Raw genomic sequence first — 57,671 nt, forward strand, 5'->3', positions numbered from 1 at the left:
TGTAAGCGTTTATTCAATCATTTTTATAACCAAGTATCGCTATATTCTTTTTCTTTAAAGCCTAAAGTAATTTTATTGCCATTAACAGCTAACGGTCTTTTAACTAACATACCATCTGAAGCAAGTAATTCAAACTTTTCATCATCTGACTTTTCGCTTAATGTTTCTTTAAGGTTTAAAGCTTTAAATTTAGCACCCTGTTTATTGAAAAGCGCATCAATATCAACATTTGTCTGCTCTACAATCGCTTTAAATTCAGCAGTCGTGGGAGTAAGTTCAACGATATGGATAGGTTCAAAACTAACGCCATTTGTTTCTAAATATTTTGCTGCCTTTCTGCATGTACTACAATTTGGTAACTGATAAAATTTTATCATCATTGGCCTCCTTCTTAATTTAACCTAATATTAACAATTATTCTTAAAGGTTACAACTGCAATCCTTATCGTTTAATAATTTATTAAAAAGGTATATAATTATCATATAAATAAATTATATAAAACACTGTGAGGGAATAATTATGAGAACAATAAGTCAATATGAAGAATTTAAAGAAATTATAAATCAAGATGAGAAAGTAATCGTAAAATTCTTTGCAGATTGGTGTCCCGATTGTACACGTATGGATTTCTGGATTGATCCTATTGTAGATGAATACAATGACTATACATGGTATAAAATCAACCGTGACCAAGTACCTGAGGCTGCTGATGAGAATGAAGTGATGGGTATCCCAAGTATCCTTATCTTTGAAAAAGGTGAAAAATTAGCACATCTTCATTCTGCTAACGCAAAAACACCTGAATCAGTTAAAGCATTTTTAGCCGAGAACTTAAAATAAAATTTTAAATTTATAAACCATCCATTGATGAAATGGATGGTTTTTTAATATGTTGAAATTAAGTTATTATTCTTTCGTGCCTTATATTCTGCTTCCGTTTGAGCTGTTAAATAAATCGCTCCATAAATCATTTCATCAGCCTCGCAACCTAGATGTTTTGATAACTCTGGGTGTAGTAAAGGTGGTTGTGTTTTAATACAGCTCCCTATCTTTTCTTCATATAAAGCTAATGAAAGCGTCTGCATAAAACCGCCAATCGCAAGAACATCTTCTAAATTTTCTTTTTGACGTCGATCACGTGGACCAACGACTAACAATATACCAGCAAGTATTTTTGTTTTGTCTACATGCTGAATTTTTTTCTCTGCATTATTCTTAAATGCAACGTCAGCAAACGTCTGAGCATAGTTTTCTAATCTTTCTTTTTTCACCCACACAATGCGCCAAGGTTCACGCATACCGTGGTTAGGTGCATATGTCGCTAATTCAATCGCACGTTCTACAGCGCTATCTTCAACAGTTGTATCGATATACTGTTTAATACTTCTTCTATTTTTTATCGCATCTTTAAATTCCAAAAAAATACCTCCTCATAAGTGATAACCATTATCAATTATAAAGAAGTATCATTTATTTGTAAATTATGACTTATAAAGCACAATCTGATCATGTAAATCTTTAATATGAATTTGACCTGGTGCAACAGGATTGCCAACATAGCCAAAGGTCATAGATGATCCAAATATCCCACAAGCCACGCGTGTGATCTTTCCGATTTCTCCCATCGCAATACCGATAATATTTAAATTACAATTTTGTTTTGTTTCATAAACTGCTGACATTAAATTAAGCACATCTTTACCATCATTCGGTTTAACCGCTAGCTTACAGTAATCTGCATCTAGTTTAATCATGCGATTATAAATTGCAAGCATATCTTTAATTCGTGGCGTGAATTCATATTCATGGTGACTGATTAACACTAAAATATTATTCGCACGTGCCAAGACCAATAATTTATCCATATAGTCTTCGTACATCATCAATTCTAAATCGATAATATCACATAATTTTTTCTCTATCACTTCTTTAATAAGTTCAAAATAAGCATCCATCGTAATTTTTGTCTTGTTATTCATATCTTCTGTGCGATATGTAAATAAAATTTGTTTTGATGGAAACTTATTCTTTATAAAAGCAATCTCAGATTCATAAAATTCAATTGAACCTTGTGCTAAGTCAGCTCGATATTCAACGACATCGAAATAATCGATATATTCAACCGCTTCTTTAATCACTTTTTCATCTGTGTTCTGTACATCTGATAACGTCAATATTACCTTTGGAATTGCACTACTCTGCTCTGTCAAAATAAGTCCTCCTCTTATTCATCCAATAATTAAAGTGAAAGTATGGTAAAATAGATAAGTGCTGTTAATTATTGAACAATCTCTTAAGTCTATTTTACCTTACTTGATTAATAAATTGTATCAATTATACCCATATTATAAGTTCACCAGAATTTAATTTGGAAAGCATAGTGAATAATATATGGAGGTTAATAATGAAAACACTATTTGATTTAAAAACGTTACCAGGATGGAAAATAGATAACCATACGAAGATAGCCATTCGTTTAGTAGAGAACGAAGACTATATCGCGATTACAAAACCGATATACAAAAGCCATAGCATAATGGACGTTATCGAATTCACTAAAGATAGTGAAGATAATATCACTTTTAAAAATATGAACAATAATAATCAGATTATCGTATCTATTGATGAAAATGACAAAACCATTCATATCCAAAATAAAGCATAGTACCCTATAAGGTATTATGCTTTATTGTTGAAATATATGTTTCAATTTGTTATATTTAAATATGCTAGTTATTTTATTCATACTATCTCGGGGGCGTTACGGATTCGACAGGGGTCACTTGGGTTGGTATAGCGTGTCGGAGGGTTGTCTTCGTTATCAACACAACAGTTATAATAACTGGCAAAACAAACAATTTCGCAGTAGCTGCCTAATCGCACTCTGCACCTCTCTCAAGCATCGCCTATGTGCCTGATGTAGAGGTTCAACTTTAGTAGGATACGACGAACACTTCCGCCTGGAGTCTGTTCGTAAGAGATTAATCGGGCTAGCGATACATTCGGATGTCCGTTTTCAGATGTATCGTGAAATTCAATAACAGGACTACACACGTAGAAGTATCAATTGCAGGATCTTTGGACGCGGGTTCGACTCCCGCCGTCTCCATACATAAAGAAGAGCTTATACCTTAAGGGGTATTAGCTCTTTTTATTTCTGCTTATTCAGTTCTTGGCGCTTGTTCTGGAGAAATAATCTCTATTTGATAAGCTGCCGATTTAAATTTTTCTGTAAGTAATTTTATTGTACGTTTTTCATTGTTAACAACCTGTACATATACTTTATTAGACATGATGTCCGTACCATATCCAACAACTTTCAGGTTGTTTGCATCAATGTATTTTTCTAGATGATTTTTAGCTTTTACTAATCCTTGTTCAGAATATAGTGCAGTTTTAAAGATTAAATTATTTTTACCGAATTTTTTGATGATCCCATTTTTATACTTTACATTTTTCGTTAAATTTTTAATAACTACAGTAATTGTTTGTTTTTGTGGATTAATATAGTAACCAGCTCTAATATTTACTGGAATCTTAGTATATTCTTTTTTGACAGTTTGAACTTTATTATTAAAAGCTTTTTCTGACATTTTTTGAACAGACACTGTCGTTGCACTCGCATCAACTTGAGTTGATAATGCTGGTAACGTTAATGATGTTGCAATAATTGCTGATACTGCTAATTTAGTAATTTTCATATTTAACATCTCCTTTTAGTATTCATTTTACACTATTATTCATTTCATACAAGTTATTTATAAAATGTCCACCAAACTAATAAAAAGAAATATAAGTTTACACAAAAAACTACCGAATTTCTCCGGTAGTTAGTATTTCTCTTTCATCGCACGATCCATTTCACGTTTCGCTTCTTTTGCTTTCAATGCATGTCGTTTATCGTAGTCTTTCTTACCTTTGGCAAGTCCTACAAGCATCTTACAGTAGCCATTCTTAATATATAACTTAAGCGGTACTAACGCATAACCTTGCTCACGTGTCTGTCCGAATAATTTATCGATTTGTTTGCGTTTCATAAGCAGTTTACGTGTTCTCAGAGGATCATGATTAAATCGATTTCCTTCTTCATACGGTGCGATATGCATGTTATACACATACATTTCACCGTTATACACTCTTGCGTAAGAATCTTTTAAATTCGCACTGCCGCGTCTTATCGATTTAATTTCTGTCCCTTGTAACACAATTCCCGCTTCAAATGTTTCTTCAATCGTATAATCATGACTTGCTTTTCTATTTTGTGCTAATGTCTTTCCATCACCTTTTGGCATGACTTCACCTCTATTTCTTTTTACCTCTACCTGCATTTTTCACTGCTTTTGATTTATAGAATGGTTTCTTTCCACCATTCTTCTTCGCTGCTTTACTGAACTTTTCGCCAGCCGCTTTTCCACGACCTTTTTTACGTGGTTTTTGGTTATTATTGTTACCACCACTTTTACGTTCAGCTTTAATCTTAACTTCACGTATTTTACTTTCAATTTTAGCCATGTCCATACCGACTATCGCAAAATCAATCATGCGTTCATCAACATTTACGTTCACGACTTTTACTTTTACTTTTTGACCGATTTTAAACACTTTACCATGACGTTCACCAATCATCGCCATATGGCGTTCATCAAAGTGGTAATAATCATCTGTCATATTAGAGTTATGTACCATGCCTTCGATTGTATTCTCAAGTTCTACAAACATACCGAAGTTAGCAACAGAGCTAATAATACCCTCAAACTCTTCACCTAAATGCTGAATCATATATTCTGCTTTTTTCAGATCATCTGTATCTCGTTCTGCGTCAATTGCACGGCGTTCACGTTTAGAAGTATGTTCACTTATATCAACTAGCTTGTCTTCCCATAATGCTTTTTGTTCTTCATTCATTGAATGTTCGATTAAGTATTTGCGGATTAATCTATGCACAATTAAATCCGGATAACGTCTGATTGGTGATGTAAAGTGTGTATAGTATTCAGCAGAAAGTCCAAAATGTCCTAAATTCTGTTCAGAGTATTTCGCTTGCTGCATTGAACGTAACATAAGTGTAGAGATAACTAATTCCTCAGGTTTATCCTTAATTTCTTCACCAATATTCTGAAGCGTTTTCGGATGAATATTTTCAGTACCACCTTTAACGATTAAACCGAAATTTGTAATGAATTCAAAGAATCGCTTTAATCTGTCTGCTTTCGGCTCTTCATGAACTCGATAAATAAATGGTACTTTTAATTTTGCAAAGTGTTCGGCTACGGTTTCATTGGCCATTAACATAAATGATTCAATTAATCGTTCACCTAATCCGCGTTCGCGAATAACAACTTCTTTAGGCACACCTACTTCATCTACTAAAATCTTAGCTTCTTTAAGGTCGAAATCAATTTCTCCACGTTTTACACGCATTTGTTTTAATATATCAGCTAATTCTTTTGCGTGTATCAACATTTCATGAATATGTTGATACTCATGTATTAAGATTTCATCATTATCCTCTAAAATTTGATTGACAGCATCATACGTCATTCTTTCATCAGAATGAATGACACTTTGATAAATTTTATGATTTACAACACGTCCTGTATGATCAATCTCCATTTCACAACTTAACGTCAATCGGTCAACTTTAGGATTTAAGGAACAGATTCCATTACTTAATCGATGCGGAATCATAGGAATTACGCGGTCGACTAAATAGACACTTGTCCCACGTTCGAATGCATCCTGATCTAACATTGATCCTTCAGTAACATAGTGACTGACGTCAGCAATTGAAACGATTAATTTATAATTGCCATTTTCTAACTTTTCTACACTAATTGCATCATCTAAATCTTTGGCATCTGCACCGTCAATTGTAATGGTTAATACGTCACGTAAATCTACACGATCTTTATAATCGTGTGGTTCAATTTCATCCGGCACATTGTTAGCTTCTTCAATAGTTGCAGGATTGAAATCAATATTAATACCATGTGTATAGATAATGGATAATATATCTACACCAGGATCATTTTTATGTCCCAGGATTGCTTTAACCATACCTTCAGGATTGTTCGTACCATCAGCATATTGTGTCAATTCCACTAATACTTTATGTCCTTCTACAGCACCCAGATTTTTACCTTTAGGAATAAAGATATCTTGTGTAATACGTTTATCATCCGGAAGCACAAACCCAAAATGTCTCGCTTCAGTATAGGTTCCGACAACTTGCGTTATCGCACGTTTCTGTATTGCTTTAACTTCACCTTCGTTACGCCCATCACTTGCTTTTGACACACTCACTAATACTGTATCGCCATCCATCGCTCTGTTTATTTTATTCGGTGGAATAAATACATCTTCTATCGCCTCATTTTCCGGACGAACGAAAGCGAATCCTTTTTTGTGCTGACTTAGAGTACCTTGTACTAAGTCTCCCGGACTACCCGGTATATAGTATTTATCATTTTTAGTGCGATTGATCTTACCTGACTGCTCAAGCGCTACTAAAGTTTTTACAAGTCCAGTAAAGGCATCTGCATCTTTTAAACCAAGATGTTTTTCTATATCTTCTACCGTAATTGCATTCCCTTTTAATGATTGTAAATATGCAATAACTTCTTCTTCAAATAGATGCATATATATTGCCTCCTTTTTAATTTGACCATTCAAGCTTTTCTAAAAATGCTAAAAAGTCATTAAACAATTGTTCTTTCTCAATATCTATTGTAACAACATGACCGCTTTTCTCATACCAATGTAACTCTTTTTCTTCACTTTCAGATTCATTATATATAATATTCGCTGAATCAATATCTATCATTGTATCTAAACGTCCTTGTGCAACGAATAAAGGCGCATATACATTATCTAAAGTTGGTCTTATTTCAGCTAATGTCGTCTGTAATTCTTCAAGCATTGATGTTGGATGAAAGGCTGACATCTCGCTCTCGATTTGTTCAGTCGTCTTTCCTTCACGCTTTTTAAATTCACGTGCATATGCAAGTACACCATCAAACATATTACCTGTCGTCTTTATATGCATCGGTGAACACATCGTCCCAACACCCATTACATCTCGATATTGACTCAATTTTAAACTAAATACCCCTCCCAGTGATACACCAGCTACTGCTATTTCATCATATCCTTTTGATTTCAAGAAATCATAAGCTTCTATAACCTGACTCCACCAAACATGTGGACTAGACTGTAGCAGCTCCTCTGGAGGTACACCGTGTCCTTCATAATGCGGTGCATAACATGTATACCCTTGTTTCTGTAAAAAACGTCCTAATTGACGCACATCAGAAGAGTTTCCAGTAAAGCCATGTAATAACAACACTGCTCTTGGTCCTTCTTCAAAAAAGAATGGTTTAGGTAATTGAATTTTCATTTTCATCAAAAATATCTCCTTATATATTTATTGTATGTGTTTTAAGCACAAAATAAAAATAAAAAAGCCCGAACAATGTGTCCGGACCCCTTATTAAATACCAAAATAACCGATTGCAATTGTAATTAAGAAAAGTAAAACAGACGCAACAATAGTAATTCTATTTAAAATTAAATCAACACCACGTTGTTTTTGTTTTCCGAATAATTGTTCAGCTCCACCACTAATTGCTCCTGATAAGCCATTGCTCTTACCTTCTTGTAATAACACAACAGTGATCAATACAAGACAATCAATAATTAGTAATACTGTAAGTAAAGTATTCATTGATGGTCCTCCTCAATTTCTAATAACTCATATTATATTAACATATTCACTTGTAAAAAGAAACATAAAGAAAAGGAACGTCGTCACGTTCCTTTTCGATGTATAGACTATAAAGTTATTATTTACTGATGTTGTAGAAAGAGTTTAATCCTTCAAATTTAGCAGTTTCAAATAATTCATCTTCAATACGTAATAGTTGGTTGTATTTCGCAATACGGTCTGTACGTGATAATGAACCAGTTTTGATTTGACCTGCATTTGTAGCAACTGCGATATCAGCAATCGTAGTATCTTCAGTTTCACCAGAACGGTGAGAAACAACTGCAGTGTAACCAGCTTTTTGAGCCATTTCGATAGCTTCAAATGTTTCAGTTAAAGTACCAATTTGATTAACTTTAATTAAGATTGAGTTACCAACACCTTCGTTGATTCCACGCTCTAAAATTTTAGTGTTCGTAACGAATAAGTCGTCACCTACTAATTGAACTTTATCTCCTAAACGTTCAGTTAAAGCTTTCCAGCCGTCCCAGTCGTTTTCATCCATACCATCTTCGATTGAGATGATTGGATATTTATTTACTAACTCTTCTAAGTAGTCAACTTGTTCAGCAGAAGTACGTTTCGCACCGCCTTCACCTTCGAACTTAGCATAATCATAAGTACCGTTTTCATAGAATTCAGAAGAAGCACAGTCGAAACCTAAGAATACATCTTTACCTGGTTCAAGACCTGCTGCTTTAATTGCTTCTAAAATCGTTTCAACTGCATCTTCAGTACCTTCGAATGTTGGAGCGAATCCACCTTCGTCACCTACTGCAGTTACTAATCCACGAGATTTTAAGATCTTCGCTAAGTTATGGAAGATTTCAGCGCCCCAACGTAAAGCTTCTTTAAAGTTAGGTGCGCCAACTGGTAATACCATAAACTCCTGGAATGCGATAGGTGCGTCAGAGTGAGAACCACCGTTAACGATGTTCATCATAGGAACTGGTAATTGTGTACCGTTAAATCCACCTAAGTATTTGTATAAAGGCATACCTAAGTATTCAGCAGCTGCGCGCGCTACAGCGATTGAAACACCTAAAATAGCATTTGCACCTAATTTACCTTTGTTTTCTGTACCGTCTAAAGCGATCATCATTTTGTCGATTGATACTTGGTCTAAAACTGAAAAATCACCTTCGATGATTTCTGGAGCGATAATTTCATTAACGTTCTCAACAGCTTTTAATACACCTTTACCCATGTAACGGTCTTTATCACCATCGCGTAATTCAACAGCTTCATGTTCACCAGTAGAAGCACCAGAAGGTACTAATGCACGACCTAAAGCACCGCTTTCTGTAAATACTTCAACTTCAATTGTAGGATTACCTCTTGAATCTAATACTTCGCGTGCATAAACATCTGTAATAATTGGCATGTGTAAAACTCCTTTGTTTGTTTTATTTTCTATTTTATTATTCCCGATTTGTCAGGAATAATCAATTAATTAAATTAATTTTAGTAATACTTTTAATCCAAGTGTGAATTACTTTTGAATTAATGATTCACCAGTCATTTCAACAGGCTTTTCAACACCTAATAAATCAATTAATGTAGGTGCTAAATCAGCTAAACGACCACCACTACGCAGTGTAACACCTGCACGTGTTACGATCACTGGTACCGGATTAGTCGTATGTGCAGTCATAGGAGTACCGTCGATCGTTAATACTTCATCTGAGTTCCCATGGTCAGCTGTAATAATTGCAGTGCCTCCCATTTCAAGAATCTTATCGACAACAGCTCCTAAACATTCATCGACTGCTTCTATCGCTTTAATTGTAGGTTCAAGCATGCCTGAGTGACCTACCATATCAGGATTGGCAAAGTTTAATAAAACTAAATCCAAATCACCTTTATTAAGTTCTGCAAGCAATGCATCTCGTACTTCGTATGCACTCATTTCAGGTTTCAAATCATATGTTGCAACTTTTGGTGAGTCAATTAATACACGTCGTTCTCCATCAAACGCTTCATTACGTCCACCACTCATGAAATATGTCACGTGTGGATACTTTTCAGTTTCTGCAATACGTAATTGTTTTAAGCCATTTTTACTTGCAACTTCACCAATTGTATTGACTAAATCTTCTTTAACAAACACAACATCAGCTTTCACTTGATCATTATACTTAGTAAATGTTACAAATTTGATGCCGATTAATCGCTTATCCATTTTAAAACCATCAAATTCCTCATTCGTGTAGACTTCTGATAATTGTGCTGCACGGTCAGGTCTGAAGTTGAAGAAAATCATTGCATCTCCATCATTAACACCTGTATTTTCTGAACCAACTTCTTCGTCTTTTACTACGAATGGTACTACGAACTCATCGTTAACACCTTCAGCATAACTTGCTTCAACACCAGCTTTAGCTGTTTTGTATTCGACACCTTTACCATATGTCATCGCATCATATGCTAACTGTTCACGATCCCAACGCTTATCTCTATCCATCGCATAATAACGACCTGAAACAGATGCAAATTGTCCAACACCAATTTCTTTAAATTGACGTTCAGTTTCCTCAATGAATTGTAATGCTGTTTGCTGACCAACATCACGACCATCTAAAAATGCATGAACATAAACTTTTTCAACACCTTGTTCTTTTGCAAGTTTTAATAATGCAAACAGATGTTTGTAATGACTGTGTACACCACCGTCAGATAATAATCCCATTAAGTGTAATGCTGAATCATGTTCTTTCACATGTTTCATGGCATCTAGTAACACTTCATTTGTAAAGAAATCACCATCTTGGATTGATTTATTGATACGTGTTAATGATTGATACACAATACGGCCGGCACCAATGTTTAAATGGCCAACTTCTGAGTTACCCATTTGTCCTTCTGGTAATCCTACATCAAGTCCACAAGCCATTAATTGCTCGTGTGGATATTTGTTATAGTAACGATCAAAATTAGGTTTATTTGCTTGTGCTACTGCATTACCGAAACTCTCTTCACGGCAAGCAAAGCCATCTAATATGATTAAAGCAGTTGGGCTTTTCATTACTTAGCACCTTCTAACAATTTTACGAATGAATCTACTTCTAATGACGCTCCGCCTACTAACGCACCATCAATATTTTCATTTGCCATGTATTCTTTAATGTTTTCAGGTTTTACTGAACCACCATATTGAATACGTACAGCTTGTGCTACTTCTGTATTGAAGTCTTTTTCAACAACAGAACGAACGAATTTACAAGATGACTCAGCATCTTCACTTGTAGCTGATTTTCCAGTTCCGATTGCCCAGATTGGTTCATAAGCAATGACAGCAGATTTAACTTGTTCTTCAGTAAATCCTTTTAATGCGTTAGAAACTTGAGAACCAACACGAGCTTCAAATTGACCTGATTCACGTTCTTCATCTGTTTCACCACAGCAGATAATTGGCGTCATACCGTGTTTAAAAACTGCTAATGCCTTTTTGTTTACATCTTCATCTGTTTCTCCAAAGTACTCACGACGTTCAGAATGTCCTAATACAACATACTTAACACCTAAGTCTTTTAGTGCAGCAGGTGAAGTTTCTCCAGTATATGCACCATTATCTTCAAAATAACAGTTTTGTGCGCCGATATTTAAACCTTCAACGTTAGCACTTACTAATGCATCTAATTGAATTGCTGGTGCACAAATAACTGCATCAACGCTATCCGTGCTTGGTAAAGCAGGTAAATTAGCGACAAAATCTTTTGCTTCTTTAACTGTTTTGTTCATTTTCCAGTTTCCTGCGATAATTGGTTTTCTCATTTTAATAGCCACCTTTTTATTTTTCAGAGATTGATTTAATACCAGGTAGTTCTTTACCTTCTAAATATTCTAATGACGCTCCGCCACCTGTTGAAATATGTGTAAATTTATCTGCAAATCCAAGATCCATTGCAGCTGCAGCAGAATCTCCACCACCGATAATTGTAGTTGCACCTTCTAAATGTGCAATCGCTTCACAAACACCGATTGTACCTTTCGCGAAGTTGCTCATTTCAAATACACCCATTGGTCCATTCCATACAACTGTTTTAGCGCCTTCTAATTCTTTTTTGAATAATTCAATCGTAGCTGGTCCAATATCTAACGATTGTAAATCTTGAGGAATTTCATCAACTGAAACAGTTGAAATTTCTCCATCATTTGAGAATTCTTTCGTTACAACTGCATCAACTGGTAATACAATCTTACCTTCTCCTCGTGCTAATAAATCATTCGCTAATTCAATTTTATCTTCTTCTAATAATGATTGACCGATTTCTTTACCTTGAGCTTTTAAGAAAGTATAAGCCATACCTCCACCGATCAATACTTTATCAGCTACTTTTAATAAGTTTTCGATAACGCCAATTTTGTCAGAGACTTTCGCGCCACCTAAAATTGCTACAAATGGGCGCTCAGGATTTTCTACTACGCCACCGATGAATTTAATTTCTTTCTCCATCAGGAATCCAGCAGCAGTTTCTATATGTGTAGCTACTCCTACGTTTGATGCATGCTCACGATGAGCTGTACCAAAAGCATCATTTACAAACACATCTCCTAAAGAAGCCCAGTACTTACCTAATTCAGGATCGTTTTTACTTTCTTTCTTACCATCTACATCTTCAAAACGAGTGTTTTCAAATAATAAAACATCTCCAGCAGCTAATGCATCGATTGCTGATTCTAATGCTTCTCCACGTGTTTCAGCTACAAATTTAACATCTTTCCCTAATAGTTCAGTTAAACGTGTTGCTACAGGTTGTAATGATAACTTCGCTTTATCCTCTTCTGCTTTCACTTTACCTAAATGAGAGAATAAAATAACCTTACCACCTTGTTCAATAATATATTTAATAGTAGGTAATGCTTCTACGATACGATTATCATTAGTAATCGCACCATCTTTCATAGGTACGTTAAAATCTGCTCGTACTAAAACCTTTTTATCTTTTAAGTCTAAATCTGAAACAATTTTTTTAACCATCTTTGTGGCCTCCTATAAAATATTAGTGTGTACGATGTTAATTATAACAATGAACTCCTAATAATAAAATAAGCAGGAGAAGCGAAATCTTCCCCCGCTTACGCGTGAATAAATTATTATTTAGATTGTGCTTGTTCAGCTAAGAATTCTAAAGTACGTACTAATTGAGCAGTGTAACTCATTTCGTTATCGTACCAAGCTACTGTTTTAACCATTTGGTGTTCACCAACAGTCATTACACGTGTTTGTGTTGCATCGAATAATGATCCATAAGTAATACCGATAATATCAGATGATACGATTTCATCTTCAGTGTAACCGAATGATTCGTTAGAAGCAGCTTTCATTGCAGCGTTTACTTCTTCAACTGAAACTTCTTTTTCTAAGATTGTAGTTAACTCAGTTACTGAACCAGTTGGAACTGGAACACGTTGTGCTGAACCATCTAATTTACCTTTTAATTCTGGAATTACTAAACCGATTGCTTTAGCAGCACCTGTTGAGTTAGGTACGATGTTGTTTGCTGCTGCACGTGCACGACGGAAGTCACCTTTTGCGTGTGGTGCATCTAATGTGTTTTGGTCTCCAGTAAATGCGTGAACTGTCATCATTAAACCTTCAATGATACCAAATTCATCGTTTAATACTTTAGCCATAGGTGCTAAACAGTTTGTAGTACATGAAGCACCAGAAACGATCTCTTCAGAACCATCTAATACGTCGTGGTTAACGTTATATACTACAGTTTTTAAGTCGCCTTTAGCAGGTGCAGAGATTAATACTTTTTTAGCGCCTGCTTCGATATGCGCTTGAGCTTTTTCTTTATCTGTGAAGAAACCAGTACATTCTAACACTACATCAATACCAAGATCTCCCCATGGTAATTCAGCTGGGTTAGGATTTTCGAATGATTTGATTTCGCGACCATTAACGCGGAAACCACCTTCGATAACTTCAACCTCTTCTTTAAAACGACCTTGAGTTGTATCATATTTTAAAAGATGTGCTAACATTTTGTCATCAGTTAAATCGTTAACTGCAACCACATCAATACCTTCTACTTCTTGTAATCTTCTAAATGCTAAACGTCCGATTCTACCAAATCCGTTAATTGCTACTTTTACTGCCATGAGTAATGGCCTCCTTTATATATCATATATATTTTATTAGGGGATAACCCTAAGTGAATCCAATTCTTTTAAAACATTGATCAAATACACAATTTGTATACTATCACTAATTATTTTACGTTATACAACATAATTCAATTATAACCATAAAAGTCATTAAAACAAAAATATTACGCATATAACTTAAATTATGTAACTGGTAAAGTATGTTGTTTAATTTGTTTCACCAGCCAATGTGCAACAGTTGAATCAATGATTAAAATCGTATGTTTGGGTGCAACATTTAAATATGCTTCAATAGCATATTGTTTAGTACTTCCACCTGCAACTGCGATAATTTTCATAGATTCATTTAAATCTTCTAGTTGAATACCGACCGTTCTGACTTTATGGACGACTTCACCAGCTGCATCAAAGTAATAACCGAATGCTTCTGCAACAGCATTCTTTTGTTTTAAAATTTCGAAATCATTACTTGATGAATGTCTACGCTTTGCCATCTTCATTGCATCACCGATACCATGAATTAAAATTTTTGCATTTTTAATATGATCGAGTACACGCTTTACAGATGGTTCATTGACAAGTGTATTATATGCTTCTTCACTTACCTGGTCAGGTACATATAACACTTCAAATTGACATTTCCCGTGTTCAGCCATTTGCTGAACAATTGCATTCGCTTGAAAAGACAAGTCCTCACCTAATCCACCTCGAGCAGGTGTGAAGATAACGCGTTTATTGAGCGGTTTTAACTGATTCGCTACGCTGAGCATCGTTGAACCACCAGTTACAGATACGATATCATCGTTAATCACTAATCTTTGTAAAACATTACTAGCTGCTTCACCAAGTCTCTTCTTAACAACTTCATCAGTATCTACATTACCATTCACTACAATCACTTCTTCTAAACCATAATATTGTTTGATTTGTTGAGATAAACTTTCTAATGCTGCATAACCTTCCATTAAAGATTGAAGATCTGCAAGTAAGTCTATCCCTTCATCAGTAATTGTCATACCTTTAGATGAAATATTAACTAAACCTTGTACTTTCAATAAATCAATCTCAGTTCGTAGTACTCTTTCAGTAATCAAAAGAATATCACTTAAAGATCTACGACCAATCGGCTGATGAAGATGAATCGTATCTAAGATTAAATAACGGCGATACATCTTTTCAATTAAATCGGGAATCAGTAATTGTTGAACCTTTAATAAATGATTCATATGACTCCTCCTTTAATCGATAACAATTAGTTGGACTAAATACGACCCACATGGGTCGAAAACTAACTAACGTTACAATGCAATAATAACAAGACTAAAAAAGTTTTGCAAGTAATTAGAAAACTTAAAAACGTTTACATTTTATATTATTTTAATTTATTCATATTTACTTTGAAAATAATCAATAATTGTTACAAAATCGACATTACCTTCCTGTATAGTTACACCAGTGTCTTTATCAATCAACACCGGAACACTTAAACAATATAATTCATTAAGCTTATCATCTTGCTGGATATTAACCTCAGTTACTTTAATATCTATATCTTCCTGAGCAAATGAAATCTGGAACTTTGCATCATTACATAAACCACAGTTTGGTTGTGTATAAAAAATAATATGTTCCATAATGACCTACCTTTTTATTTTATTAAGTATATTTTATTGTTATTTAATGTTTATTATTTAATGTTTATTATTTATTATTTGTATATTAATAAACCTCATAGCACTTCACTATCAATATGTAATATCTACTATTATAATGAATAACAAGTAAAATAAAAATTTTATAATACAGTTTCAAATCTTTGACTATATTTGACGTTATAGTGTATATTATCTTTAACAGTAAACAAGGAGGCAATAAATTATGAATTTAATTCCAACAGTTATCGAATCAACTAACAGAGGTGAGCGTGCTTATGACATTTATTCTCGCTTACTTAAAGATAGAATCATTATGCTAGGATCTGCTATCGATGATAATGTAGCAAATTCAATTATTTCTCAGTTATTATTCTTACAAGCACAGGACGCTGAGAAAGACATCTACCTGTACATCAATTCACCAGGTGGCAGTGTCACTGCTGGTATGGCAATCTATGATACGATGCAACATATTAAACCAGATGTTCAAACGATTTGTATTGGTATGGCTGCATCAATGGGTTCATTCTTATTAGCAGCAGGTGCAAAAGGAAAACGCTTTGCGTTACCTAATGCAGAAGTAATGATTCATCAACCTTTAGGCGGTGCACAAGGTCAAGCAACTGAAATTGAAATTGCAGCACGTCATATTTTAAAAACACGTGAAAAACTTAATCGTATTCTTTCTGAACGTACAGGTCAACCTGTTGAAAAAATTGAAAAAGATACTGATCGTGATAATTTCTTATCTGCTGATGAAGCTAAAGAATATGGATTAATTGATGAAGTTATGCACCCTATTGATGAGAAGAAATAATCAGAATATAGGTACAGATTATTAACTGAATAAATTATTTATACTAAGCACTTAGACATTTGTATGTCTAAGTGCTTTTCTCATTTCTCTTCCATTCTTTTTATTATATTACAATAATAAACAAGTTAAGAAGAGCACCTTAAATAGTAACTATTCCTAATAGTAATTAATCCTATTAGGAGTAGTTACTATTTAGACAAAGTAATTTACAAAACTTTTACACAATCACACTCATTTATTTACAAAGTTTTGATAAATTTAGATTGCATTAAAAAACTATTTACTTTTTGGAGGATTATCATGAAGAAAATCAACAAAGTATTAGCTACAACTTTAACTGCTGGTTTATTAGTAACTTCACTACCAGTAACTAATGCATCACACACTGCAAAGGCTGCAACAAAAGTATGTAAGCCAAGTTCAACACCTAAAAACGTTATCTTTATGATTGGAGACGGTATGGGTCCATCTTTCGTTGCTGCTCATAGATATATGCGTGACAATGCTGCTACTAAGAAGTTAGACAGAATTTCATTCGATGACTATTTATTAGGTGCTCAAACTACAATTGCAGATGATGAACATCAAAATATTACGGATTCTGCTTCTGCTGCAACAGCAATGAGTGCTGGTGTTAAAACTTACAATAGTGCAATCGCAGTAGACGTAAATAAGAAAGAAGTTAAAACAGTATTAGAGCAAGCTAAAGCAAAAGGTAAATCAACTGGTTTAGTTGCAACAAGTGAAGTAACACATGCTACTCCAGCTGCATTTGGTGCGCATGATGAGTCTCGTAAAAACATGGCTGCAATCGCTGATGACTACTTTGATGAAATGATTAACAAACAACACAAAGTTGATGTTATCTTAGGCGGCGGAAGAGATTATTTCGAACGTGAAGATCGTAACTTAATTAAAGAATTCCAAAAAGATGGATACAAATTTGTATCAAACAAAAAATGGTTAAAGAAAGTTTCAAGTAACTCTAAGCAAAAGAAAGTTATCGGTTTATTCTCTCCTGGTGGCATGCCAAAAATGATCGACCGTGATAAAAATATGCCATCATTAAAAGATATGACAAATACAGCACTTAAAAAATTAGGTTCTAACAAAAAAGGATTCTTCTTAATGGTAGAAGGTTCTCAAATTGACTGGGCTGGTCATGCAAATGATATCACTGGTGCAATGAGTGAAATGCAAGATTTCGATGCTGCATTCCAGGAAGCAATTAAATACGCTAAAACTGACTGTAATACATTAGTTATCGCAACAGCTGACCACTCTACTGGTGGTTTATCAATGGGTCAAGGTGGAGAATATAACTTCTTCGTAGATCCAATCAAAAAGATGAAACATACACCTGAATATTTACGTGCTCAAATGATGAAAGATGGCGCTGACATCGATGCTATCATTAAAGACAATATCGGTTTCGAATTAGAAGCTGAAGAAATCCAAGCTATTAAAGATGCAGTAGCTTCTAAAGAAGCTGTTAAGATTGAAGACGCTATCGAAAAACCTGTAAACAAAAGAAGTTTTACTGGTTGGACAACTGGCGGACACACTGGTGAAGACGTATACATCTACGGATATGGACCAGGTAGTGAACAATGGCGAGGTAGCATGGATAATACAGATAACGCGAAACGCATCTTCAAATTCTTCAAATAGTCAACTTATTTAAAGAATATCCAGGCACAAATTGTGTCTGGATATATTTTTTATACTTAAATCAGAAGGAGTTTTAAAATGAAATCTCTATCTACATTATTCTTATCTACTACACTTTTGTTAACTGCATGTAATGCAGATCATTCCTCTCAAGATAAAAAAGAAACGTCTACAGAAAGTACTACTGATACAAAATCAAATAAAGATAAGTCTAGCAATTCAGCAAATAAAAACGTTATACCTTATACAAAGGAACAAGCTAAAAAAGTGTTTGGTTCCGTTGAAAAATTAAGTCCTGGAAAAACTAAAAAATATCCAGTAAAAGGTGTAGAATCAAAAACAATTAGTAAAGTGATTAAAGTTAAAGATAATGAAACAATCATCTATTCAGAAGATACAGGGCACGGAATTCCAACGATACCTGCAGGTGAAAATCATGAATTTACGGCTATTTCTGAAGTAACTTATAAAGATCTAAAAATGTATATGTTGCAGGATGGTCGCTTTATTACTGCTGATCCAAAGCATGTTGAAATTGTTAGTAGCGATAATTCAGCACATTTTTATCCAAAGTTTGAAATGCACGAAGAAGATTATAAATATTTAGATACGCTAAATAAAAATGATAAAGATTATAAAGCTTATGAGAATTATGCAAAAAAATTCGGCGCAACGCAATACGACAGTAAACGTGAATTGTTGATGTTTACAGCAATTCATCAGGTAAATAATGAAACAGAAGGCAGTTTTGTAATAGAAGATACTCCTTTTAAATCATTTGAAGACTTCAAAAGTTCCAAATAGGAATCTTTACAATTTATTAATATGAAATTTACTGCTTAGAAATAAATCCTTTACATTATACTGATATATTAAAGCTATCAAATATTAGGAGGATTTATCCACATGGTTAATTTCAAGTCAATTGCAGCATCAACTTTAATCGCAACAACAGTAGCTTCAACAGTAATTCCTTTCAATGCGCCAACTGTTGACGCAGCGACAGCAAAGAAAGCAACTTGTTCTAAAACACCTAAAAATGTAATCTTAATGATTGGTGATGGTATGGGGATTTCACAATTAGGTGCTTATCGCTACTACAAAGATAATGAAAAAACACCTGGTTTAGACAAAATTTTCTTTGATCAATATTTAGTTGGTTCTCAATTAACAATCAGTGACGATGAAAAATTAAATATCACTGATTCAGGTGCTGCTGGTTCTGCATTAGCAACAGGTGTAAGAACTTACAATGGAGCAATTTCAGTTGATAAAAACAAAAAACCTGTTGAAACTGTATTAGAAGCTTATAAAAAAGCAGGTCGTTCAACTGGTTTAGTTGCAACAAGTGAATTAACACACGCAACACCTGCAGTATTTGCTGCGCATAATGAATCTCGTAAAAATGAAATGGACATTGCTAAACAAATGACTCGTACTGTAAAAGTAGGAAAATATAAACGCCCAATCGTTGATGTAATGCTTGGTGGCGGTGTTGATTTCTTCAAACAAAAAGATGAAAACGGTAAAGTGACTTTAGACTTAGTAAAAACTTTAGAAAAACGTTCTAAATTTAAATACGTTACAACACGTGAAGCAATGTTAAAAGAGAAAAACTCTAAATCAAGTCGTTTAATCGGTTTATTCGCACCTTCTGCGATGAGTAAAGATATCGATCGTCCAGCTGAAGAGCCTTCTTTAAAAGAAATGACTGATACAGCAATCAGCAAATTATCTAAAAACAAAAAAGGTTTCTTCTTAATGGTAGAAGGTTCTCAACCTGACTGGTCAGGTCATGCTAATGACTTAACTGGTATGATGAGTGAAATTGCAGCTTTCGATAAAGCTTACCAATCAGCTGTAAATTATGCTAAAAAAGATTGTAATACATTAGTAATTGCTTTAGCTGACCACGCTACTGGTGGTTTATCTGTAGGTACTGGAGATAAATACGAATTCCATCCAAAAGTAGTTAACAATATGAAGATGACTGCTGAAGGTTTAACAGCTAAATTAATTGAAGACGGTGCTAATATTGAAAAATTAATCACTGATAACATCAAATTTGAAGATTTATCTACTGAAGAGCGTCAAGCAATCGTTAATGCTGCAACAGCAAAAGACGAAACTGCTACATTAAAAGCAATCAATAAAGTTGTGGACGTTCGTGCAAATGCAGGTTGGGGATCATTAGTACATACGGGTGAAGAAGTTCACGTATATGCATATGGTCCTGGTAAAGAAAAATTTGCAGGTGTTCAGCATAATATCCAAAATGCAACGAATATCAAATCATTCTTAAAGAAATAATAATAGAACGAATGAAACCGGATGAGCAGCTTTGCTCATCCGGTTTATTTTATCTCTTCAATTCAATTGACTCGCCTGAACGTAGTTTATCTGCTATTTCATCTAATTTTCTTAGACGATGATTCACACCTGATTTAGATATGACACCTGTAGAAACCATTTCACCTAATTCCTTAAGTGATATGTCCTGATGTAATACCCTTAGACGTGCAATCTCTCTAAGTCGCTCCGGTAACTCATCGATTCCGATTTCCTGATCGATTAATTTTATATTCTCTACTTGTCTCATCGCAGCACTAATTGTTTTATTTAAATTTGCAGTTTCACAATTCACAAGTCGATTAACAGAATTACGCATATCTCGTACAATTCTTACATCTTCAAACTTTAATAACGCCTGATAGCCACCAATGATACTGAGAAACTCAGAAATCTTCTCTGCTTCTTTTAAATATGAAATATAACCTTTTTTACGTTCTAACGTTTTTGCATTTAATTCATATTCATTCATTAATGCTGTTAAACCTAGTGAGTGGCTTTCATATAAAGAAAAAATTTCAAGATGGTAAGAAGATGTCTCAGGATTATTAACTGATCCCCCTGCCAAAAAAGCACCGCGTAAATAGCTGCGTTTACAGCATTCATCTGATACTAAAGACTTATCGACAATTTGTTTAAACTCACCATCAGTTAATATTTTAAGTTCGTCCAGAATTTCTTTCGTTTTCATTTTTATTCTACAGATGTAAACATTATTTTTTTTAAGTTTCATCTTCTTACGAACGAGCAATTCAATATCTACACCAAAGATTTTCTTCGTTAAACTATATACTCGTCTTGCGATCGCAGCATTTTCAGACTGAACATTGATTACCCATTTCATGTTCTGGATGCTCAAATTACCATTCATACGAATTAGCGCTGATAATTCTGCTTTACTACAGCACATATCTGTTTCAATCCGCGTTAATTCATTTTTCATTTCTGAGGCAAAAGACATATTACTCGCCTTCTTTCTGGTTAAACTCTATTGTACTGATTTCACTTAATGCAAGTTCATATATCATATCAGCGAGGATTTCATTATTATGACGTACAATACCGTCTAAATTGATATCAACAAGTTCGTTATCAGTAATCAGTTCAATGCCCATTTTTCGGATTCTATCATTATCACAATGCACAAAAGTCGAATTGTTTCGAGCATAATTATCATGAATTTTATTGTCAAATTTAGTATCATTTGCAATAACAAATTGTATAAATGGCTGCCCAACATGCTTATGAATCGCTTCAATATGGTCAGCGACTGTATAATCATTCGTTTCACCGCGTTGTGTCATGATATTAGAGACATAAAGTTTTTTAGCATCACTTTTAACAATCGCTTCAGCTAGTTCATCCAAAACTAAATTCGGGATGATACTTGTATATAGACTACCTGGTCCCATGACAATCAAATCAGATTCAAGTAAAGCTTCTACCGCTTCTTTCATCGGTTTAATGTTTGAAGGTGTCAAAAATACACTTTCAATTTTTTTATCTTTTAAAGGTATTAAAGATTCTCCGACTACAATTTCTCCGTCCTCCATAATTGCATTGAGAATAGGGCTCGTATTTGTAGAAGGTATTACTGTACCTTTAACATTTAATATTTTGCTCAGCTCTTTAACAGCATGCCCAAAATCACTTGTCACATCTGTCATTGCAGCAAGCATTAAATTTCCAACTGGATGCCCACCTAAAGTTTCATCATTAAAACGATACTGAAACAATTTCTCAAGCATCGGTTCCACATCGCTTAATGCTGCAAGTACATTACGCACATCTCCCGGTGCGGGTATATCCATGACATCACGAATTTTACCAGTACTTCCACCATCATCTGCTACTGTTACGATTGCCGTTATTTCTACAGGATAATGCTTTAAACCTCTCGCCATTACGGATAATCCTGTTCCACCGCCAATCAGACAAATTTTAAGCCTTCTCATCAATGATTCCTTCTATTAATGCATCTCTGTGGCGAGTATTCAATTCAAAATCAAAGAAATCAATCAGTTCATTGCTAATACGTTCTGCTAAAGCTACAGAACGGTGTTGTCCACCTGTACATCCAATCGCAATCACAACTTGTGACTTTCCTTCACGCATATATCCAGGAATCACAAATTTTAATAAGTCCATCAGCTTCGTATAGAATATTTCAGTTTCTTTCCATTTCATCACATAATCATAAACACGTGCATCCATTCCAGTTAAAGGACGTAATGCTTCTATATAATAAGGATTTGGTAAAAAACGCACATCAAATACAATATCTGCATCAATCGGCACACCATGTTTGAAACCAAAACTCATCACATTGATAGAAAATATATTATCTTTTCCAGAGCCGAATAATTCAATCACTTTTGAACGTAATTCTTTAGGCTTGAAATCTGATGAATCAACAATATGGGTTGCAACGCCTCTTAAATCTGCTAGCAATCTACGTTCTTCATTAATTGCTTCTAAAGGTGTTCCACCAGATGCAATTGGATGCGTTCGACGTGTCGCTTTATAACGCGAAACAAGTACATTATCATTTGCTTCAATAAATAATACCTGAACGAGTATATCTGTTAAATTTGTTATATTTTGAAGTTCTTCACGTAAATTGTCAAAAAAATCTTTACCACGCAGGTCCACACCAATTGCAACACGTGAAAGTGACTGATTATTATCCTGCATCAATTCAACAAATTTAGGTAATAAAATTGGTGGTAAATTATCAACACAGAAATAACCTAGATCTTCTAAACACTGAATAGCAACAGACTTTCCAGCGCCGCTCATTCCTGTTACAACGACTAATTTTTTAAAATTTTCTTCATTATTCACTGAAATCCCCCTCAAGAAGCTATTACTTCTATAATACATGAATTCATAAAAATAGACACGCGAATGCGTATCTATTTTCTGGTTATCATTAGTCGTTTAAAGATTCAATATAGTGTTGTGCATTTTGTGCGGCAATACTACCATCACCTGTTGCAGTAACGATTTGTCTTAATTTTTTAACACGTACATCTCCAGCAGCATAAATACCAGGAATGCTTGTTTCCATTTCATCGTTTGTAATAATGTATCCTACTTCATCAGTAATACCTAAATCTAAAAATGGTTTCGTTAATGGTTGCATACCGATATATACGAACACACCGTCTGTTGGTACAGTTGATTCAACACCATCATTATCAATTAATGTTACAGAACTTACTTTAGTATCTCCATTAATTGATTTTAACGTTGAATTCCAGATGAAATCAACTTTTTCATTTTTAAAGGCACGATCCTGTAAGATTTTTTGTGCTCTTAATTTATCTCTACGATGGACGATTGTAACTTTGTCTGCAAACTTAGTTAAGTATACACCTTCTTCAACTGCAGAATCTCCACCTCCTATAACGATTAAGTGTTTCTGTTTAAAGAATGCTCCGTCACATACAGCACAATATGAAACGCCTCGGCCACCTAATTCCTGTTCACCAGGTACACCAATCTTTTTATATTCAGCACCAGTTGCTATGATTAGTGCTTTTGCTTTTAATTGTTTCTCACCTAGATCGATAATTTTCATATCTCCGTCTAATGTTACAGATTTAATATCTCCATATGCATATTCAGCACCAAATTTTTGCGCATGATTAAACATTTTTGTAGATAAATCTGGTCCAGTGATTAAATCAAATCCCGGAAAGTTTTCTACATCTGCTGTGTTTGCCATTTGTCCACCTGGCATACCACGTTCAATCATAATTGTTGATAGATTAGCTCGTGAAGCATAAACTGCTGCAGTCATTCCTGCAGGGCCTGCACCAACGATTACTACATCATATTCTTTTATTTCAGTCATTTTCTTACCTCCATTATTTCAATTCGTAAGTTCAATATACAACAACTTATTAATTTTAAATATTATTTTGCTTAAAGGCATCATATACTTTTACAAAATGATAACGCGTCGTATTAAATTTCTCGATAACTTCTCGCTTAGTTATTTTATCATTCGACATCCTCATATATAAGAAGTAACATACTGCAGTGTAAGCCTGGATATTTTTCAGATCCATCTTAGCATCAATAATTGCTTCAGCTTTTTCAATCCAATAATCAAATAAAGCAATATCATATACTTCATCGAATAACACTTTCAATCCTTTATGGATAAAATCAAGTTTTATGAGATTAATATTATGAAAGATATATGAAAGGTAGAGCTTTTCGAAGTCAGGCATATCTTCTAGAATATCCCATACTTTACGATTGATAATAAGTGTCTTATCATTCATCTGCGAAATTAAAAAGATGCCGATCAAACGATGATTACGATCGATATGTTCAAGCAGCGGTAAAATTTCATCACTCAAATATTGTTGGCCATCAAATATTTGCCTCGGACTAGGTCCTGGGTTCTGTACCATTTCAGTAAGATTTGCCCACAATTGATCGGACTGACTGTGATAACCTAAAGCAAAACTATTAAAACTAAGTGCATGTAACATTTGACTATTCACAAATTTACCTTTTTTGTACAAAGGTAAAAGTAAATCTTGAGATGATTCAAATTTTTTCAGGAAACTTAGCACGATACCTAGTTTAAACTTCTCTTCATCATTAATCGGTACAATTTTTTTAAGACGTTTTAAATATAATTCATACTGTTCTGTTTGATTCGTATTATATAGCAGTAGCGTATAATGGCAAAGTGCATGTATATCCGTCGCATCTTCATATAATAGTTGCTCTAATATTGCACCACTTTCCTTATATTGTCCGATAAAAAGTAAAGTCATCGCTTTTAAATTACGTATTTCTGAACGTTCCTGTATATCAACCGGCTGATAATTAATCCAATCCAGCGCTAATTCATAATGAAAGTTCTGAAAGAAATTCTGAAAGATATAGTGCACAACAAAACTTTCACTTTCACTTTCAACCTTTGACTGATCTTCGTAATATACTTCAAACAATGTCTGTAGTTCATCAAGATATGAAATATCATTTGAATTTAGACAGTAATACATACCAAATAAAAATGCCTTATTAGGATCGCGACGTTTTACGAACAGTTGACTGAGTTCATAAAATACATCTACACAATCAAAATCCGTACTTAAATACTTAATTAACGTTTGTTCTGCATCATCAAACTTACCAATCATCTGTAAACATTCTGATAAGCTTTTATTTACTTTCCATTTGTTTTCTTTTTGAAGGGATTTGATATAGTATGAGATGGCTTCATCATATGATTGCTGGCTCTGTTTTTTTAAGCCGATTTTATAAAATTCATCATCATTACTAGGAAATTTTATAATGTTATCCATCCATCACACCCCTTTTTATGTCGATACTTCAATTATACCTTATTTTTAATGATCATTGGATTACCATATGCAAATGAGTTTGCCGGCACATCTTTAGATACGAGTGTCATCGCTCCTATGATTGCATTATCACCAATTGTTACACCAGGCAATATGAGTGCATTGGCACCAATTAATACATTTGATCCGATTTCAATATTTCCTATACGATACTCGTCGATTAAATATTCATGTGTTAACAAAGTAGCATTGTAGCCTATTACTGAATTATCACCGATTGTAATTCTCTCAGGAAACATCAAGTCAGGCATCGCTTTATATGCAATTGAAGTTTTATTGCCGATTTTCATACCGAGAAATATGCGATATAAATGACGTTTTAATTTAACTGAAGGACATATTCTGCCACATTCTATCACAACAAAATTTTTGGCTACTTTAAAAAATGAAACTGTGCGATACATATGCCATAAAGGATTAACTCCGTTTGATCTAATGCTTGATGTTTTGCGCATCACTTGAACTCCTCATCGGAAAATTAACGTCTTTATATTTAGGTAATTGATATTTGAAATTACGATAAATCCATATCGCAAGTGCAGCAATGATAATCGTAATTGAAATCATCTGAGCAATTCTTAAATGTTCCGTTAACATTAAACTGTCCGTGCGCATACCTTCAATGAAAAAGCGTCCGATTGAATACCAGATCCAATAGCTAAGTAACGTCTGACCAATCTTCAAATGTTTGCGGAGTAATAATAAAATAACAAAACCGGTGAAATTCCATATCGATTCATAAAGAAAAGTAGGATGATAATAAATGCCGTCTATCTTCATGTTGTTAATGATGAATTCCGGTATATGAAGTTGCTCTAAGAAACTTCTTGATACTTCCCCACCATGAGCCTCTTGATTCATAAAATTTCCCCAGCGTCCGATTGCCTGACCAAGAATAATACTTGGTGCTGCAATATCACCAAGCTGGAAAAATGATACATGCTTCTTGCGTGTTAAAAAGTAAGCCATTCCAAGTGCTCCAATCAAACCACCATGAATCGCTATACCACCATTCATAATCATCGGTATCTCTGACAGATGTTCTTTATAATATGACCATTCAAATGCAACATAATAGATTCTCGCACAAATAATGCCGGAAATTACTGAACTAATCACAATATCTATCAGCGTATTTTCAGGAAAATTTTTCTTTTCTGTTTCACGTTGTGCGAGTAAATATCCAAGTAATATGCCTACCGCTATAATGACGCCATACCAGCGAATTTGTATCGGACCTAGCTCTAGTGCTATAGGATTAAGTGTTAACAACATATTATATCTCCTTTAAGGATTGATTTTTAATTTGTGCATTCAATCTGTCATTAAAATCTTTAGCAGTATTAGTCCCCATTTTGTTCAAACGATAATTCATCGCTGCAACTTCAATTATCACCGCTAAGTTACGTCCAGGTCTTACCGGTACTGTTTTCTTTGTAATCTTAGAGTCAAGTATCGTTAATGTTTCTTCTACTAAACCCACACGGTCATACGTTTTATCTTTCGCCCAGAATTCAAGATTGACATTTAACATCAGTCTTTTTTCAGGTAAAACACTACCAGCTCCAAAAAGTGTCATAACATTGATAATACCTAAGCCACGAATTTCAAGCAGATGTTCAATAAGTTTTGGTGCTTTTCCCATTAAAACATTTCTTGAAATTTCTTTAATTTCAACATTGTCATCAGCTACCAATCTATGTCCACGTTTAACAAGCTCCAATGCCGTTTCACTTTTCCCTACTCCAGAATCACCAGTAATGAGTACACCGACGCCGTATACATCAACCAAAACACCATGAAGACTTGTTTCAGGCGCGAGCTCTCTTTCCAGGAAAGAAGAAATTTTATTGATTAAACTTGTCGTAACATCGCTACTACTTAACAATGGTGTTCCTTTACGATTGCAAGCATCCACTAGTTCTTCAGGTGCTTCAATATCTCGTGTTAAAATAATACAAGGTGTTTCTTTTCTACATAGTTTTTGCATACGTTCTCTTCTGTCTTCTTTACTCAATGTTTCAAAGAACGACATTTCAGTTGTTCCGAGCACCTGTATTCTATCTGAAGAATAATGTGAAAAGAATCCTGCCATCTCTAATCCTGGTCTCGATATATTCGTATTGATAATAGGAATTTCTATCGCTACATTACCTGCAATAATTTCTAAGTCAAACTTCTCGATCAATTCTATACTTGTTATCATGTTAAACCTCCATCATCCAATACTTTCATATTAAATAACTTTACGCAATAATACAATTTAAAACGACAAAGAGACACTGACAATTTCATGTCAATGTCTCTTTATTATTTACTGACGTTCTACATGTCGTTTTAAATATCTTCCTGTATAAGATGCGCCTGATTCCATAATTTGTTCCGGGGTACCAATGGCGATAATCTTACCACCATTGTCGCCACCTTCCGGTCCTAAATCAATAATATGATCTGCTGTTTTAATCACATCTAAATTATGTTCGATAATCAGGACAGTATCACCATTTTCTACAAGCTTCTCTAATACTTTAAGTAATCTCGCAATATCATCGACATGAAGACCTGTTGTCGGCTCATCCAGAATATATAAAGTCTTACCGTTACTTCTACGGTGTAACTCACTGGCTAATTTAACACGTTGTGCTTCTCCACCCGATAATGTTGTAGCAGGTTGTCCCAACTTCACATAACCTAAACCTACATCTACAATGGTTTTTAACTTACGTTTAATTTTAGGAATATTCTCGAAGAAGTGATATGCATCTTCTACTGTCATATCTAATATATCAGCAATATTTTTATCTTTATAGGTTACTTCTAATGTTTCGCGGTTATAGCGTTTTCCACCACACACTTCACACGGTACATATACATCTGGCAAGAAGTGCATTTCTATCTTGATGATACCATCACCTCGACAAGCTTCACATCTGCCTCCCTTAACATTAAAGCTAAAACGGCCTTTTTGATAGCCACGTAACTTCGCTTCATTCGTCTGACTGAATACATCGCGAATATCATCAAATAGTCCTGTATATGTGGCTGGGTTTGATCGTGGTGTACGTCCGATAGGTGATTGATCAATATCAATAATTTTATCAATATGCTCAATACCTGTCACTGCGTCATGAGGACCAGGTTTTGCTTTTGTTTTATATAATTTTTGAGCAAGTGCTTTATACAACACATCATTAACTAAGCTACTTTTACCTGAACCTGATACACCAGTGACTAATGTCATCATACCTAACGGGATATTAACAGATACACCTTTTAAGTTATTGCTCGTCGCATTTTCGATGGTTATAAAACGACCATCTGGTTTACGACGCGTTTCAGGCATTTCTATTTGTTTTTTACCACTTAAATATTGTCCTGTTAATGACTTTTTATTTTTCATAACTTGATTCGGTGTACCTTGCGCTACGATTTCACCACCATGTACACCGGCACCTGGACCGATATCAATTAAATGGTCTGCAGCAAGCATCGTATCTTCATCATGCTCTACAACAATCAATGTATTTCCCATATCTCGCATAGACTTCAATGTATCAATCAGCTTATCGTTATCTCGTTGATGTAACCCGATTGATGGTTCATCCAATACGTACATTACACCTGTTAAACGAGAACCAATTTGCGTTGCTAATCTTATACGCTGAGCTTCTCCACCTGAAAGCGTTCCAGCAGCACGGTTTAATGTTAAATATTCAAGACCAACATTGTTTAAGAAACTCAAGCGTTCAGTAATTTCCTTTAATATAAGTTTAGAGATTTGCTGCTCCTTCTCAGTTAATTCAATAGAATCATAATATTTCAATGCTTCACCGATTGAAAATTCCACAACTTGTCCAATGTGTTGGTCTTTTATCTTCACGCTCATCGCTTCACTTGAGAGACGATAGCCATGACACGTATGACAAGCTTCATCCACCATATACTTACGCATTTGCTCACGTGTATATTCAGAAGGACTCTCCTTATAACGACGTTCGATATTATTTAATACACCTTCGTACTGCATTACACGTTTACGCGTAACACCATTATCCTGTTTAAATGTAAAAGATATTTCGTCATTATGACCATATAAAATAATATGCTGTTCTTCTTCTGTTAACTTTTCGAAAGGCTTTTTCATACTGATATTAAAATGTTTACATGCTTGCTTTAGCAAAGTTGGATAGTAGTTAGAACTAATCGGTTCCCATGGCAGAATCGCTCCTTTTTCAAGTGTGAGCGACTTATCCGGAACAACAAGGTCGACATCAACCGATAATTTAGTCCCTAATCCATCACAATCAGGACATGCACCAAACGGTGAATTAAATGAGAACATTCTTGGTTCTAGTTTCTCAATTGAAAAACCACAAATCGGACATGCATGATGTTCTGAAAATTTTACCTGTTCACCGCCAATAACATCTACCACAACATTCCCTTCAGCAAGTTTTAAAGCATTCTCCAGAGAGTCTGCAAGTCTTGCTTCAATACCTGGCTTCACAACAAGGCGATCGACTACTACATCAATATCATGATTTTGATTTTTATTTAAATCAATTTCGTCGGTTACATCATAAACTTCACCATCAACCTGTATGCGCGCATAACCTTTTTTAGAAATTTCTTCAATCAACTTCTTATGCGTCCCTTTACGCCCACGAATAACTGGTGCGAAAATCTGAATCTTTGTACGCTCTTCCATCGCCATAACTTTATCTACCATCTGTTGAATCGTTTGTGATTCGATCGCAATACCGTGAATCGGGCAATAAGGTATACCGATACGTGCATATAACAATCTCAGATAATCATAGATCTCAGTAACTGTCGCAACTGTACTTCGTGGATTCTTGCTCGTTGTTTTCTGATCAATAGATATCGCAGGTGATAACCCTTCTATCACATCGACATCAGGTTTATCCATTTGGCCTAAGAACATTCTGGCATAAGCACTTAATGATTCTACATATCTTCTTTGACCTTCAGCATAAATCGTATCAAATGCTAAACTTGATTTACCAGATCCTGAAAGTCCTGTCATAACGACCAGTTTATCGCGTGGTATTTCTATATCTATATTCTTTAAATTATGTGCTCTCGCACCTTTAACTACGATTGATTTATTTTTCATGTTGTCACCCTTCAGCTTTAAGCTCAAATAATATGTCTCTCAGCTCAGTAGCACGTTCAAAATCAAGTGCTTTTGCAGCTTCTTTCATTTCATGCTCAACTTTTTCAATCATTGCATTACGCTCTTTTACCGTTAATTTTTTCTTTTTCTTATCTTTAGTCGGTAAATCTTCTGCAACATCTGGTGTTGCACTAATAATATCGCGTACTTTTTTATTAATGGTCATCGGTGTGATGCCATGTTCTGTATTATAACGCTCCTGAATTTCACGACGTCGATTTGTTTCATCAATCGCTATCTTCATTGAATCAGTCATTTTATCTGCGTACATGATAACTTTCCCTTGATCGTTACGTGCAGCACGACCGATTATCTGAATTAAAGAACGATGACTGCGTAAGAAACCTTCTTTATCCGCATCAAGAATTGCAACGAGAGATACTTCAGGAATATCTAGTCCTTCTCTTAATAAGTTGATTCCGACAAGTACATCGAAAACACCTAATCTTAGATCACGAATGATTTCTATACGTTCTAAAGTTTTTATTTCAGAATGAAGATAGTTAACTTTAATTCCTGCTTCCTTTAAATAGGTCGTTAAATCTTCACTCATCTTCTTTGTTAATGTCGTAATGAGTACACGTTCATTTTTTTCAATACGTTGTCTAATTTCTTCCATTAAGTCATCAATTTGATGTTCAGATTTACGTACTTCAACAATTGGATCAAGCAATCCAGTTGGTCGAATAATCTGTTCTACCATTTCATCTGTATGTTCAATTTCATATGGTCCTGGTGTTGCAGAAACATAGACAAACTGGTGTCCTTTTGCTTCAAATTCTTCAAATTTAAGCGGTCGATTATCAAGCGCACTCGGTAATCTGAAACCGTGATCTACCAACACATTTTTACGTGCCTGGTCACCATTATACATACCCCTAACCTGCGGCAATGTAACGTGACTCTCATCCATCATGATTAACCAGTCATCTCCAAAATAGTCTAGAAGCGTATAAGGTGTCGCACCTAAAGGACGTAACGTCAAATGCACAGAATAGTTCTCAATGCCTGAACAGAATCCCATCTCTCGCATCATCTCTAAATCATAGTTTGTACGTTGCTCAAGTCGTTGTGCTTCAAGTAATTTACCTTCTTCTCTAAATTTCTTCAGCTGTTCTTCCAGTTCTTTCTCGATACGTTCGATTGCAATCTGCATCTTTTCTTCACGTGTAACGAAGTGACTGGCTGGGAATAGTGCGAAGTGTTCACGTTCCTTAAGTACTTCTCCTGTTAAATAGTTAATTTCGCGAATTCGTTCTATCTCATCTCCAAAGAATTCAACACGTACACATTGCTCGTCACGAGAAGCGGGAAAGATTTCGACGACATCTCCACGCACACGAAATGTACCACGTTTAAAATCGATGTCATTTCGTGCATATTGAATATCAATTAATTTACGTAATAATTGATTGCGCTCAATTTCCATGCCTACACGCATACTTACAACCATATCTTTATATTCTTCAGGGTTTCCTAATCCATAGATACAGCTCACTGAAGCGATGATAATCACATCGTCACGTTCAAATAAAGCGCTCGTTGCCGAATGTCGTAATTTATCGATCTCATCGTTAATCGATGCATCTTTCTCGATAAAAGTATCTGTAGAAGGCACATACGCTTCAGGTTGATAATAGTCATAATAACTCACAAAATATTCAACACGATTATCAGGGAAAAACTCTTTAAACTCACTATATAATTGACCTGCTAAAGTCTTATTGTGAGCCATGATTAACGTTGGTTTACCAACCTCTTTAATAACATTACTCATGGTAAACGTCTTACCTGTACCTGTTGCACCAAGTAAAGTCTGATGACGCTTACCTTTCTTAATACCTTCTACGATTTTTTTAATCGCTTCTGGCTGGTCGCCAGCAGGCTTATAATCTGATTTAATAACAAACGGATGATGTTCCATATGTGCCCTCCTTATCGATAATATTTTACCAAAAAAAAAATAAAAAATACAAACATTTGTTCGGACGATATATTACAATCACATGATAATTAAAAAAAGAAAACAGCTCAGAACATAAAATGTTTGAACTGTTAGTCATTTCCTTTATCTAATTTATAAAAGTCAACAATTAAATAACCAATAATTAGACTCATCGTATCTAAAAATACGATCATCTGTGAATGAAAAAATCCTTTATAGACTGATACGCCGATTACTATAGTAGAGAGTATCATGCCCGTGTATTTATTTCTGACAATCATACTAAATATAACGACCATAAGCGCTGGTAATAATGATGCCAACCAATACCATATCGTCATAGATCTGACTCTTTTACTTCTAATATTGAAACCGTTAATTCCTTTAATTCTGAACGTGGAATAAATTTTTCCTGTAACATTTCAGGAAGTATATTTTCAAGGAAATCCTGTACACAATGTAAGTGGTCAAATTGTATAATTGTGCGTAAGCTCTTTTCATATATTTCAAAGAATAGCGGTTCTGGATTTCTTTTCTGGATCTCTCCAAAAGACTCGTATAGTAAATCAATTTTATCAGCCACTGAAAGGATTTGACCTTCTATCGTTTCATCTTTTCCTTCTTTTAATCGTTCATGATAAATCGCTCGATAGCTTTCCGGAAATTCAGAATCTATAAAACGTGCAATCATCTGTTCTTCTACATCACTAAATAATTGCTTAAGCTCTTTAGAAGCATATTTAACAGGTGTTTTTATATCTCCTGTAAAAATTTCAGGATAATCGTGGTTGAGTGCTTTTTCATAGACATTTTTCCAGTTAATCTCAGTGCCATGATATTCTTCAACTGTAGCAAGATACTGCGCAATTTTTGTAACTTTAAAAGAGTGACTTGCTACATTATGCTCCTGATATTTGAACTTACCTGGACAGCGTATCAGCTTTTCTAAGTCAGATAAACTTTTAAAATATTGATGTACACCCACTACAATCACTCCTCTTTACTTTAAATCTGCTATTATTTTTTCTAACTTATTTCTATTGAGTTCACCGATATAAGTTTTTAAAACCTTACCATTTTTATCAACAAAAATTGTTGTGGGAATATTGTTAATCTTATATTTTTTCATTTGTGCTTCATCTAAAACTAACATCGGATATTTCGCTTTATACTGCTGTATAAACGCAGTTCGGTTTTTCTCTTTGTCCTGCACATTCATACCGATTAATCCTACATGATTAGGTTTCTCGTTATCAAAAGCAACAAGTTCAGGCATCTCTTCATTACATGGGCCACACCATGATGCCCAGAAATTAATGATATTGATATCATGTTTTAATTGTTCTTTCAATTTAAATTGATTTGATTCTAAATCATTTACCGTTACATTACTAATATTTTGATTGTTGATAGGATGATCATGGGTTGTTACCTGCTTTGCATCATCTGAAGCTGTATTAAATTGTGTCGCTTGATAAATACTATATCCCACTAAACTTAAAAATATAAAAAGAAGTATTGCCGTGATTAAATGCTTCATCTTTCCACCTCAATATTTATTATGTCTATCATAACGTAATTAGAAATAAGTTTAAACCTATGTTAACTTAAAAACAAAAAGAAGGTGAAACATAGATAGCTTCACCTTCATAATATATTTAATAAATATATTGATAATATCTTTTTTGATATTTAGAAATCACACGATAAGTCTTAACACCTTGACGAGGATAATTCATTTCTGACACTAAAATTGATCCATTACTATATGTTCTTTCTACTACTGCAACATGACCATAATATCCACTTTGAGACACGAGTACAGCACCTTTAATTGGGGATCTTCTAACTTTATATCCTGCATAACGTGCTTTATATGCCCAGTTTGCTGCATTGCCCCAATACTTACCAACTGGTCTACCTAATTGTGCACGACGCTGGTATGCATAATAAGCACAGCTTCCCCAGTAATAAGGATTTGAATAACCATATGAACCAGCCTCAGCTGTTTTAACTTGTGATTGTGGCATAACTTCAGTAAGCTCGGCAGTAGTCAATAACATCATAGTAGTAATAAATGATAAAACGATTTTTTTCATGATTTCTTTTTCCTCCGAATAATATATTTATGTATAAATAATGATTTATTTATCAACAGAAATTATATTACCATAAAGAAACTATCAAGCATTCAATGTTACGGATATGTAATACAAGTGTCATGACACATGTTATTTTTTGCATCAATATTACAAAAGTATGTTCAGTTTGTAATACAATAGTAGCTTTATGCTCTAAATATTACTTCTCTCATCAAAATTTTAAATTTTCAAATTATTATATATATATATTTATTACTTTATTCATTTTCGTTCATTTTTAAAATAAGCGAAAATAAGAATAAAAAATTTTAAAAAAAACAAAAAAACGCATGACATAATAGACATGCGCTTCTTTTAAATTCTATATTAATAACGATAATATCCTGTAATCGTTCCGCTAATGTAATCTACTGCTCGCTGGCCCACTCCAGCTTTTGGATTTAATGCATCGACCATTTGGCCATTGCCAATGTAAACACCAACATGACTTCCATTATTAAAAAATACAAGATCGCCTGGCTGAGGCTGTAGAACTCTTGTACCGACTGCCATTTGTTCATAAGTTGTTCGAGGAATTGATTTACCTAAAGCCTTTAAGACTTGTTGCGCAAATGCTGAACAATCTACAGCACTATTGCTGTTGGCACCATATACATAAGATTTCCCTTCAGCAATGCGATGCGCTATTCGTGCAACATCGCCTTCAATCATATTGAATGGTTTTTTTTGAGTCGACTTATCTAGTAGTGAATTTGATTGAGTATTTTCTTCTGATATTACATTCGATGACTCATTTAATGACTGACTATTTTGAGTATAATATTCAGCATCAATATTTTGGGCATCCGATTCAGATGAATTGTCTTCATCTACTGTGATTTGAATATCATTACTATCCATTTCTTCATTAAAATCAGCTTCTTCGTTATTTAAAGATTCATTTATTTCTTTTCGTTCAATTTCATCAAGTAGTCTTGCCGAATCCGGTGAAAGCGCCGGCGTTACATGATGATTTTTACGTTTTTTTACTTTATATTTACGATAAGCATCTTCAGAAACAATTAGTTTTTTACCTATTGTCAACTCATTTGAAGATAATCTGTTCCAGAATCTAACTTCAAATGGTGTAATCTTAAATTTCTTCGCGATACTCTGTACTGTATCATCTTTTGTCACTTTATAATAATCTGATGAAATCTTTATTTTTTGTCCTGGCGTAAGCTGTGCTTCATTCAAATTGTTTAAAAGCTTTAATTCATAGACACTTGTACCATTTTCTTTTGCAATCGTATAAAGTGTATCACCTTGCTTCACATGATAGTTTGTTGCTTGTGCCTGTGAAGCAACTGTAATGATTGTTGTTAAGCCAACAATCGATAAAACTAATCTTTTCATATTGTACAAATGCCTCCTGTAAGCCCATGTGTTTACTTAAAAATAATATAGCATATGTTCATCTAATATCAGGCATTTGTTACGTACTTGTAATATTATCTTTAAGTATGCTATAGAATTTTATTATTTTTGTTTTGCTAAATACTTCGCTATATTTTCTGCATCTTTACCTTCAACTAAATTCTTTGGCATAGAGCCCTTTCCATTCTTTATAATTTCTAAAATTTCCTGTTCAGAATATTTACCTCCGACCTTTGTTAAGTTTGGTCCGCTTCCACCTTCTAAGTCTTTACCATGACATCCAATACATGAACTATTGGCATATGCTTCTCTGCCTGGATCATTTGACGTTGTTTTGTCCGTTGTTTTTTCTTCTTCACCATTTCCACATGCGCCGAGTACTAATGCTGAAAGTGCAAGTCCTGTAAATAATTTTTTCATGATAATACCCCCATATTTTATATTACTTTAATTATACCCAAAAAAGAGATAGTGACAAATGATTGTCTCTATCTCTTTTGTATTGATATTTTTTTTCATTTGCAATGCTTATAATTGGCTTTTTAAATAAGCATCAATAAATAAATCAAGATCGCCGTCCATCACTGCTCCTGTATTTCCTGTTTCCGCATTTGTTCTGTGATCTTTCACCATTGAATAAGGATGGAATACATAAGAACGAATTTGTGATCCCCAGCCGATTTCTTTTTGTTCACCACGAATTGCAGCAAGCTCAGCTTCTTGTTCTTCAATCTTACGCTGATATAATTTCGCCTTTAACATTTTCATCGCCTGATCTCTGTTCTTAATTTGAGAGCGTTCGTTCTGGCAAGTAACAACAATTCCTGTTGGAGTATGGGTGATTCGGACAGCAGAGTCTGTCGTATTGATGTGCTGTCCACCTGCACCACTAGCACGATACGTATCGACTTTAATATCTTCTGTCCTAATCTCTATTTCAATATTTTCATTATTTAGTTCTGGTGTTACATCACATGATACAAATGATGTATGACGTCTTCCAGAAGAATCAAATGGAGAGATGCGCACTAATCGATGAACACCTTTTTCAGCTTTTAGATAACCATAAGCGTTATGTCCTTTAATTAAAATAGTAACACTTTTTATTCCAGCTTCATCCCCCGGTAAATAATCAAGTGTTTCAACTTTAAAACCACGTTTATCTGCAAATCGCTGATACATACGTAAGAGCATTTCTCCCCAGTCTTGTGACTCTGTTCCACCAGCACCTGGATGTAACTCTAAAATCGCATTATTTGCATCAAACTCACCATTCAGTAACATTTTAAGTTCAAATTCATTTGTATCTTCGGTTAAACTTTGAAGTTGTTGAATCAGCTCTGCTTCACTTTCTTTATCTGATTCTTCCTTCAACATTTCTAATAATACTTCAATGTTTTCATACTTTTCTACTAATGCATTAAAGCCATTTACAACTTCTTTTAAAGCATTATTTTTATTGATAATCTCTTGGGCCTTATCCCCATCATTCCAGAAATCCGGATCAGCCATCATCTCTTCATATTCCTGGATGTTGGTCTCTTTTTCTTCTAAGTCAAAGAGACCCCCTAAAGCTATCTATTTTCTCTTTAATCTCATTTAAAGCATTGTTAATTTCAAATTGTTCCATTCAGACTACTCTCTTCCGTGACAATTTTTATACTTTTTACCGCTACCACATGGGCATGGGTCGTTACGACCAATGTCTGGCTCAGTTTTTGTTTTTGGTTGTTTCTTCACTTTTTCTTTCCCGTCATTTGCAACCATGGCTTGTCCTACTGCAACTTGTTCACGTTCAACATGTTCATCTTTTTCAACGATAGATTTTAATACATATTTACTCACATCGTCTTCAATATTTTCGAGCATTGCATCAAACATCGTTAAGCCTTCATTTTGATATTCACGTAACGGGTTAATTTGTCCATAACTTCTTAAGTGGATACCTGTACGTAACTGATCCATTGTATCGATATGATCCGTCCATTTCATATCAATCGTACGAAGCAGAATCATTCGTTCAAATTCTAAGAATTGTTCGCCTAATTCATCTTGTTGATGTAATAATTGTTTTTCAACAGCTTTCATAACAATTTCATATATTTCATCATTATCTCGTCGATTAATATCATCAACCTTCAGTGCACCTTCAGTAAGATACATATCTTCTACATAGTTAATAAATGTTTCATAGTCATGCGTATCTTCTTCACCAGCAAAATGGAAGTCAACTGCACGTCTTACAGATTGTTCGATCATGCTATGTACCATTGCTGAGCAATCCTCAGTTTCTAGGATTTCGTTACGTTCTTCATAAATAATTTCACGTTGTTTACGTAATACATCATCATATTCTAATACACGTTTACGGCTATCGTAGTTGTTACCTTCAACACGTTTTTGTGCTGATTCAACTGCTCGTGAAACCATTTTTGATTCAATCGGCGCATCATCATTCATACCTAGCTTTGTCATCATTGACTGCATACGTTCTGAACCGAAACGCACCATCAGTTCATCCTGAAGTGAAAGGTAAAATCTTGAGAAACCTGGATCACCTTGACGTCCAGAACGACCACGTAACTGATCATCGATACGACGTGATTCATGACGTTCAGTACCAATAACTGCTAATCCACCTAATTCTTTAACACCTTCACCTAATTTAATATCCGTACCACGACCAGCCATATTGGTAGCAATCGTTACAGCACCTTTTTCACCGGCATATTGTACGATTTCTGCTTCTCGTTCATGGTTTTTAGCATTTAATACATTGTGTCGAATACCACGTTTTTTAAGTAAATCAGAAATATATTCACTCGTCTCAACTGCAACAGTACCAAGTAACACTGGTTGTCCTTGTTTATGACGCTCAATGACTTCATCGACTACAGCATGGAATTTACCTTTTTCAGAAGCAAAGATTAAGTCAGCTGCATCAACACGGGCAATCGGATTATTCGTCGGGATTTGTGTAACCGCCATATTATAAATATTCATTAATTCTTCTTCTTCTGTTTTTGCTGTACCTGTCATACCAGACAGTTTATTATACATACGGAAGAAGTTCTGGAATGTAATTGACGCCATTGTTTTAGATTCGTTTTGAATTTCAACTGCCTCTTTTGCTTCAATTGCCTGATGTACCCCATCTGAGAAACGACGACCAGGCATCGTACGACCAGTAAACTGATCGACGATAACAATCTCGCCATCCTGTACTACATAATCTACATCTTTCAGCATTGAACGATTTGCTTTTAAAGCGATATTAATATGATGCATTAAGTTAACGTTCTTAACATCATAAAGGTTATCTACTTTAAACATTTTCTCTGCTTTATCAATACCCTGCTCAGTAAGCTGAATCCCTTTAGTCTTCTCATCATAGTTATAATCTTCTTCATCACGTAACATCTTGACAAAGACATTTGCCTGAATATAAAGACTTGTTGATTTCTCAGCCTGACCAGAAATAATTAACGGTGTACGTGCTTCATCGATTAAGATTGAGTCAACCTCATCAATGATAGCGAAGTTTAAAGGACGCATAACACGTTCTTCTTTGTAAGTTACCATATTGTCACGTAAATAATCGAATCCTAATTCATTATTCGTACTATACGTAATATCTGCATTATATGCAGCACGTTTTTCTTCAGTAGATAAATTGTTTAAGTTAACACCTACTGATAGCCCCAGGAAATTATATAACTGAGACATTTCTTCTGCTTGTGTGCTAGATAAGTATTCGTTGACAGTTACAACGTGAACACCTCGGCCTGTTAATGCGTTTAAATAAACCGGCATTGTGGCAGTTAATGTTTTACCTTCCCCAGTTCTCATTTCCGCAATATCTCCACGATGTATCGCAGCACCACCCATAATTTGAACTTTAAATGGACGCATACCTAAAACACGCGTTGAAGCCTCACGGACAATCGCATATGCTTCAGGTAAAATTTCATCTAAATATTTTTCTTGCTTTCTATAATCTTCAATCTCTTTTAAATCAGCTTGAAATTTCGCTGTTCTATTTTTAAGGTCTTCATCAGATAATGAAGCAATTTCCTCTGCAAACGTTTCTACTTTATCAGCAATTTTAGATAACGTTTTAAGTTCCCTTTTATTGCCGTCTAACATCTTTTTAATGAATCCCATTATGTTCTCTCCTTTTAATACGTATACATACGTCTTCAACTAATAATAATAGCACTTATCACGATTTTATAAAAATATTTCGTATATTTTATCTGTTAAAATAAGCCATAAAAATTAAAATGTCGATAAAATATTAATAAATTAATAATAGTTAAATAATAAATATAGAATCGTTAATAAAAAGAAAAAAACTGAAGCGGAAAATCGCTTCAGTTTGATATAACGCTTTAATTCAATTATTGGTTAACTGTTGTTTCAATTAATCCATATTTACCATCTTTACGTTTGTAGACGATATTTGTATCGTTTGTTTCAGCATCGTTAAAGATGTAGAAATCATGTCCTAAAAGATTCATTTGTAAAACCGCTTCTTCAGCATCCATCGGTTTTAAGTCAAATTGTTTAGAACGGATAATCTCAATTTCATCCTCTTTTTCTGCTGGTACTTCTTCAACTTCTGGTAAACTTGGGAATACTTCTTTTTCAATACCTTTTTCACGGAATTTTCGATTTACTTTTGTTTTGTGTTTACGTACTTGACGCTCTAATTTTTCAACGATTAAATCAACCGCTGCATATAAATCATCGTGACGCTCTTCGGCACGTAATGTAACATTTTTAAGAGGAATTGTTACCTCTACTTTAGATTTACCATTTTGATAAGTTTTAATCTTTACGTGTGCATTCGTATCCGGCACGTTTGTAAAGTATCTTTCAAGTTTGCTTAATTTCTCTTCGATGTAATTTCTAATCGCGTCTGTTACTGAGATGTTATCTCCATGGATTTCATATCTAATCATAATGAATCGCTCCTTTGAAACTATTCTTGTTGTTTCTTCCTACTTATATTTTACCAAATATTCAGGCTCTTGCAAACGCTAACACTTTGATTTCACAATGTTTATGGGATAAAAATACACTGCGCGCATGGCTGATTGTCAAACCTGTCGTATAAATATCATCTACTAATAAGATGCGTGAATTATCTTTAATAGGATAATTTAATCGAAAAGGATTTTCTTGACGCATTCGTTCAGTTTTACTGAGATTCATTTGTTTCTCACGAAATTCTGTCTCAATAATCTCATGATATGGCACTTTAACATATTTCATAATTTCTGTTACATGATTGAACCCTCTCACCTTTAGACGTTCTTCTGATATTGGTAATGGGATAATATAATCAAACTGTCTGAAATAGCGCCGATTAAATTTGGCATTAATGCATGCTGCAAATGCTTGTGCAAGCAGAATATCGCCATTCGATTTATACTGATGTATAAGATTTGCTGTCATTTCATGATAATCACATACATAGTCGACATTATTCACAAATCCGAAATGTTTCTCAATAAACATACAGTCCAGACAGTTAGCTTCTCCTTCTTCAAGCTTTTTCTTGCATTTTGGACAACGTCTACACTCCGTTGTCATAAGCATTTTATCAATACAGTTTTGACAGACAACATCAAGTTCTGAAAATAAATTGTCGATCGTTAACGGATCAGCTATTCTCTCATTACAAATAATACATTGATTATGATACATGAGCCCCCCTCTTATTCATCTGTCTTATGTCTCTAACTGCTGCTATCATCGATAAACTAACGCCATCATGAAAGAAGATGACTTCTCCATTACGTTCATCACCTTTTCGATCTACCCTACCTGCAATTTGAATTAAACTGTCACTTCGAAACAGATGACTATTCATAACCCAGACACTTAATCCATGCATCGTAAACCCTCGTTCCAGTATCGTCGTCGTAAAAACAAATTGATAGCTTGCATTTCTAATCGCTTCAATTTTCTCGTGACGTTCATCATCACCTGAATATACACACACAGTCTTTGTTTGTATATTTTTATTTAAAGAACGAAAAGTCTGTTCCATTAATCGTATATCATGGAAGAAGATTAAGATGATTTCATCTGTTTCCACATTTCTTAACATGTCATCTAATTTTTTGCGTACAAACCCATGACTTAAATATTTAAACTGTGGGACAGGTAATGGTCTTTTGTGATGTCTCAATGGTAAATAAGCGATATTTCCTTTACATGCGCGAATAATATTTTTTGGTGGTGTTGCTGATAAGTACACAAATATACCCTTTGGCGTTAATGCCCTTTCTAATAATTTCATCAATCTAGGATCGTGTTGTGCTGGAAAGGCATCAATTTCATCAACAATAATCAAATCGAAGTGTGATTTAAAATACATTAACTGATGAATCGTACTGATAATAAGGTACGGCTGTGTTATTTCAGAATGACCCGCATATAGCGTACTGATTTGCTCTGTCTTCAAATAATTATTAAGTCGTAACGATAATTCTTTTACAACATCTGTACGTGGAGAAACAACAGCAACGTTTCCTCCTTCTCCTCTAACTTTCACGATACCTTCAAGGATCATCTCCGTTTTACCTGCACCGGTTACTGCATATAATAAACAAGATTGCTGAAGTGTTATTTGTTCTTTAATAAATTGAGAGGCATTACGTTGCTGTTCAGTAAGCTTAAATGGTAGATCAATCTTTATCTGTTCAATATTTTGTGGTGTTTCGTAATAGTGAATAAATAGCCTGGAATTTATACTTTGTGTGATACAGTTTCTGCAGTAATATATTATTTCTTTAAAGCCATAATGATAATAGTGATAGAATAGTTTTTTATCTTCATTCAAACAAAAATTACACTTTATTTTTCTTTCTATTTCGATTGCCGGAACCTCTGACTTCTGTTCTGAAACTAATATTCTCATCATTTCCTCCATAAAAAAAAGCACACAAATAAATGTGTGCCGGTAATATAAAATATAAGACGATAATGTTATAAAATATCAAACTTTTGATTCGTAAATCCAAGACCTATCGACTTTTCTCCAAGGTGCGTTCCGATAACAGGTCCGAAATAACTTTTAATAAATTTAACATGTGGAAATTCTGCTTTTAAATCAGCGAGTATTGCATCCGCTTCTTCTTCAGCATTTCCATGAATTAATACCGCTGTCACTTGTTCAAAATCTTTTGTTTCATTTGCAAACAAGTCTTTGATTTGCTTGAGTGCTTTCTTTTTTGTACGTACTTTATCAAAAGGTACAATTTTAGTATCTTCAAAATGCAGGATTGGTTTAACTTGTAACATGCTGCCGATCAATGCCTGAGCTCCAGTGAGTCGACCACCCTTATGCAGATTTTTTAAATCATCTACAATAAAATAAGCATTAGTGTGTTGTTTCATCTCTTCTAAATCAGCAATAATCGCTTCAGGGCTAAGTTGACCTTTAAGTTCAGATGCACGTAAAACATAAAAGCCCATTGCCATCGCTGCAAGCTCTGAATCAAACGCATGAAGATTAATACCATCAACCATCGATCCAGCTGTTATGGCATTTTGATAAGTACCACTGATACCACTAGATAAATGTATTGCAATACAATCGGTAAAACCCTGTGCTTTCAATTCCTCTAATAGCGCGACATAAGCCCCTGTTGTCGGTTGACTTGTCGTTGGCAATTCTTTTTCAGTACGCATTCTTTCATAGAAAGTTTGCGCATCATACTTTTCTTCTAGATATATTTCATCTTTAAAGATAACATTCAGTGAAATAATACGAATATCCTCTGACTTCAGGATAGATTCAGGAATATATGCAGTTGAATCTGTAATAATAGCTGTTTTCATAAATGACCTCCGTCCCAATACATCCCAATATATATTTTATACCGTTTATTACTAAAAATAAAGTAATACAAATAGTATCATAATATTTTGATTACTCTGTTAAAATGATAATATAAATAATTAAACAGTTATGAGGGATAAGATGCAAAATTATATCACGATAAAAAAAGAGATTGAAAATGAAGAGATTATTAATAAATCTCGATTTATCACTTATCTTTATAAGATCGAAAATGAAGATGAGGCCAAAGAAAAAATTGCTGAAATTAAGAAAAAACATAAGGATGCTAATCATAATTGTTCAGCATATACGATCGGTGACCAGCATCAAATTCAAAAAGCAAGTGATGATGGTGAACCGAGTGGTACAGCAGGAGTCCCTATGCTTGAAGCATTAAAGAAGAATGATGTGCATAATACACTTGCCATTGTCACACGCTATTTTGGTGGCGTTAAATTAGGGACGGGAGGACTTATCCGTGCTTATCAGGGTGGCGTTGTTGAAGGGATTAAAGTTGCTGAAAAAGTTATTATAAAAAATGCATTAAAATATCAAGTGATATTGAGTTATGAGAACACCGGTAAATTTGAACATCTTATTGCAAGTGAACCTTTCGTTATTCTCAATACGATCTATACCGATAAAGTTACTTATGTTGTCCAGATTACAGCAGAAGATAAAGAACAGTTTGAGCAGTTTATTGTTGAGACAACACAGGGTTCAGCACAATACTCAGTTGAAGAAGAAATGATGCTACCTTTTGATTTGTAAAAAATAAGCAAGAGGAACAGTATGAGTTGTTCCTCTTGCTTATTTAATTTATGTAAAAATCATTGTTTTAGTAAACGGCGTATGGTCTTTAACATCGGTTTATGATCATCGTCGATTAAACCAGTAAATTCTACAATTAATTCAATTGTTATAATAATAAGTGTCACAATTAAAATTGCTCCAATTCGGGTAGAAAGATAAAGAATTATCGACGCTATACTAAACAAAATCGCAATTGAATAAATTAAAATGACCGTTTGGGCATGTGTATATCCTAAGCCGAGTAATTTATGATGTAAATGCGATTTATCTGCCTGCATAATGGGCTTACCTTGACGATACCTTCTAATCATCGCAAAACTCATATCAATAAAAGGAACCGCTAATATAATAATCGGGAAAAACAGCGAGATTAAAGTGATGTTCTTAAATCCAAGTAAACTTAATACACCTATTATAAAGCCAAGCATTAAAGCGCCATTGTCACCTAAAAATATTTTTGCGGGATAAAAATTATATCGCAAAAATCCTATTAATGAACCTATTAACACACTACAAATCATCATAATAAATATATTTTGTTGCAATATCGCAATAAAACCGATCGTTCCTAAAGCAATCATTGACACGCCAGAAGCAAGTCCATCTAATCCATCGACTAGATTGATTGCATTTGTAACAGCTACAATCCAGAGAATCGTCATCGGTATACTTAAATATCCGAATTCTATAACGACACCAAAAGGTAACGTTATGAGATCAAGCGTGATACCATGCATAACAACAATTAATGCCACACCTATTTGACCAATTAATTTAACTATCGCAGATAAATCAAACAAATCATCAATGATACCTAGGATATTAATCAATACTGCACCAATAATAATCGGTTTAATTTCAGGTTCAACAGGATGTCCTATCCAGATTCCAATAAGAAAAGAAATTAGAATGACTACGCCACCCAATACTGAAACTGGCTTTGTATGTACTTTACGAAAATTAGGCTTATCCAGTGCACCAACAACATGTGAAAATTTGATAATTACCGGTGTGAGAATAAACGAAATTATTATTGTTATCATTATTAATTTTAATGTAAACATAAGCCACCTCAAGCTCTTCATTCTTTTTAACTATAGCACATTATGATTATGTCGCCTATCAAATTATATGTAATAAATATGAAACAATTTATTTTCAAGTTGAACATTTGTTTGACGAATGCTCAAATTTGTTACATAATAATACGGTTAAAAGAAAGTATCTTCAATATAATGAAGGAGTTTTATTATGAGTTCTCGCGCACGAGTAAGAACACAAAGAAAACTATTTTTTATACTTGCCTCTCTATTTATGGTTTGTATCTTTGTATTTGCATTACTTTTTATATATGTTTTTTTTCAGCTGAAACATACAACGGATACTTTACAAGATCCAAAATATTCACGTACAACATCTGAACTTCGCAAAGCTAATATTGACTTAAATTCTGGTCAGCCCATTTCAATTGCTTTATTTGGACTTGACTCGGATGCCGGTAGAGCGTTTCGTCAGGAAGGCAAACGATCAGATACTATGATACTTGCAACGGTTAATCCATCTCAACAGCATACAACAATTCTGAGTATACCGAGAGACACAAAAGTAGATATTGTTGGGCATGGTACAAAAGAAAAGATCAATCATGCTTATGCTTATGGTGGTCCTAAAATGGCGATAGATTCAATTGAAAAATACTTCAATATGCCGATCGATTATTATGCAACTGTCGATATGGATGATTTCGTATTTATCATCGATAATATCGGAGGAATAGATGTCACAAGTCCACATACTTTCAAATTCGCTGAGTATGACTTTAAGGCCGGTAAGAAATATCACCTTAATGGAAAAGATGCATTAGCCTTTGCACGCAGCCGAAAAGAAGCAGGTGCAATGGGAGACGAAGGCCGTCAAGTACGTCAACAGGTTATCGTAAAGGCGGTAACTGATAAATTACTCAGCGTAGAGTCCGTACCTAAATTTAATCAGATATTAAAGACGATTTCTGCAAGTGTTACAACAAATATAGCCTTTCAGGACATCAATAAATTAAGAAAACATTATCCTCCTGCTATCGGTACAATTAAGAAGTTACAATTAAATGGAGAAAATAAAATTGATTCAGATGGACTATGGTACTTCATCCCTAATGAAGCTTCAAAAGAAGATGTTAAACAGCAAATGAAAGATAATCTTGGGGTTTAATCTTCAAAAAATGTGTAAAGCAATGATCACACTGCTTTACTATTTTTTTGACAAAAAAGGAGTAAAGATATGAATAAAACAATGCTTATTGATATTTTATATACAGTAATCGGTTCAATCATCGTTGGAATTAGTTATAATTTATTTTTACTACCTGGCCAAATTGCAGCTGGTGGTATTTCCGGTCTGAGTACTATTTTAAATAAGATGATGGGAACAGATCCTGCTATGATTCAGTTTCTATTTAATATTCCTATCTTCATTATCGGGTGGTTTACGTTAGGAAAATCATTCAGTTTAAAAACTGTTATCGCAACATTTGTTGTGCCATTCACTATATTTTTAACATCTAGCCTTGTCGAAAAAGGCACAACTGATGCGTTATTAGCATCACTTTATGGCGGCATTGTACTAGGCATCGGTTTAGGGCTCGTTTATCGTGGCAATGGTTCCACTGGTGGAACAGCGACACTTGCTCAAATCGTAAAAAAATATACAGGTTTATCAAGTGGATTCTGTCAATTAATCGTTGATGCATTTGTTGTAATCCTTAGTGCATTCGTATTTAATTTTGAGCTTGCATTATATGCTTTAATTTCAATATATGTTACAAGCAAAGTCATTGATATCGTACAATTACATGCAGGAGATAATAAACTTGTATTTATCATTACAACTAAAGAACAGGAAATCATTAAACTCATACATGAGCATGTTGAACGTGGTGTTACAAGCGTTAATGCATTCGGTGGATATAATCGAGAAGGAAAAAGTTTATTATTTTCTGTGATGGAACAAAAAGAAGCGATTTATTTTAAGCAGATTATTACACGCGAAGAACCCGATTCATTTGTCATCTTCATCAATACATCTGAAATAATTGGCAGAGGCTTTTCGAAGGCAAAAATTTATCGTAGTAAGTAAGGAGGAATTTTATGATTGAAGCAATTATCTTTAATGCTGCTGTCACTGTTAGTGGAATCTATTTATTTCATAGATTTCAATTTTTTGAAGAGAAAGAAATCGTTTTTTCAAAAAATTATATTACATTACTGATGACACTTATTTCATTTTTACTAATGACGTATCCAATTACATATCATACGATATCGTTTCATCTGGCTTTTATTCCACTTTTATTTCTTGGCCGCTATACTAATTTTTTATATACAATATTTAGTGCCATTATATTAGTACTAGCAGAAATTTATATCTTTAATGTATCGCCAGTCGAAACATTTGATCTGTTAATTATAGCAACACTTGCTAGTATGATTGGACCCTTTATTAAACAAAGTGATTTTAATGCGATTCAGTGGTTAACATTAATGAGTATTCTTATCATGTGTATCTATCATTACTTTACAGGCACATTTAATATTTTCGAAATGATATTACTTGCTATTTCCAGCTTTATTTTATCTTTCACGTCAAGTATGATGTTTGTAGACATATGGCGCATATACAAAGTGATACAACGCTATGAAAAAGAAGATGAAATCGATCATCTAACTGGCCTAGGAAACGTTCGTGAGTTTGATCGTTATCTCAATATCGTGAGTAAAAATGCATCGGAAACGAAACATTCATTATCTTTACTATTAATAGATATTGATGATTTTAAAGAGGTCAATGATCGTTTTGGACATGATGCAGGAGATGCTGTATTAAAACAAATGGCACAAGTCGTAAAAAACTATGTACCGACAGATTCCAAAACATTCAGAAATGCCGGCGAAGAATTTAGTGTCATCTTTACGAATCACTCGCTTGATGATACTGTAAAAATAGCTGAAAGTATTCGACTCGGCGTGATGAACGCAACATTTCATCTCCCAAACAAAGAAGTGATAAACTTATCTGTAACAATTGGAATAGGTTATATTACGAATGAAGAGGTCAAGACGCATCGTAAAATATTTAAAGAAGCAGATGAAATGTTACATGCTGCAAAGCATCAAGGACAAAATACTGTAATGTTTAATCCCATCATAAAATAACAGGAAGTATACTTTCTGTTATTTTTTTATTAAGGAGGTCAATATGGTTTCTATTCAGTTATATGATGAAAAAAAAGTAAAAGATGTTGCAATGCTTGCCGGTAAAATATTATTGGAGTCTGGTGCTGAAACATACCGAGTTGAAGATACAATGACCCGTATTGCCTCTCACTACGGTCTACACAATACACATAGTTTCGTAACGCCAACGGCAATTATATTTTCACTTAATGAAAAAAGTTCTACACGATTATATCGTATTTCCAGTCGTACCACCGATCTCGAAAAAATCTCAGAAGTTAATGATATTTCCCGTGCGATTACGAGTGGAAAAGTGACGTTAGAAGCTGCGAAACTTGCATTAGATGAATTGGAAAAAGCAAATCTACAATATCCATTTTGGTTAAAAGTATTGTCGAGTGCTCTTGTCTGTGCATTATTCCTTTTAATGTTCAAAGGTCAACCTGCAGATATTGTACCCGCTTTTATTGCTGGAGCGATTGGGTATTTTGTCTGTGATTATTTTAGTAAAATATATAAAATCCAGTTTTTCGCAGAATATGCCGGTGCGATGGCCATCGCACTTTTCGGATTATTCTTTGTAAATTATATATATAAAGGTGAATTTGATAAGATTATCATTTCAGCAGTGATGCCCCTTGTACCAGGAGTACCGATAACAAATGCTATACGTGATATGATGGCTGGTCAATTAATAGCTGGTATTTCAAAAGGGGTAGAAGCTGCCTTAACCGCCTTTGCCATCGGTGCAGGTGTTGCCACAGTACTTATAATATTCTAGGAGGATTAAACGATGACTTTATTATTTCAAACAATTATTAGTTTCTTTGCATCTGTATTTTTTGCAATCGTATTTAATGCTCCGCGTAAACTACTGATGGCATGTGGATTTGTCGGTGCAATTGGCTGGATGGTATTCACGATTGCAGAATCTACAAAACTTACACTTGCTATCGGTGTATTTTTAGGATCCCTATCGCTCAGTTTATGTGCACATCTTTTTGCGAGATATTATAAACGCCCTGTTATTATCTTCAATGTAGCTGGCATTATACCACTCGTACCAGGAGGCGTTGCATATGATGCAACAAAGAATCTTATTATTTCAGACTTTAGTGAAGCATTAGCGAAAGGTATGGAAGTCACACTTGCATCTGGTGCAATTGCATTCGGTTTATTAATCGCAGAAATTTTGTTCCAGACATTTCTTAAAGGTTATTCTCGTTTTAAACATAATAAACATCGCAAAAAGAAAGGACAAAAACCAATCAAACTATAAATCGCACTTATTTTTAGTTTTCTATTTTCAAGAAAATTAAAAATAAGTGTGATTTTTTTGACATTTAAGATTAAAATAATTATATTAACTTATATTCACAACAGGAGGATTACAAATGAAAGATAAATTAATTGAACGATTATCACGCTATGTAAAAATTGATACGCAATCGAATGCCACAAGCACTACTACCCCATCAACAGAAAAACAATGGGATTTACTTAACTTGTTACAAAATGAAATCGAATCTTTAGGTCTTGAAACTGATATCGATGAATATGGTTATTTATTTGCTACACTACCAGCAAATACAGACAAAGAAGTACCGACTATCGGGTTACTTGCACATGTTGATACTGCTACTGATTTCACAGGGACGAATGTGTCTCCACAAATTATCGACAACTTTAATGGAGAAGATATTACTTTAAAGAGTGGTTTAGTCATTGAAAAAGCAAAGTTCCCTGAACTAGAATTTTATACAGGTCATACATTGATGACAACTGACGGAACAACACTTTTAGGTGCTGATAATAAAGCCGGAATCACTGAAATCATGACAGCAATTGAATACTTAATCAATCATCCAGAAATCAAGCACGGAAAAATTCGATTCGGTTTCACTCCTGATGAAGAAATTGGTCGTGGACCGCACAAATTTGATGTTGAACGTTTTGGTGCACAATTTGCATATACTATTGACGGTGGACGTCGTGGTGAATTGCAATATGAAAGCTTTAACGCTGCAGGTGTTGAAGTTGAATTTAATGGTGTTAACGTGCATCCAGGAAGTGCGAAAGACAAAATGGTTAACGCATTAAACTTAGCTGTTCGTTTCCAAAGTACATTACCTGAGCAAGAGCGTCCAGAGCATACAGAAGGATATGAAGGATTCTATCACTTAATGGATATGAACGGTAACGTTGAACATGCGAAACTTTCATACATTATCCGTGATCATGACCGAGAAAAGTTTGAAGCACGTAAAGCAACTATGGAAGAGATTATAAAAACTATTCAAGCTGATTTTGGCAATGATGCAGCGAGCATTTCAATTAAAGATCAATACTTCAATATGGGCGAGAAAATCACACCTCATAAAGCGCTAATCGATGTACCGTTAGAAGTTATGAAATCATTAAATATCGAACCAATTGTTGAACCGATACGAGGGGGTACAGATGGTAGTCAATTATCATTTATGGGGTTACCTACTCCAAATATCTTTACAGGGGCTGAAAACTTCCATGGACCATATGAATACGTATCAATCGATGATATGGAAAAATCAGTGATGACGATTGTTGGGATATTAGCTAAATTTGAAGAAAGAGCATAAATCATATAAAAGGGGAAGAGGGTTAAGACTTATGTCTCACCCTCTTCCCTTTTTAAATAATTATTGTTTTCTTGTAGCCATCATAATTTGCTTTGCAGTATTCTGTAATTGAATACCGATTTGAATATCTTCAGTATCCGAGCTTACTTCAGGATATATATTAAGCTCAATCGCTTCTTTATCATTACTCAATTGCTTATATTGTTTTCCACCCATTAAATATATGTTTATCTTATCAGGATTCTGCAGCTTATTAATTTCACTAACAACTAGTGAACCCGTCGTTTCATTCACACTTCCACCACCATATATCACCATATCTGCTTCGTTTATCAAACTGCCGATGTGTGTACGCATAAAAATTAGTTCAGCAGATGTTTTCGTCTCAGCATTGAATAGCTGTTCAAACACAGCGCGAAGGCCACCACCATCGCCACCATAAATTGAAGCATTTAAATCAATACCAAATTTCTTAAATTGCTCTGAAATATACCAAATACTATTATCTATAGTCTGTTTCGTTTCAAAATCAAACTCACTATTCGCAATATGACTTTCTTTACCATATATCTTATACTGGTGGTCACTCACTACTGTAAATGAAACTTCTTTTAAACGATCATCCATATCACCCAACTCAATATGTCTAATTTCTTTTAGATCATCTTGTTTAAGCGGACCATCCATTAATATGTAATCTCGATTATAGAATTTTGCACCGAATGCATTGAGCATCCCAAGTCCTGCATCAAAAGTGGTAATGCCACCAATTGATATGATAAATGATTTTACCCCCATATCTAACCCCTGGGTAATCAATTGACCAAGACCATAACTCGAAGCTGCTAATGGATTTTTACTACTTAAAATCGTCTTTCCATCAATGAGCATAGTGTCCTGTTCTAAAATAGCCACTTCCACTTCAATCGGCATTAATAAATCACTGTTGACATTTCGTTTGATTTTACGACCTTTTTCCCATACTAATAAAGCGTCTATCATATTTTTATCGCTCTCAAATAACGGGACCATTACGATATTTGCAGTGTTATCAACTGCTTTAATACCATCAAAAACATACTGATTGGCGTGATGCGAGAATAAAATATCAAAAAATGAATCCATAGCAACTAATATCTTCATCTTTTCCTCCAAAATAAATAACTAATAGTAGCACTATTAGTTAATATAATTATTATTTACTTCTAAATCTCTTTCACTATTCTTCTGCTTTAGAAAGATTAGCAATTGTTATATTCTTATGACTGTCATGCCACATAACTTCTCCATTATTAAAGTAAAATGCTTGAGGTGATTCATGTTTAATGTTTGTCTTCGCTTCAATATAATTGGATAATTCACGTGCATCCTGAACGATTAAATAATATGCGTTGATATCACGTTCATAAGCAAAATTATCAAATTGATCATATGCACTCGCAGATATTGGGCATGTGTTTGAATGCTTCAGAAAAAATACCTTACTATTAGATTCAAGCATCTCTTCAAACTGTTCAATCGTATTCAATTTTATAATCATGATTTCACCCCATAATTGTGCTTTCGATTTTTAAAATATATCATGGTAAGATTATTTTTGCAACGTATTATTTAATATTACCCCTATCTCAAATAATTACACATTGGTATAATGACTTTAACAAATATTTGGAGGTTTTACACGATGAACAACAATAAATTCCCTCTTAAACGCTGGACCTTTATCGATACATTAAATACTTGCGTTTTAATTTATGTGTTACTCTTTTTTAAGGATATTAATAAAAATCCTACGCTTACTATCGTTATATTTATTGCGATAGCAATCTGGATATTAACCGTGATTGCAAAGAATATCATTATTTCTAAACAAGATAAAAATGAAACACTCAAATAAAAGTATAAAAGGCAGTTGCCTTTTATACTTTTATTGTTTCACTTCTAAACTATTTAAAGCATCATAATACTTTTCATCAATCGACTTAATATATTTCGTATTTTCTAAAATATTTTGAATCGGCAATTTTTGAAGTTCACTTTCTGTCTTCATGGCAACTTTACGTTCTTTATAATAATTAATTAGACTGTAATATGTTTCAATTGTAGCTTTGCGCATCCCGATTACATTTTTAGATTTCAGTTTCGTTTGATTCAATTTATCGACGTTTGATTTTAGTAATGGAATTAACGTTTCATCAATATACGCTTGTTTCTCGTTCACACTTCCACTTGATGTTAAATAAGCTACTTTTTCTTTTAAAATATCGCTATTGTCATTCACTAATTTAGTTAATGTATCAAAATCTTCGGACTCATTACTATTGCTCTCTGCTTTTTTTGCATACTTTTCATTTAAAACTTTATTTTTTTCAAATACTTTCGTATATTCTAAAATTTTTTCATTGGATAATATTGACTGATTAAATAGCTTCATATATCGATCAAGTTCAGAAATGAATTGTTTCTTTTTATTTAAGTTTCTCACGTATATGCTATGAACATCTTTAACTTCTTTTGTATCAGGATTAACGGCCATAACTTTTTTCTCATAGGCTTTAAGTTGTGGTTTTATTTTTGCATTGATATCTAATTCAATCTTTTTTAACTTTTTCTTTTTCTCTTCTGTAACTTCTGAGCCTAGTAATTGGTCAGCTTTATCCAGTCCTAATCCATCGATTTGTTGAACCAGTTTCTTTTCTTCAGATTGTACATCTTTCATTTGAGCTTTATAATCATTAATATCAGACTTTACTTTATTACCGCAACCTGCAATAACTGTACTTATTAATAATATTAATACAATAGAATATAATTTTTTCATATATGCTCTCCTCAATATCAATATTATACCTAATTTAGCCGAGAAATAAAACCTACATTCATTAATCAAAGGGCTATAGTTACTTATGAAAGGAAAAATTATACATGCAAAAACAGAAACCAATACTTACAATCAATAATAGAACAGGACAATACAGAAAAAAATTTGAAGAGATTAATAAAATGCTGACCACACTATTAGACACTCCTATTATTAAAACATTGCATATCGGTTCTACATCCGTAGACGGAGCCTTAACAAGTGGTATTATTGATATACTTGTTGTAGTAAAAAGTTTGCATGCAATGACAACGCTTGATGAAAAACGTCTAAATCTGCAACACTTTTATCGATTACATCATCCCTATCAAAAGAAGTGTGTATATGCACAGTTTAGTGATCTGCAATCACTAACTGAAGTTGTGCGTTTACATATCGTAGAAGAAGACAGTAAAAAATTAAATCATTACTTAGCTGGCCAAGCTATTTTAATAGAACAAATTCAAGCGTTTAATCAATATAAGAAAGATCTTAATCATGAAATTTCTGTGAAAGAATATGAAAATAAAAAGTCAGAATGGTTCAAACGCAAACTGTCAGTTTAAAATCCTTCTCTTAACTGATATAATTAAGTTTGAATTTACCGAAAGGGCGTAATAAAGATGCAAGTAGCTGAAATATACAATCAATTAAGTACAATTATCGATCCTAACCATATTAAAATGAATGAGCCATTAAAAAATTACACGTATACAAAAACAGGTGGTAATGCTGATATATATATTACGCCGATAAAATATTCCGAAATACAAAAAACAATTCAGTACGCTAATGAACACAATATAACAGTAACTTACCTGGGCAACGGATCAAACATTATTATCAGAGATGGTGGCATACGTGGTATCGTTATCAGCCTGCTCGGCTTAACGGATGTACAGGTTGAATATGATACGATTATTGCCAGCAGTGGTGCAGCGATTATCGATGTATCACGTATTGCACGTGACCATCATTTAACAGGATTAGAATTTGCCTGTGGCATACCTGGTTCTGTTGGTGGGGCAGTTTATATGAACGCTGGTGCTTATGGCGGAGAAGTTAAAGATGTTATTGAAAGTGCCACTGTTGTCGATCAGCACGGGGAAATCCATACATTAACGAATGAAGCGCTAGCCTTAGATTACAGAACAAGTATTATTCAATCAGAACATTATGTCGTACTTGAAGCAACATTTAAATTACAACGTGGCGATATTAATTTAATTCAATCTCAAATGGATATCTTAACAGAACGTCGTGAAGACAAACAGCCATTAGAATATCCTTCTTGTGGTAGCGTTTTCAGAAGACCACCAGGACATTTTGCCGGTCAATTGATACAAGAAGCTGGATTACAGGGATATCGTATCGGAGGCGTGGAAGTCTCTAAAAAGCATGCTGGTTTTATCGTTAATGTCGATAACGGCACTGCAACAGATTATGAAGAAATGATTGCGCATGTACAAAAGATCGTATTTGAAAATAGTGGTATTGAATTACAGCCTGAAGTTCGAGTTATTGGTGATAAGATTTAAAGGGATATGGACACGCCTGTCCACATCCCTTTTTATTTATTATAAAATATTAGTTTATAGAATTTATTCTACTACGATATCTGCATTAGGCATCGTATGTTGATTGTGTGCAGTCACATGACTGATGACATTATAATTTCCTTTGTCTTTAAATGTATATTCTAAAGTATATACGCCATCTTTAGCTTTTTTAACTTTTTCTTTCACAGAATTTTTCATATCCTTATCTTTAATGATTTCAAACATGACTTCATCCGCTTCGTTTACAAAAGTCTTACCATGTTTAACCGTTGCAGTTATCTTCACTGAATCACCTGCTTTTGCTTTAGCAGGCACCTTTAAATCAACAGTTAAAGGTGTTACTGATTTAGATTCTGAATGCGTTCCGTGCCCTTCATGACCTTCTTGTTTTTCCTGCCCACATGCAGTAAGCATTAATGCACTTGCTGCAATGATGAATAATTTCTTCATAGTTATCCCCCTAAAATTAATGTCCATATTATTATCATGAACTTTATTCTGTTATTCAATGAACAAACTGTGACAAAGCATAAAAAAACAAGCTAATGCAAAATTTGTCAATAGCTTGTCAAATTAATTTAATTTTCGAAGACAAAATCTTCATCAGTTAAAGCTTCAACATTCAATGCAATAACATATCCATCACCTTTTACACTAAAGAAATCGTGATTTTTCGTCGATGTATTTAAAGCATTTTCAATGATTGGATTGAAATCCTTTTCGTCAAAGTACGGTTCGAATCCTAAATTCGCTAAAGCTTTATTCCCATTGTATTGTACATAGTTTAAGACATCTTCCGTTAAACCTACACGATCATACAACATCTTTGTATAGCTTTCTTCATTCGCATATAACTTTTGAAGCATATCATACATATCTTTATCCGCTCGCAGCTTCTCATCATCTGTTAATTCATTGCGAAGACTTTGTGCGTCAAGACCTGTAAACACACCGTGAATAGATTCATCAAGTAAAATTTTACGGATAATTTCTCCTGAAGTTGTCATTTTCCCTTGTCCAGCTAAGAATAATGGGTAGTAGAACCCACTATAGAATAAAAATGTCTCAAGAAATACTGATGCTACACGTGCCATGTACTGATCATATATAGAGGCATCTTTAGCCCATAATTTATGGTAACGACCAACGATTAAATCGGATTTATATTTAAGATGTGGTTCATTAACTACCCAGTTGTCTAATAATTCATTCGTCTCTGATGACGGTAGTAATGTCGTAAAAATATGTGAATAACTCTTCGCATGAATTTGTTCCATCATGCCCATAAATGAGTATACTGCCTTTTTACGTA

Annotated in this window: 59 protein-coding genes and 1 other RNA gene (1 of these 60 only partly in view); 17 read left to right on the forward strand and 43 right to left on the reverse strand. The window is 34.1% G+C overall.

Annotation, left to right across the window (positions count from 1 at the left end; all coding sequences use genetic code 11):
* Nucleotides 1-23: 23 nt before the first annotated feature.
* The gene (locus tag BFS35_RS08230) at nt 24-377 is read right to left on the reverse strand and encodes a Spx/MgsR family RNA polymerase-binding regulatory protein (RefSeq protein ID WP_099580393.1); all 354 of its coding nucleotides are present in this window, start codon (nt 375-377) and stop codon (nt 24-26) included.
* A 143-nt stretch (nt 378-520) separates the two neighbouring features.
* On the opposite strand from BFS35_RS08230, the gene BFS35_RS08235 reads away from it, so the two are divergent.
* On the forward strand, nt 521-841 hold the full coding sequence (locus tag BFS35_RS08235; protein ID WP_096077065.1) for a thioredoxin family protein: 321 nt from the start codon (nt 521-523) through the stop codon (nt 839-841).
* Nucleotides 842-885: 44 nt separating this feature from the next.
* On the opposite strand, the gene BFS35_RS08240 is transcribed toward BFS35_RS08235, so the two are convergent.
* The gene (locus BFS35_RS08240) at nt 886-1,419 is read right to left on the reverse strand and encodes a nitroreductase family protein (RefSeq protein WP_158554283.1); all 534 of its coding nucleotides are present in this window, start codon (nt 1,417-1,419) and stop codon (nt 886-888) included.
* 63 nt (nt 1,420-1,482) lie between these two features.
* The gene (gene aroD / locus BFS35_RS08245) at nt 1,483-2,211 is read right to left on the reverse strand and encodes a type I 3-dehydroquinate dehydratase (protein WP_158554284.1); all 729 of its coding nucleotides are present in this window, start codon (nt 2,209-2,211) and stop codon (nt 1,483-1,485) included.
* A 194-nt stretch (nt 2,212-2,405) separates the two neighbouring features.
* On the opposite strand from aroD, the gene BFS35_RS08250 reads away from it, so the two are divergent.
* Together BFS35_RS08250 and ssrA are read left to right on the forward strand one after the other, a co-directional pair.
* Nucleotides 2,406-2,666, forward strand: coding sequence for a hypothetical protein (locus BFS35_RS08250; RefSeq protein WP_099580387.1), 261 nt, complete (start codon nt 2,406-2,408; stop codon nt 2,664-2,666).
* Between the two features lie 89 nt (nt 2,667-2,755).
* Nucleotides 2,756-3,113, forward strand: a transfer-messenger RNA (tmRNA) gene (gene ssrA / locus BFS35_RS08255).
* Nucleotides 3,114-3,162: 49 nt separating this feature from the next.
* Here ssrA and BFS35_RS08260 read toward each other — a convergent pair.
* The 12 genes from BFS35_RS08260 to BFS35_RS08315 form a co-directional block, all read right to left on the reverse strand.
* Nucleotides 3,163-3,702 carry a hypothetical protein gene (locus tag BFS35_RS08260; RefSeq protein WP_099580386.1) on the reverse strand — a complete coding sequence of 180 codons (540 nt, stop codon included), beginning with the start codon at nt 3,700-3,702 and terminating at the stop codon, nt 3,163-3,165.
* A gap of 129 nt (nt 3,703-3,831) precedes the next feature.
* Nucleotides 3,832-4,293 (reverse strand): SsrA-binding protein SmpB, encoded by a 462-nt coding sequence (smpB, locus tag BFS35_RS08265; RefSeq protein WP_099580384.1) that lies wholly within the window; start codon nt 4,291-4,293, stop codon nt 3,832-3,834.
* 10 nt (nt 4,294-4,303) lie between these two features.
* Nucleotides 4,304-6,640 carry a ribonuclease R gene (rnr, locus tag BFS35_RS08270; protein ID WP_099580382.1) on the reverse strand — a complete coding sequence of 779 codons (2,337 nt, stop codon included), beginning with the start codon at nt 6,638-6,640 and terminating at the stop codon, nt 4,304-4,306.
* 16 nt (nt 6,641-6,656) lie between these two features.
* Nucleotides 6,657-7,397, reverse strand: coding sequence for an alpha/beta hydrolase (locus BFS35_RS08275; protein ID WP_099580500.1), 741 nt, complete (start codon nt 7,395-7,397; stop codon nt 6,657-6,659).
* A gap of 93 nt (nt 7,398-7,490) precedes the next feature.
* A complete protein-coding gene (gene secG, locus BFS35_RS08280) occupies nt 7,491-7,724 on the reverse strand; it encodes a preprotein translocase subunit SecG (RefSeq protein WP_096077071.1) in 234 nt (77 codons plus the stop codon).
* Between the two features lie 118 nt (nt 7,725-7,842).
* Entirely contained in the window at nt 7,843-9,147 is a 1,305-nt protein-coding gene (gene eno, locus BFS35_RS08285; RefSeq protein WP_096077072.1) for a surface-displayed alpha-enolase, read from the reverse strand.
* 108 nt (nt 9,148-9,255) lie between these two features.
* The gene (gene gpmI / locus BFS35_RS08290) at nt 9,256-10,788 is read right to left on the reverse strand and encodes a 2,3-bisphosphoglycerate-independent phosphoglycerate mutase (protein WP_099580380.1); all 1,533 of its coding nucleotides are present in this window, start codon (nt 10,786-10,788) and stop codon (nt 9,256-9,258) included.
* On the reverse strand, nt 10,788-11,537 hold the full coding sequence (gene tpiA / locus BFS35_RS08295) for a triose-phosphate isomerase (protein ID WP_099580378.1): 750 nt from the start codon (nt 11,535-11,537) through the stop codon (nt 10,788-10,790). Before tpiA ends, gpmI begins: the two co-directional genes overlap by 1 nt.
* 16 nt (nt 11,538-11,553) lie before the next feature.
* The gene (locus BFS35_RS08300; protein ID WP_099580376.1) at nt 11,554-12,744 is read right to left on the reverse strand and encodes a phosphoglycerate kinase; all 1,191 of its coding nucleotides are present in this window, start codon (nt 12,742-12,744) and stop codon (nt 11,554-11,556) included.
* Between the two features lie 116 nt (nt 12,745-12,860).
* The gene (gap, locus tag BFS35_RS08305; RefSeq protein WP_099580374.1) at nt 12,861-13,874 is read right to left on the reverse strand and encodes a type I glyceraldehyde-3-phosphate dehydrogenase; all 1,014 of its coding nucleotides are present in this window, start codon (nt 13,872-13,874) and stop codon (nt 12,861-12,863) included.
* Nucleotides 13,875-14,062: 188 nt separating this feature from the next.
* On the reverse strand, nt 14,063-15,106 hold the full coding sequence (locus tag BFS35_RS08310) for a sugar-binding transcriptional regulator (protein WP_099580372.1): 1,044 nt from the start codon (nt 15,104-15,106) through the stop codon (nt 14,063-14,065).
* Nucleotides 15,107-15,262: 156 nt separating this feature from the next.
* Nucleotides 15,263-15,514 (reverse strand): glutaredoxin family protein, encoded by a 252-nt coding sequence (locus BFS35_RS08315; protein WP_099580370.1) that lies wholly within the window; start codon nt 15,512-15,514, stop codon nt 15,263-15,265.
* 244 nt (nt 15,515-15,758) lie between these two features.
* Between BFS35_RS08315 and clpP the strand changes: the two genes are divergently transcribed.
* The 4 genes from clpP (at nt 15,759) to BFS35_RS08335 (ending at nt 20,333) form a co-directional block, all read left to right on the forward strand.
* Nucleotides 15,759-16,352 carry an ATP-dependent Clp endopeptidase proteolytic subunit ClpP gene (gene clpP, locus BFS35_RS08320; RefSeq protein ID WP_099580368.1) on the forward strand — a complete coding sequence of 198 codons (594 nt, stop codon included), beginning with the start codon at nt 15,759-15,761 and terminating at the stop codon, nt 16,350-16,352.
* A gap of 300 nt (nt 16,353-16,652) precedes the next feature.
* Entirely contained in the window at nt 16,653-18,023 is a 1,371-nt protein-coding gene (locus tag BFS35_RS08325; RefSeq protein ID WP_099580366.1) for an alkaline phosphatase, read from the forward strand.
* Between the two features lie 78 nt (nt 18,024-18,101).
* Entirely contained in the window at nt 18,102-18,827 is a 726-nt protein-coding gene (locus BFS35_RS08330) for a hypothetical protein (RefSeq protein ID WP_099580364.1), read from the forward strand.
* Nucleotides 18,828-18,929: 102 nt separating this feature from the next.
* A complete protein-coding gene (locus tag BFS35_RS08335; RefSeq protein ID WP_099580362.1) occupies nt 18,930-20,333 on the forward strand; it encodes an alkaline phosphatase in 1,404 nt (467 codons plus the stop codon).
* A 49-nt stretch (nt 20,334-20,382) separates the two neighbouring features.
* On the opposite strand, the gene whiA is transcribed toward BFS35_RS08335, so the two are convergent.
* The 22 genes from whiA to fakB1 all read right to left on the reverse strand — a co-directional run bounded on the left by whiA (nt 20,383) and on the right by fakB1 (nt 44,279).
* Nucleotides 20,383-21,333 carry a DNA-binding protein WhiA gene (whiA, locus tag BFS35_RS08340; RefSeq protein ID WP_099580361.1) on the reverse strand — a complete coding sequence of 317 codons (951 nt, stop codon included), beginning with the start codon at nt 21,331-21,333 and terminating at the stop codon, nt 20,383-20,385.
* A gap of 1 nt (nt 21,334) precedes the next feature.
* On the reverse strand, nt 21,335-22,327 hold the full coding sequence (locus BFS35_RS08345) for a gluconeogenesis factor YvcK family protein (protein ID WP_099580359.1): 993 nt from the start codon (nt 22,325-22,327) through the stop codon (nt 21,335-21,337).
* Complete coding sequence (rapZ, locus tag BFS35_RS08350) at nt 22,314-23,255, reverse strand: RNase adapter RapZ (protein ID WP_099580357.1); 942 nt, start codon at nt 23,253-23,255, stop codon at nt 22,314-22,316. Before rapZ ends, BFS35_RS08345 begins: the two co-directional genes overlap by 14 nt.
* A gap of 49 nt (nt 23,256-23,304) precedes the next feature.
* On the reverse strand, nt 23,305-24,231 hold the full coding sequence (gene trxB / locus BFS35_RS08355) for a thioredoxin-disulfide reductase (protein ID WP_099580355.1): 927 nt from the start codon (nt 24,229-24,231) through the stop codon (nt 23,305-23,307).
* 55 nt (nt 24,232-24,286) lie between these two features.
* Nucleotides 24,287-25,705 (reverse strand): tetratricopeptide repeat protein, encoded by a 1,419-nt coding sequence (locus BFS35_RS08360; protein WP_099580353.1) that lies wholly within the window; start codon nt 25,703-25,705, stop codon nt 24,287-24,289.
* 32 nt (nt 25,706-25,737) lie between these two features.
* Entirely contained in the window at nt 25,738-26,220 is a 483-nt protein-coding gene (locus BFS35_RS08365) for an acyltransferase (RefSeq protein WP_099580351.1), read from the reverse strand.
* Complete coding sequence (lgt, locus tag BFS35_RS08370) at nt 26,198-27,037, reverse strand: prolipoprotein diacylglyceryl transferase (RefSeq protein WP_099580499.1); 840 nt, start codon at nt 27,035-27,037, stop codon at nt 26,198-26,200. Before lgt ends, BFS35_RS08365 begins: the two co-directional genes overlap by 23 nt.
* Before the next feature lie 4 nt (nt 27,038-27,041).
* Entirely contained in the window at nt 27,042-27,971 is a 930-nt protein-coding gene (gene hprK, locus BFS35_RS08375) for an HPr(Ser) kinase/phosphatase (protein WP_099580349.1), read from the reverse strand.
* A 108-nt stretch (nt 27,972-28,079) separates the two neighbouring features.
* Entirely contained in the window at nt 28,080-30,902 is a 2,823-nt protein-coding gene (gene uvrA, locus BFS35_RS08380) for an excinuclease ABC subunit UvrA (RefSeq protein WP_099580347.1), read from the reverse strand.
* 4 nt (nt 30,903-30,906) lie between these two features.
* Nucleotides 30,907-32,886, reverse strand: a complete 1,980-nt coding sequence (gene uvrB / locus BFS35_RS08385) for an excinuclease ABC subunit UvrB (RefSeq protein WP_099580345.1) — start codon at nt 32,884-32,886, stop codon at nt 30,907-30,909.
* A 131-nt stretch (nt 32,887-33,017) separates the two neighbouring features.
* Nucleotides 33,018-33,248, reverse strand: a complete 231-nt coding sequence (locus BFS35_RS08390) for a CsbA family protein (RefSeq protein ID WP_099580343.1) — start codon at nt 33,246-33,248, stop codon at nt 33,018-33,020.
* Entirely contained in the window at nt 33,245-33,892 is a 648-nt protein-coding gene (locus tag BFS35_RS08395) for a YfbR-like 5'-deoxynucleotidase (protein WP_096077093.1), read from the reverse strand. The genes BFS35_RS08390 and BFS35_RS08395 overlap by 4 nt, the downstream gene beginning before the upstream one ends.
* 15 nt (nt 33,893-33,907) lie before the next feature.
* Complete coding sequence (locus BFS35_RS08400) at nt 33,908-34,447, reverse strand: TlpA family protein disulfide reductase (protein ID WP_099580341.1); 540 nt, start codon at nt 34,445-34,447, stop codon at nt 33,908-33,910.
* Nucleotides 34,448-34,565: 118 nt separating this feature from the next.
* Nucleotides 34,566-35,006 carry a CHAP domain-containing protein gene (locus BFS35_RS08405; protein WP_099580339.1) on the reverse strand — a complete coding sequence of 147 codons (441 nt, stop codon included), beginning with the start codon at nt 35,004-35,006 and terminating at the stop codon, nt 34,566-34,568.
* A gap of 369 nt (nt 35,007-35,375) precedes the next feature.
* Nucleotides 35,376-36,404, reverse strand: coding sequence for a LysM peptidoglycan-binding domain-containing protein (locus BFS35_RS08410; RefSeq protein WP_099580337.1), 1,029 nt, complete (start codon nt 36,402-36,404; stop codon nt 35,376-35,378).
* Between the two features lie 123 nt (nt 36,405-36,527).
* Nucleotides 36,528-36,845: a cytochrome c551 gene (gene cccB / locus BFS35_RS08415; protein ID WP_099580335.1), complete on the reverse strand. Its 318-nt coding sequence runs from the start codon at nt 36,843-36,845 to the stop codon at nt 36,528-36,530.
* 108 nt (nt 36,846-36,953) lie between these two features.
* A protein-coding gene (gene prfB / locus BFS35_RS08420) for a peptide chain release factor 2 (RefSeq protein WP_240628421.1) occupies nt 36,954-38,055 on the reverse strand; the annotation gives its coding sequence in 2 pieces (ribosomal slippage) (nt 36,954-37,991 and nt 37,993-38,055; 1,101 coding nt in all).
* A gap of 5 nt (nt 38,056-38,060) precedes the next feature.
* Entirely contained in the window at nt 38,061-40,589 is a 2,529-nt protein-coding gene (gene secA / locus BFS35_RS08425) for a preprotein translocase subunit SecA (protein WP_099580331.1), read from the reverse strand.
* Between the two features lie 236 nt (nt 40,590-40,825).
* The gene (hpf, locus tag BFS35_RS08430) at nt 40,826-41,389 is read right to left on the reverse strand and encodes a ribosome hibernation-promoting factor, HPF/YfiA family (RefSeq protein ID WP_099580329.1); all 564 of its coding nucleotides are present in this window, start codon (nt 41,387-41,389) and stop codon (nt 40,826-40,828) included.
* Nucleotides 41,390-41,450: 61 nt separating this feature from the next.
* Nucleotides 41,451-42,137 carry a ComF family protein gene (locus tag BFS35_RS08435; protein ID WP_099580327.1) on the reverse strand — a complete coding sequence of 229 codons (687 nt, stop codon included), beginning with the start codon at nt 42,135-42,137 and terminating at the stop codon, nt 41,451-41,453.
* Nucleotides 42,127-43,356: a DEAD/DEAH box helicase gene (locus tag BFS35_RS08440; protein WP_158554285.1), complete on the reverse strand. Its 1,230-nt coding sequence runs from the start codon at nt 43,354-43,356 to the stop codon at nt 42,127-42,129. Before BFS35_RS08440 ends, BFS35_RS08435 begins: the two co-directional genes overlap by 11 nt.
* Before the next feature lie 68 nt (nt 43,357-43,424).
* Nucleotides 43,425-44,279 carry a fatty acid kinase binding subunit FakB1 gene (gene fakB1, locus BFS35_RS08445; protein ID WP_099580323.1) on the reverse strand — a complete coding sequence of 285 codons (855 nt, stop codon included), beginning with the start codon at nt 44,277-44,279 and terminating at the stop codon, nt 43,425-43,427.
* A 142-nt stretch (nt 44,280-44,421) separates the two neighbouring features.
* Here fakB1 and BFS35_RS08450 point away from each other — a divergent pair, with 142 nt between their 5' ends.
* A complete protein-coding gene (locus tag BFS35_RS08450) occupies nt 44,422-45,051 on the forward strand; it encodes a YigZ family protein (RefSeq protein ID WP_099580321.1) in 630 nt (209 codons plus the stop codon).
* Nucleotides 45,052-45,110: 59 nt separating this feature from the next.
* Here BFS35_RS08450 and BFS35_RS08455 read toward each other — a convergent pair whose 3' ends face one another.
* The gene (locus BFS35_RS08455) at nt 45,111-46,157 is read right to left on the reverse strand and encodes a glycosyltransferase family 4 protein (RefSeq protein ID WP_099580319.1); all 1,047 of its coding nucleotides are present in this window, start codon (nt 46,155-46,157) and stop codon (nt 45,111-45,113) included.
* Between the two features lie 187 nt (nt 46,158-46,344).
* Here BFS35_RS08455 and BFS35_RS08460 point away from each other — a divergent pair, with 187 nt between their 5' ends.
* The 6 genes from BFS35_RS08460 to pepT all read left to right on the forward strand — a co-directional run bounded on the left by BFS35_RS08460 (nt 46,345) and on the right by pepT (nt 51,940).
* Nucleotides 46,345-47,301 (forward strand): LCP family protein, encoded by a 957-nt coding sequence (locus tag BFS35_RS08460; RefSeq protein WP_099580318.1) that lies wholly within the window; start codon nt 46,345-46,347, stop codon nt 47,299-47,301.
* A gap of 69 nt (nt 47,302-47,370) precedes the next feature.
* Nucleotides 47,371-48,225 carry a YitT family protein gene (locus tag BFS35_RS08465; protein ID WP_099580316.1) on the forward strand — a complete coding sequence of 285 codons (855 nt, stop codon included), beginning with the start codon at nt 47,371-47,373 and terminating at the stop codon, nt 48,223-48,225.
* Nucleotides 48,226-48,236: 11 nt separating this feature from the next.
* Complete coding sequence (gdpS, locus tag BFS35_RS08470; RefSeq protein ID WP_099580314.1) at nt 48,237-49,301, forward strand: GGDEF domain-containing protein GdpS; 1,065 nt, start codon at nt 48,237-48,239, stop codon at nt 49,299-49,301.
* 43 nt (nt 49,302-49,344) lie between these two features.
* Entirely contained in the window at nt 49,345-50,103 is a 759-nt protein-coding gene (locus BFS35_RS08475) for a threonine/serine exporter family protein (protein ID WP_099580312.1), read from the forward strand.
* A 12-nt stretch (nt 50,104-50,115) separates the two neighbouring features.
* The gene (locus BFS35_RS08480; RefSeq protein ID WP_099580310.1) at nt 50,116-50,601 is read left to right on the forward strand and encodes a threonine/serine exporter family protein; all 486 of its coding nucleotides are present in this window, start codon (nt 50,116-50,118) and stop codon (nt 50,599-50,601) included.
* 115 nt (nt 50,602-50,716) lie between these two features.
* The gene (gene pepT / locus BFS35_RS08485; RefSeq protein ID WP_099580308.1) at nt 50,717-51,940 is read left to right on the forward strand and encodes a peptidase T; all 1,224 of its coding nucleotides are present in this window, start codon (nt 50,717-50,719) and stop codon (nt 51,938-51,940) included.
* 60 nt (nt 51,941-52,000) lie between these two features.
* Here the strand turns inward: pepT and BFS35_RS08490 are convergent, their stop codons facing one another.
* Together BFS35_RS08490 and ytxJ are read right to left on the reverse strand one after the other, a co-directional pair.
* The gene (locus BFS35_RS08490) at nt 52,001-53,083 is read right to left on the reverse strand and encodes a glycerate kinase (protein ID WP_099580306.1); all 1,083 of its coding nucleotides are present in this window, start codon (nt 53,081-53,083) and stop codon (nt 52,001-52,003) included.
* 76 nt (nt 53,084-53,159) lie between these two features.
* Nucleotides 53,160-53,480 (reverse strand): bacillithiol system redox-active protein YtxJ, encoded by a 321-nt coding sequence (gene ytxJ / locus BFS35_RS08495; protein ID WP_096077113.1) that lies wholly within the window; start codon nt 53,478-53,480, stop codon nt 53,160-53,162.
* A 144-nt stretch (nt 53,481-53,624) separates the two neighbouring features.
* Here ytxJ and BFS35_RS08500 point away from each other — a divergent pair, with 144 nt between their 5' ends.
* Nucleotides 53,625-53,837 carry a hypothetical protein gene (locus BFS35_RS08500; RefSeq protein ID WP_099580304.1) on the forward strand — a complete coding sequence of 71 codons (213 nt, stop codon included), beginning with the start codon at nt 53,625-53,627 and terminating at the stop codon, nt 53,835-53,837.
* 30 nt (nt 53,838-53,867) lie between these two features.
* Here BFS35_RS08500 and BFS35_RS08505 read toward each other — a convergent pair whose 3' ends face one another.
* The gene (locus tag BFS35_RS08505; protein WP_099580302.1) at nt 53,868-54,761 is read right to left on the reverse strand and encodes an EMYY motif lipoprotein; all 894 of its coding nucleotides are present in this window, start codon (nt 54,759-54,761) and stop codon (nt 53,868-53,870) included.
* Between the two features lie 104 nt (nt 54,762-54,865).
* Between BFS35_RS08505 and BFS35_RS08510 the strand changes: the two genes are divergently transcribed.
* Both BFS35_RS08510 and murB read left to right on the forward strand, forming a co-directional pair.
* Nucleotides 54,866-55,366, forward strand: a complete 501-nt coding sequence (locus BFS35_RS08510) for a GrpB family protein (protein ID WP_099580300.1) — start codon at nt 54,866-54,868, stop codon at nt 55,364-55,366.
* Between the two features lie 57 nt (nt 55,367-55,423).
* Nucleotides 55,424-56,338 (forward strand): UDP-N-acetylmuramate dehydrogenase, encoded by a 915-nt coding sequence (murB, locus tag BFS35_RS08515; RefSeq protein WP_099580298.1) that lies wholly within the window; start codon nt 55,424-55,426, stop codon nt 56,336-56,338.
* Nucleotides 56,339-56,401: 63 nt separating this feature from the next.
* On the opposite strand, the gene BFS35_RS08520 is transcribed toward murB, so the two are convergent.
* Both BFS35_RS08520 and nrdF read right to left on the reverse strand, forming a co-directional pair.
* The gene (locus BFS35_RS08520) at nt 56,402-56,809 is read right to left on the reverse strand and encodes a FixH family protein (RefSeq protein ID WP_099580296.1); all 408 of its coding nucleotides are present in this window, start codon (nt 56,807-56,809) and stop codon (nt 56,402-56,404) included.
* Nucleotides 56,810-56,937: 128 nt separating this feature from the next.
* Nucleotides 56,938-57,671, reverse strand: the 3' portion of a protein-coding gene (nrdF, locus tag BFS35_RS08525) for a class 1b ribonucleoside-diphosphate reductase subunit beta (protein ID WP_099580294.1). Its footprint extends 235 nt past the window's final position; the window shows 734 of its 969 coding nt (coding positions 236-969); its start codon lies off the right edge, out of view; its stop codon occupies nt 56,938-56,940.

Source organism: Macrococcoides goetzii (genome assembly GCF_002742385.2).
In the GTDB taxonomy this organism is placed as follows: domain Bacteria; phylum Bacillota; class Bacilli; order Staphylococcales; family Staphylococcaceae; genus Macrococcoides; species Macrococcoides goetzii.

Excerpts from the sequence above, each read along its gene's own strand:
- ytxJ (WP_096077113.1), bottom strand. The coding sequence starts at position 53,480 with ATGATTATAAAATTGAATACGATTGAACAGTTTGAAGAGATGCTTGAA.
- hprK (WP_099580349.1), bottom strand. The coding sequence starts at position 27,971 with ATGATAACAAGTATAGAATTGATCGAGAAGTTTGACTTAGAAATTATT.
- rapZ (WP_099580357.1), bottom strand. The coding sequence starts at position 23,255 with ATGTATTATAGAAGTAATAGCTTCTTGAGGGGGATTTCAGTGAATAAT.
- BFS35_RS08365 (WP_099580351.1), bottom strand. The coding sequence starts at position 26,220 with ATGCGCAAAACATCAAGCATTAGATCAAACGGAGTTAATCCTTTATGG.
- tpiA (WP_099580378.1), bottom strand. The coding sequence starts at position 11,537 with ATGAGAAAACCAATTATCGCAGGAAACTGGAAAATGAACAAAACAGTT.
- BFS35_RS08300 (WP_099580376.1), bottom strand. The coding sequence starts at position 12,744 with ATGGTTAAAAAAATTGTTTCAGATTTAGACTTAAAAGATAAAAAGGTT.
- BFS35_RS08330 (WP_099580364.1), top strand. The coding sequence starts at position 18,102 with ATGAAATCTCTATCTACATTATTCTTATCTACTACACTTTTGTTAACT.
- clpP (WP_099580368.1), top strand. The coding sequence starts at position 15,759 with ATGAATTTAATTCCAACAGTTATCGAATCAACTAACAGAGGTGAGCGT.
- BFS35_RS08360 (WP_099580353.1), bottom strand. The coding sequence starts at position 25,705 with ATGGATAACATTATAAAATTTCCTAGTAATGATGATGAATTTTATAAA.
- BFS35_RS08455 (WP_099580319.1), bottom strand. The coding sequence starts at position 46,157 with ATGTTTACATTAAAATTAATAATGATAACAATAATAATTTCGTTTATT.
- BFS35_RS08475 (WP_099580312.1), top strand. The coding sequence starts at position 49,345 with ATGGTTTCTATTCAGTTATATGATGAAAAAAAAGTAAAAGATGTTGCA.
- BFS35_RS08315 (WP_099580370.1), bottom strand. The coding sequence starts at position 15,514 with ATGGAACATATTATTTTTTATACACAACCAAACTGTGGTTTATGTAAT.
- BFS35_RS08435 (WP_099580327.1), bottom strand. The coding sequence starts at position 42,137 with ATGTATCATAATCAATGTATTATTTGTAATGAGAGAATAGCTGATCCG.
- trxB (WP_099580355.1), bottom strand. The coding sequence starts at position 24,231 with ATGACTGAAATAAAAGAATATGATGTAGTAATCGTTGGTGCAGGCCCT.
- murB (WP_099580298.1), top strand. The coding sequence starts at position 55,424 with ATGCAAGTAGCTGAAATATACAATCAATTAAGTACAATTATCGATCCT.
- uvrA (WP_099580347.1), bottom strand. The coding sequence starts at position 30,902 with ATGAAAAATAAATCAATCGTAGTTAAAGGTGCGAGAGCACATAATTTA.
- BFS35_RS08505 (WP_099580302.1), bottom strand. The coding sequence starts at position 54,761 with ATGAAAAAATTATATTCTATTGTATTAATATTATTAATAAGTACAGTT.
- pepT (WP_099580308.1), top strand. The coding sequence starts at position 50,717 with ATGAAAGATAAATTAATTGAACGATTATCACGCTATGTAAAAATTGAT.
- BFS35_RS08250 (WP_099580387.1), top strand. The coding sequence starts at position 2,406 with ATGAAAACACTATTTGATTTAAAAACGTTACCAGGATGGAAAATAGAT.
- BFS35_RS08310 (WP_099580372.1), bottom strand. The coding sequence starts at position 15,106 with ATGAATCATTTATTAAAGGTTCAACAATTACTGATTCCCGATTTAATT.
- fakB1 (WP_099580323.1), bottom strand. The coding sequence starts at position 44,279 with ATGAAAACAGCTATTATTACAGATTCAACTGCATATATTCCTGAATCT.
- gap (WP_099580374.1), bottom strand. The coding sequence starts at position 13,874 with ATGGCAGTAAAAGTAGCAATTAACGGATTTGGTAGAATCGGACGTTTA.
- BFS35_RS08235 (WP_096077065.1), top strand. The coding sequence starts at position 521 with ATGAGAACAATAAGTCAATATGAAGAATTTAAAGAAATTATAAATCAA.
- BFS35_RS08405 (WP_099580339.1), bottom strand. The coding sequence starts at position 35,006 with ATGAAAAAAATCGTTTTATCATTTATTACTACTATGATGTTATTGACT.
- secG (WP_096077071.1), bottom strand. The coding sequence starts at position 7,724 with ATGAATACTTTACTTACAGTATTACTAATTATTGATTGTCTTGTATTG.
- BFS35_RS08275 (WP_099580500.1), bottom strand. The coding sequence starts at position 7,397 with ATGAAAATTCAATTACCTAAACCATTCTTTTTTGAAGAAGGACCAAGA.
- uvrB (WP_099580345.1), bottom strand. The coding sequence starts at position 32,886 with ATGGAACATCATCCGTTTGTTATTAAATCAGATTATAAGCCTGCTGGC.
- gdpS (WP_099580314.1), top strand. The coding sequence starts at position 48,237 with ATGATTGAAGCAATTATCTTTAATGCTGCTGTCACTGTTAGTGGAATC.
- BFS35_RS08500 (WP_099580304.1), top strand. The coding sequence starts at position 53,625 with ATGAACAACAATAAATTCCCTCTTAAACGCTGGACCTTTATCGATACA.
- BFS35_RS08410 (WP_099580337.1), bottom strand. The coding sequence starts at position 36,404 with ATGAAAAGATTAGTTTTATCGATTGTTGGCTTAACAACAATCATTACA.
- BFS35_RS08345 (WP_099580359.1), bottom strand. The coding sequence starts at position 22,327 with ATGAGAAGGCTTAAAATTTGTCTGATTGGCGGTGGAACAGGATTATCC.
- whiA (WP_099580361.1), bottom strand. The coding sequence starts at position 21,333 with ATGTCTTTTGCCTCAGAAATGAAAAATGAATTAACGCGGATTGAAACA.
- secA (WP_099580331.1), bottom strand. The coding sequence starts at position 40,589 with ATGGGATTCATTAAAAAGATGTTAGACGGCAATAAAAGGGAACTTAAA.
- BFS35_RS08450 (WP_099580321.1), top strand. The coding sequence starts at position 44,422 with ATGCAAAATTATATCACGATAAAAAAAGAGATTGAAAATGAAGAGATT.
- BFS35_RS08260 (WP_099580386.1), bottom strand. The coding sequence starts at position 3,702 with ATGAAAATTACTAAATTAGCAGTATCAGCAATTATTGCAACATCATTA.
- eno (WP_096077072.1), bottom strand. The coding sequence starts at position 9,147 with ATGCCAATTATTACAGATGTTTATGCACGCGAAGTATTAGATTCAAGA.
- smpB (WP_099580384.1), bottom strand. The coding sequence starts at position 4,293 with ATGCCAAAAGGTGATGGAAAGACATTAGCACAAAATAGAAAAGCAAGT.
- BFS35_RS08335 (WP_099580362.1), top strand. The coding sequence starts at position 18,930 with ATGGTTAATTTCAAGTCAATTGCAGCATCAACTTTAATCGCAACAACA.
- BFS35_RS08510 (WP_099580300.1), top strand. The coding sequence starts at position 54,866 with ATGCAAAAACAGAAACCAATACTTACAATCAATAATAGAACAGGACAA.
- BFS35_RS08465 (WP_099580316.1), top strand. The coding sequence starts at position 47,371 with ATGAATAAAACAATGCTTATTGATATTTTATATACAGTAATCGGTTCA.
- BFS35_RS08400 (WP_099580341.1), bottom strand. The coding sequence starts at position 34,447 with ATGAAGCATTTAATCACGGCAATACTTCTTTTTATATTTTTAAGTTTA.
- BFS35_RS08460 (WP_099580318.1), top strand. The coding sequence starts at position 46,345 with ATGAGTTCTCGCGCACGAGTAAGAACACAAAGAAAACTATTTTTTATA.
- BFS35_RS08230 (WP_099580393.1), bottom strand. The coding sequence starts at position 377 with ATGATAAAATTTTATCAGTTACCAAATTGTAGTACATGCAGAAAGGCA.
- gpmI (WP_099580380.1), bottom strand. The coding sequence starts at position 10,788 with ATGAAAAGCCCAACTGCTTTAATCATATTAGATGGCTTTGCTTGCCGT.
- cccB (WP_099580335.1), bottom strand. The coding sequence starts at position 36,845 with ATGAAAAAATTATTTACAGGACTTGCACTTTCAGCATTAGTACTCGGC.
- BFS35_RS08480 (WP_099580310.1), top strand. The coding sequence starts at position 50,116 with ATGACTTTATTATTTCAAACAATTATTAGTTTCTTTGCATCTGTATTT.
- BFS35_RS08390 (WP_099580343.1), bottom strand. The coding sequence starts at position 33,248 with ATGACGATATGGTATTGGTTGGCATCATTATTACCAGCGCTTATGGTC.
- BFS35_RS08440 (WP_158554285.1), bottom strand. The coding sequence starts at position 43,356 with ATGAGAATATTAGTTTCAGAACAGAAGTCAGAGGTTCCGGCAATCGAA.
- BFS35_RS08520 (WP_099580296.1), bottom strand. The coding sequence starts at position 56,809 with ATGAAGAAATTATTCATCATTGCAGCAAGTGCATTAATGCTTACTGCA.
- rnr (WP_099580382.1), bottom strand. The coding sequence starts at position 6,640 with ATGCATCTATTTGAAGAAGAAGTTATTGCATATTTACAATCATTAAAA.
- BFS35_RS08325 (WP_099580366.1), top strand. The coding sequence starts at position 16,653 with ATGAAGAAAATCAACAAAGTATTAGCTACAACTTTAACTGCTGGTTTA.
- hpf (WP_099580329.1), bottom strand. The coding sequence starts at position 41,389 with ATGATTAGATATGAAATCCATGGAGATAACATCTCAGTAACAGACGCG.
- BFS35_RS08490 (WP_099580306.1), bottom strand. The coding sequence starts at position 53,083 with ATGAAGATATTAGTTGCTATGGATTCATTTTTTGATATTTTATTCTCG.